Source organism: Cytobacillus sp. QJM3NY_8 (genome assembly GCF_056173585.1).
Map to the genome: position 1 here is coordinate 4587532 of NZ_CM149681.1, position 55925 is coordinate 4643456.

Consider the following 55925-nt stretch of genomic DNA (forward strand, 5'->3'; position numbering starts at 1 on the left):
TCATCGTTATTTTACTTCAAATCTTTCAACAAGCAGTGCTAAAGTACGCACCATAACGCCTGTAGCGCCGTCTGGTCCAAGATCATGGCTTTTTGATGTTGTGGCTGTACCGGCAATATCAAGATGCACCCATGGTGTGTCCTCGGCAAATTCGCCGACAAATCCTCCGCCCATAATGGCATGGCCGGCACGTCCTGGCGAATTGTTAAGATCCGCAACTTTGCTGCTTCTGATTCTTTCTTTATCTTTTTCAAAGAGAGGCAGGCGCCAGATTGGTTCGCCAGCTTCATAGGATGCTTCCAGCACCTGCTCAAACCACTCTTCATTATTGGTTAATGCACCTGTTGTTTCTTCCCCCAGTGCAACAATGACACCGCCAGTCAGAGTGGCAACATCCACCAGGTAGTCCGCTCCATGATGCTTTGCATATGTTACCGCATCAGCAAGAGCCAGACGCCCTTCTGCATCCGTGTTAAGAACTTCAATGGTTTTCCCGCTCATGGATGTGATGACATCATCCGGCTTAAACGCTGTTCCGCTCACCATATTATCTGTAGAAGGAATAACAGCGACAACATTTTGTTCAGGCTTCAGTTCGCCGATGACTTCCATTGCGCCAAGCACAGCCGCCGCTCCGCCCATATCGGTTTTCATACCGACAATGCCGTCCTTTGGTTTAATGGAATAGCCTCCTGTATCAAAGGTAATTCCTTTGCCCACCAGGCCGATGACATCCTTCCATTCTTCCTTGCCCTGATATTTAATGACAATCATCTTAGGAGGCTCTGCTGATCCCTGATTTACTGCCAATAGAGCACCCATGCCAAGCTTAAGCATATCCTCTTTTTCAAGTATTTCCACTTCAAATCCGTATCTCCATGCCAGTTCAGAAGAGTAATTTGCCAGATCAGTGGCGGTCAGCATATTGCCTGGCAGGTTGACTAATGTACGGGCTGAGTTCGTTCCTTTTCCGTGTGCATACCCTACTGTAAGGGAGGCCTTTACATCTTCCTCATCTGCGGCTTCGCAATAAACAGCAATACTTTCAATATCTTTTTCGGGTTCGTTCGATTTCTGTTTGTAATCTTCAAACTTATAGGTGGAAAGCGCAAACGCCTCGCTGGCTGCATGGGCTGCATCAAGCGCATCTACATTTCCTCCGATAAATGTATCAAGGTAAACACCCGCATTTTGAAGCTTGGACGATTTCACTTCCTTAAATGCCCTGCCCAATGCTTCACGTAACCCTTCAAAGCTGAATTCTTTTTCTTTTCCAAGGCCTACTGTAATTAATCGTTTGGCCCCAATTTTTCCAAAAGTATGTATTTTTGCAATGGCTTTTTTCTTGGCAGAAATATCTCCGCTTTTCACCAAATCTGTCAGCTGGCCGTCAAATTGGTCATCTGCACGGGCCAATACACCTTCAAGCCTGGCTGGTTTATCGAAGACACCAACGATCAGGCATTCCTGTTCGGCTGAGAAGTCAAATTCTTTCTTTACTGAAAACATTTCTGGCACCCCCATAGTATCTTTTTCATCTTATTATATCGAAAATACTGAATTATTTCGACTATCTAATTTTATGGCATTTCTATTTTTGCTAATCTTCCAAATACAGGACCAGCTGCGGCAGCTTAGGAAGAGTTTCTATCATTTCAAATGGCAGCCGATCGATATTTTCCGGAAAAATAGTAAGGCATTCTTCAATAAACCCATACACATGCTCAAGATTAATCCCCCAGTGTTTAGGGCGGTAAGACTGCAAGTATTCCTGTGCCGCCTGCATCATCAGCCTTGCTCCTTTTACATTGCCGTATTCATAATGATAAATGCTGACACTCATTTGCAGCAGGCCTTTCAGAAATAAATTGCCTTTGTCCGTCATCCACATTTCCTCAAGAAGATCATGGCATGTGTAATAGTCACCTTCATTGAAACTGACAAAGAATTCGTAGTATTCAAGAGGATAATCTTCCATGAAACCACCCCATATTCAGGACTTCCTATCACTATCATTTTAACAAAAAGAATAGAGACTATCCTATATATACAAATCCTTAAGTATATTCTTTAATTATTGGGTAAAGAAAATAGAGACAGAAAGGAGAATGTTATGGATCCTCTATTATTTGCCGCCTTCTCAGCAGGATATATCCTGCTGTTCTTCTGGGCGCTAAGCACTGTTAAGGATAGCGGCCTCATTAGTGCTGTCTTCCTGCTTCCTGTACTTCTGGGGTTAATTTACGATAACGGAATTCTGGCTGCTGGCCGTTTTATCGGGGAGGGCAGCACTTTAAAATATCTGAATTATGCCCGTTTTTGGATTCACGCTTTTTTCACGCCACTGCTTGTACTCTACTCCTGGAATACTTTAAAACAAGCAGATCTAGAATGGGCCAAAACAGGCACATTTAAATGGATTGCCTATTTGCTTACTGCAGGATTAATTATTCTGGAACTTGCTGCTGAGGTATTCGGACTTAAACTGGAAGCAAGGCGGGAATATGGTGTTCTCAGCTATTCAGGTACAGAGGCACCAGGCGGCCCTCCCGTTATGGTACTGATCGTATCTGCTGTGCTGCTGGCGGCATCTGTTGTTATTTGGCGCAAACAGGGCTGGTTCTGGTTTTTTGCCGGAGCTGTATTGATGATTATCGGAAGCGCCATTGATATTCCAATTGAAAGTGCAGCTGCAGTGAATGCCTTTGAGTGGCTTCTTTTGTTTTCCCTGACAGCAACTTCGTATTTTCAAAAAAAGCATCGTTTAACAAAAACTTAAAATAGATCAGCTTGCAGGAAGGAACAATCTGTTGGAGAATATTAGTTAGTATAGCTTTCGGCAGTTCCTTAAAAAATGCCTATTCGAAGCTGCAGCGGGAGTATCATACACTCAAGAGGTGGTCTCACATGGAGTTATTGACAAATTTTCCCTTATGGTCTGCATTGGCAGCCATCTTCTTTGCCCAATTTGTAAAAGTGCCCATTCAATTTATTGCCACCCGAAAAGTGGATTGGTCCCTTTTGACAAGTACTGGAGGGATGCCCAGCTCACACTCAGCAGCAGTAACTGCCCTTTCAACCGGGGTTGCACTAGAGACCGGAATGGAATCCGCTGTTTTCGCTGTCTCAGCCGTTTTTGCCATTATCACAATGTTTGATGCTACCGGAGTACGGCGTCAGGCTGGTGAACAGGCGATTGTACTAAACCAGCTTGTAGCCGACTTCAATAAATTCGTTGAAGAAGCAAAGACATGGCAGAAGAAAGAAGGCCAAGAAAAACAGAAAGAATTGAAGGAGCTGCTTGGCCATAAGCCGATAGAAGTTCTATTTGGCGGCCTGACTGGAATCCTATTGACTTTAGCTCTTCATTATTTATTTTCGTGAGGGTGTGATTTATTTTGAAAATCCTTTCTTTATGCCCAAGCAACACGGAATTAGTGGAATACTTGGGATTTACTGATATGCTCGCGGGGGTGGACGATTATTCGGATTGGCCGGACCGAATATCCAGGTTGCCCCGGCTGGGCCCTGACTTGTCTATTAATATGGACAAAGTGGAGAAATTAGAGCCTGATCTTGTGCTGGCATCCCTTAGTGTACCCGGCATGGAAAAGAATGTAGCAGAGCTTGAAAAAAGGCAGATTCCCCACATTGTTTTAAATCCTCAAAGCCTGGCAGATATTGAACAGGACCTGATTCTGACTGCAGAGAAAATCGGAAAGCCAGAAAGAGGTATTTTGGCTGCTGAAGAGTTTGCGGCAAAAATTGAGGCACTTAAGCTCATCTCAAGCAGAATTGAAAATAAACCGAGCCTCTATTGGGAATGGTGGCCCAAGCCTGTATTTACACCCGGCAAAGTCAATTGGCTGACGGAAATCAGTGAAATTTCCGGTGGAATGAATTTATTTAGGGATATTGAGCTTGCGAGTGTCCAGACCGATTGGGAAGATGTCCTGAATCGGCAGCCGGATTATATCTGTCTCGCCTGGGTCGGTGTCAGAAGAGAAAAGGTTAATCCGGATATTGTCCTGAAACGTCCAGGCTGGAGTGAAATGGAAGCAGTTAAGCAGAACAGAATTCTGGTTCTGGAAGAAGAACTTTTTTGCAGGCCTTCACCTCGGCTGATTGAAGGAGCCATAAAATTAGCTAAAAAAATCCACCCGCAGGCATTTTCTAAGATATAAAAATAAAAAGGCAAATCCGATTATTCCCGCGGATTTGCCTGCATTCCGTATTTATTTTTTCTCAGATTTAATATATTGCTGTCTAAAAACCTGCATGGATTCATTTTCATTCAGTAACATTAATTCTTCTTCAGTCAGGGTACCATCGCCCATTTCAACGATGTAAACATCGAGTGTTTTCTTTCCCCAGTTATTATAAACATCATCTACCGTTTCATAATAGAGATCCAATTTATTCCCCTTAATAGCACCGCCTTTATCGGCTACAACACCATACCCATAACCCGGGACAAACAGGATCGTTCCAATCGGAAAAACATTTAAATCTGCTGCAACTGTAGAGTATAAATCTCTTTTAACTTTAACTCCTGAGTATGTAATTCCAAAGGACGGGTGATCCGGATTTTTGCCTGTCGACTCGTAAAATGCCGTATATCCAGTAGCTATTACTTGTTTTTTCTGATACTGCGACCAGTCAATCGATTCTTCCAGTGTCGGCGGCTGCTCAATTGCTACAGCTTCACTCGCAGAAATCTTAGGTTCCAGACTCACTGCCTGCTTCAAAAACTTAAATGCTACGCCAACCGATTTTAATGTATGGTCAAACTTTGAATTTCCATCTTCGCCAGCTTGTTCAACATCACTTTGATGCAGCTGAACAATTGATCGGGCTTCCACTCCGGAAATCGAATGGAATGTTGTCAATAACGCGCCTATAAATAAGGCTGACATTACCGAACGTTTCATCCATATTTTTAATTTGCTCATCTATTACACTCCTCCCAAAGTTATTCATTTCCCATCTTCGAGAGAAATATTCATAACTTATGGGAGCGGAAGCCTCCGGGCATCCGTTTTTAGACAGGGCTAAAGCCAGTAATAGCATAGGGTTGGGCGATTTGATCACACTAATCAAAAAAAATAAAAAATCCCTGCCGTCAGCAGAGATTTCACATCAAATTTAAAACATCCGATATCCTTTTTTACGGAGCAGCCTAATGGTAATTCCGGCAACGATGGCGCCTGCCATTCCGCTGCTTAATATGAGGATGTCAGCCAGAGCGAGGCTGGACAACTCAACGCCAAGACTGGAAAACGATTCTCCCGGGTCCTGAAAATACTCAATAAAACGAACTTTATCGATGATAAAGATAGCGATAATTGGATAAATAATGGCCATGATCCAGGACATTCTTAACAGCATATTTAATATAAAACCTATCCCAAAAAACAGCACAAAAAATAGAAGCATTGAAATAGGCAAAACGAAAATCGTCATTTGCATGAACTTATTTCCTCCCTTAGCACATCAATATTTAGTGTACTTTAATGTAGATTAGGGAGTCAACAAGAAAAGTGGGCGGGCCAGCACACCCGCTATTTAGAAAACTGGAAGCGCCTTGCCCATCCCCGAAACCTCGAGGGGGTAGTCTACTTTTGTTAGACAGTTATCTAACTTCAGAAATTATACATTCTTATCCTTTGAAAAGAAAAACTTCGCATTCCGCGAAGTTTTTGGTTTATTCCTTTTTCTTTCCTGTACCACCGCAGCAGCTGCAGGTTTCAGATCCACCTAACAATAATTGGAAATACCCTTTCCCTGAACAATACATACACTCTTTATTTTCATAATTCTTAGCTGTCATTTCATTCATCTCCTTATTTCGTAACTGAATTTTCTGATAATATACCAAGGATATGAAGAAATGAAAAGCACCATATTTCATGAAAAACTACCGTTGGAAACGCATACAAGCATAGTTTGCTTCATATTTCTCGTTCTATCTTAAAATTTCAGAAAATTATAAAAATAGTTTATATGCAGTGTATCCAAAAGTATCTCCGGGATTAATGCCGTTAATTAAAGGTTTTATGGAGGAATCAGAAGGATCTAATATGTATTTTAAAAGAACTGATGCATCCGGGTCTTCAGCAAGCTCTTTCGGATCGCGATACTGCACATCAAAAAGTTCACTTTCCTGAACTTTTAATGATTGTCCAGGCTCAGCTTCCAGCAAAAACATAACCATATTATCACTGACCTCCCCTTTGAGAACACCTGTACGCAATCCAAGCAAGCCTTTCACTGAACATTTAATTCCTGTCTCTTCTTCAACTTCACGAACTGCAGCTTCATCAGCTGTTTCGCCCGGCTCGACAAATCCGGCAGGCAGAGACCATTTGCCTTTAAGGCCTCCGTATTTCTTTTTAACGACAAGCCAATAACCTTCAGGTGAAATAACGAGCCCTGAAACCGCCAGCCAGACCTTTCCCCGTTTATGTTCCACTCCCATCCGATAACCTCCTTTTTAACTAATTCTATCACGAAAATTTGTCCATTAAAAAAGGGACAGACTAAATAGTCCATCCCATTACTATATATGATAGCCGATTTATTAAAGAACGTTGAATTTACCTTTTTTCAATACAAGTGAAGGCCCGCCAACCATGTAAAGAGCACGGTTATCGATCATCTTCTTCATGAATGAAGCTTTTGTACCAACCATTTTCTTGCCGAATGCAACACCGATGGCATCGTGTTCACCAAGAGAACATACAGTACCTTTAATATCTGGAGTAAATGTTTCAAGTTCAGTTTTATTGCGGATTAAAGCAGTAATGTTTCTTGCACACACTTCACCCTGCTGCATAGCGATTTGCGCAGTAGGAGGGTATGGACGGTTAATTTCTTCATTGATGATTAATGAGCAGTCTCCGATGATAAATAAATTATCATGGCCAGGAGCACGCAAATCAGGCTGTACTTTTACACGTCCGCGCATTGCTTCAATACCGGAATTCTCAATAATAGAATTTCCGCGTACACCTGCAGCCCAGACAACAGTTGCAGCTTTGATTTCTTCTACTTCATCTTCGCCCTTGCCAACAATGATGCCTTCAGGAGTAGCTTCCTTAATAGCTGTTCCAATCATGAATTGTACGCCTTTTTTCTCCAAGTGAGAAACAGCGTAATTAACAAGCTCAGGATCGAAGCCAGGAAGAACCATTGGCGCTGCTTCTACGCAAATGATTTTCACTTTGTGGTAGTCCACATCGTACTCTTTGCAAAGCTCAGGAACACGGTTTGCCAATTCTCCAAGGAATTCAATGCCGGTAAAGCCTGCTCCGCCGACAACAATTGTCAGGCGCTCGTCTTTTTTCTCAGCGTCTGTATTGTAAGTAGCAAATTGATATTCAATATGCTCGCGGATCTGACGCGCAGCATTTACATTGACAATAGAAAATGCATGTTCCTTAAGTCCTTTAATACCGAATGTTTCCGGCTCAGCTCCTAGGGAAACAACTAGATAATCATAGTCAATTTCGCCACTTTCCAAAATGACTTTCTTTTCTTCTGTTTTAATTTCCAGAGCAGTTCCCTGAACGAATTCAACTTTGTTGCGGTCAATAACATCTTTTATATCATAGCGTACACGATCGTGATGAAGTGTTCCGGCTGATGCTTCATGCAGCCATGTTGTTTCATAATGGTAGTCATTCTTGTTCACTAAAACGATTTCTGCTTCGTTTGTTCCTACAGATTTCTGCAAACGGGTTGCAACCATCAAACCGCCGTAGCCTGCACCGAGGATAACAATCTTTGGCTTTCTCAAGTGTATCACTTCCACCTTTTTTAAGTATTTTCTAATGTTTTCTTATCTTCCACTGCTTTATATTTTTTATAGCAAAAAACATAAAAAAACTTTGTGATGTTATTCACGAACTAGTTTAAAAAAACTCAACAAAATTGTCATAAAATATTAACATTATTCCTCCATTACATCTTATTCTACTTCATATAGTTTTTCAAGCCTAAAAAAATAGACGAAAAACTTAAAAATTTTAAGAAAACCTAAAGAAATATACGTGTTTTTAATTCAGGATCTCCATTTGAAATCTTCCAATTATTCATAATATTTACCTCGATTGATGAGGTTTTAAACGATTTATGTTAGAATAAAGAGTGGAATTTCAATACATACGCGGGGGGATATTGCATGAAAGAAGATCAAAAGGTGTATGACATAACCATCATTGGCGGGGGGCCAACTGGTTTATTCACTGCTTTCTACGGAGGCATGAGACAAGCATCAGTAAAGATTATTGAGAGCTTGCCGCAGCTTGGGGGACAGTTATCTGCTCTTTATCCTGAAAAATACATATATGATGTTGCCGGCTTCCCGAAAGTCCGCGCCCAGGAATTAATTGATAACCTTAAGGAACAAATGGCTAAATTCGAGCCTACTGTATCACTTGAACAATCTGTTGAAAAATTAGAGAAACAAGCTGATGGAACATTTAAGCTTACGACCAATAAAGAAGTGCATTACTCAAAAACCATCATTATCACTGCCGGCAATGGCGCGTTCCAGCCTCGCCGTCTAGAACTTGAAAGCGCAGCTCAATACGAAGGCACGAACCTTCATTACTTTATTGATGATTTAAGTCAATTCGCCGGCAAGAAAGCAGTTGTATTCGGAGGCGGGGATTCTGCAGTAGACTGGGCATTAATGCTTGAGCCTATCGCTGAAAAAGTAACGATTGTACACCGCCGCGATAAATTCCGCGCGCATGAGCATAGTGTAGAAAATCTGCAGAACTCTAAGGTCGAAATCAAAACACCTTATGTGCCTGCTGAGCTTATCGGTGACAGCGAAGGAATCAAACAGGTTGTCCTCGAAGGTGTTACTTCAAAGGAAAAAGAGGTATTCGATGTTGATGCTGTGATCGTAAACTACGGATTCGTTTCCTCCCTTGGCCCAATTAAAGAATGGGGTCTTGAAATTGAAAAGAACTCCATTGTTGTTAACTCAAGAATGGAAACAAATATCGAAGGCATATATGCTGCCGGTGATATCTGCACATACGATGGAAAAGTGAAGCTTATTGCCTGCGGTTTCGGTGAAGCGCCAACTGCAGTGAACCACGCAAAATCCTACATCGATCCAAAAGCGAAAGTCCAGCCAATGCACAGCTCTTCCATGTTTGGCAAATAAAGAAATGCGGAAGCTCCTTGCTTACCCAGATACATCGAGGAGGCAGGCTATCAACTTTCTTTCGATAAAAAAGGACGGCCCTTCGGGGACCGTCCTTTTTTGAGATTACAAAGATATAGTTCGAAATTATTCCAGTAACTGTCTAGAAGCGTTAAAGGCAGTATTTAGCACTCTTCCGGAGTACCTGTATTTGAAGCGGTACGGAAAGATGACCCACAACCACAATTTGCGATTGCATTAGGATTATCGATTGTGAATCCTTACGACAGTTTAAGCACAGATTAAATAGCGCAGTATCAACGTTTATATGTATTTTTAACGATTACGGATCGCAAATAAGATTGTTATTAACGAAACTCAATGACGAATAATGTTGTTAAATCAATAGTACCCAAAGGACCCGCACAATTCAACAAATTTCTGCGCAGCTATACCGTAATTAAGTGAATAGAGATCCAGTTAGACGGAAATATTTGCGTCAGAATCGCCCACAGCAACACAGGAAAGCGCCCAGGATCGCAGACTGAGCGCAATATTATTCTAGATGACTAATATCGATTTCCTGCAGCAGCTGCATGAATTCTTCAAACGCTTTTATGACATCAGGCGGCGCACCTTCACGTAATTGTAAAGATCCAGCAGATCCTATAACCCATTCGTCCCAGTATGGCGGTTTCTCAATATCCACTCTGATCACCCTTTTGCCGTTATGTTTATCGATTAATTAGCAGCATGCTGCGATTAGATCCAGCGCTGACATCTCATTGATTCGATTCATTATAGACATATCGCGGATCGGCATTTCTATGGCCTTGCCTTGGACGTCTGCTCTGTATATTGCGCCATCTTGGGTAACAGATTCGATCACCAGGACGCCATCTTCTAAGTATGCTGCACGTTTAGGATCCAGAAGAACACCTTCAGTTTTAATTCCTTCACTCAATAATAGTTCGATTTTCATTAATACTCCCCCTGAACCGATAATATTTTCACCATTTACAGTGAATATTTTCCCTAATTTCAATATTATAGGACAAGTAGAGTATTTGCAATATAAATTTTTAGAATATTCATAATTCGATATCGTATAAAAAATAGTGCCTACTAATGGCACCTACAAATTGAAGAATTCGTCAGCTGTCGCATCCGGATCAATCTCTTTAATAACATTCATGATTTTCTTAATGGTTCTGGATGAAGGCTGCCTGTCACTATCAGCCGACGCAAGATCACTAATTGTATTGCGGCCAACGCCAGCCCGCTTCATCAGCCATTCCTGTGTGATTCCCCGATCATCAAGCCATTTCCCTAATTTACTGCGAGACTTTACTGTTAATTCCATCGTCATCCCCCTGCCTTAATTGTTTTATATATCCGATGTGTTTATGGTTACATTTTACCATGCCTTCCCTATTTCGACTCCAATAATCGCTGTTCCTGCTTTCTAATCACCATTGCTACATTTTATTACGGAATGTTGCTCCCTTCTCCCCTTTCGTGTCTCGCACGGGCCTGCGCGCATACATACGCATAGGCACAGTTACTGCTTTACTGATTTACTGGGTAACTAAGTAACGCCTTTACTGCAACACTGCCGCAGCACCGCCACAGCTCTGCGAATGATTCGCAACAAAAAAAGGAAGGCACCAGGATCCGAAGATCTCGATGCCCTATTTTTCAAGCCAAGCCAGCTTGCTCTATTCTTCTTCATCTTCTTCCCATTCTTCGTACTCATCTTCCCATTCTGCATCAGCGTCTTCATCTTCATCTATTGTTGCGCTGAATAACTCCAATAACCGTTCACCTTGAAGGAGTAATTGATCGTATGTCATTACAGTTATACCGTTTAAACGACAATTTAGTCCGTGCAGCGCCTTTAACTGATCTTCTCCCCAACTTGTTGAACGGCCAATTACAATGATTGCGCGTGGATGGTACGCAGCTATTTCTGGATGATCACGCAATCCATCTGCAGCTACTTCACTAAATACATCTAAATATCTATGGCATTGACCGATTGCTTTTGAGACATCAGAAGAAAAATAATAATTACGATGTGACTTATCATAGACTAAGACTTCCATGTTTGGACGCTTTAACTCTATCAAATCACGATAACCGGAGATCACTGTCGGCAAAAGTAGATCCAACTTATCACCGGGAGATATTTGCCTAACATCATCTCTAACAACATAAGCGTTTCCAAATGCCCAGCTATGTTTTTCGCACCATACTTGGTAAGTTTGTTCATCGTAGACATTTCCTTCAAGATTTTGACGAAGGCTTTCAACAGCACTTCGCATTTCTTGCAGGCGAATCGATGTACGGAAGGCGCCTATCAATTCGGAACCAATTTCACTTAATGTCAGATGGCGAACGATATCCTCTTTGTTCAACATTGACATTACAGCTTTTGCCACCACAGACGGATCAATACCCGCAACATCTGCAACACCATCAGACAGTTTAATCGCAATATACGACCCATCCTGTTCGTGTTCCGCTACTGCTAAATACTGATTTAATGCCTGAAGTAATTTTCTTGCGGCTGTTTCTTTAAGAGTTATTGTTTTATCATCCAATTCAAGCCAATCAAATGGCGGCTTTCGCTTTTTATAAGTAGTTATTTTTACAGATAATTCCGGCCCACTACTTCTCTTAATAAAAAACGGAAGCACTGTAACTCTACTTTTATTAGTTTCATGAATAACAATCGGGTCACTAAATGAAAGTTTTCCAGATTGCGCCTGACGTTTCTCTATAGGAGTTATTTCAACCTTTGATCCATCTGCCATTAAAATCCCCCTTAATTGTAAATTAATGTAACTACTAAATATTATAACTATGAATCTATAAAATAAAAGAAGTATTTCATAGAACGAAAAAAAGACGCCCAGGATCCGCAATGATCCCAGACGTCCATCTTTAAACCCTGCCAGCAGCCCTTCTTCTGCTTGTCGCTTTTCTTTGGAGTTCCATTTCCATAGGATCCACCAGCTGCCTAGCGACAACCCTGCCGTCCATATTGATCACGACTTCCACCGGATCTCGGCGGCCAGTGCGTTCCTGAATTGCTGCAAGTAGCAGATCCAGCTTGCTGTCAGAAGAACTGGCAGTCGTTGCTGCAGCTACCCCAGAATTCCTCCGGATCGGCGCAACAGACATCGTCCCAACGGATCCACCATCGATCAATGCAGCATCAGCCAGTTTTGCGGATGACTTCTGCACTAGCTTCTGCATATCTGCGACACCGATCGCGAAGCCTTCGCCTGTGAACTCTCCCAGCTCCATCAAGACTCGTGACGGACTGTGTATTCCTAGCAGCTTCTTGACGCCAGCCGGGATTCCTTTAGCAATTCCTGCCACAGCACTTCCAACAGCGCCAGCCATCGATCCAATACCTTTGACCAATCCGCTGATGATATCTTTTCCAACCTGGAAGAGATCGATGTCTTTGAAGAATTTCACGATCCCGGATACGATGTCGACTGCGATTCCTTTGATGCCTTCCCAAGCACCGGACCAGTCACCTTCCAGCAAGGACATCCCAACATTAATAATGCCCAGGATAACATCGATCGCCGTGTCGATGTAATTGGAAATAAAGGCCCAGGCAACACGGACAATGTTTTCTATGATCGGGAAGACCGCTTGGAAGGTACCCTTAATGAAGTTCAGCCCTGCCTTTACGACATCGGACGTAACTTGCATTAATGTACGCACAATGGACATCACCTGATCACCGTGTTTCTTCCACCAGCTGCGTATCTTTTCCAACTGTTGGCCGATAAACGCAGACACCGCACTGATCACTTGTGAAGTTTTGCTTTTGATCCAGTCAATCGCAATACCCCAATAAGTTTTTATTTGCGCCCAGGCAGCATTCACCATGTCACGGAACCAGCCGACATTTTGATATGCCTTGTACAGCGCAATACCAATCCCCACGATGGCAGCGATCGCCAGGAGGATCCAGCCAATAGTAAGTGCGAATGCGCCAGCTGTCAGATTCATAGCGCCTGCAATCGCAGTAAAGCCGCCAACGAATCCAGGAATCAGTGATATGATCCATAGCAAAGCACCGCCGACTAATAGGCCAATAGCAGATACTGCCGCAAAGATTGCTATCGTTGCTTTCATCCCTTCTGGCAGCCCATTGAACTTGTCCATCAGCATCTGAACTCCGCTGGTAATCGTCTTTAAAGATGGAAGCAGCGCATTTCCGATAGATATTGCTGCACCTTCGAAAGCTGATTTCAAAATCGTCAGCTGCCCCATCAGATTATCTAGCTGCTTGCCCGCTATTTCTTCCGCGATTCCACCGCTGTTTTCCAGTTCAGTTGCAAATTCTGCGATCGTGTCACCGCCTGCTTCCATAAGCGTTAGAATCGATTTCAGTGCTTCCTGGCCGAAGATGGTCTTAATCGCCTGCAGTTTCTGCTGCTGGGTTAATCCCTTCGTCTTTTCAGTTAGCTGCGTGATCATGTCTGATAATGGAATCATTGTGCCATTAACATCAAAAGCACTGAAGCCCAGTTTCTCCATCATCTTTTTCGCTTTGCCGACTGGTGACGCAAGTCGTGTCATAGCCATGGCCAGCGATGTCCCTGCCATTGTCCCTTGAATCCCAGCGTTCCCCAGAATTCCTGTCGCCGCTGCTGTTTCTTCCAGTGATATCCCGACAGACTTTGCAACAGGAGCGAGATATTTCATCGTTTCTCCCAGCATTCGCAAATCAGTGTTTGAATTCGTGAACGTCGCTGTTAGTACGTCCATCACCCTGCCAGTCTCGCTTGCCTGAATACCGAATCCGGATAAGATATTTGAAGTGATGTCGGCTGTTGTCGCAAGATCTGTCTGTCCTGCGGCTGCTCCGGCCAATAGCCCCGGCATTGCGCTGATAATTTCATTGGTTTTATAACCAGCCATTGCGAGGTACGACATCCCTTCGCCAGCCTGTGACGCGCTGAATGATGTTGTCTCTCCTAGATGCAGTGCCGTTTCATTCAACTTTTTCATTTCTTTGTCAGTTGCTCCGGACAGTGCACCAACACGCGACATGGTTTTCTCAAAGTCTGCGGCAGTTTTGACAGCTGCACCTAGCCCAGTGCCAACTGCAGCACCTGCCACTATCATCGATTTCCCCATCGTGCCCGCTGTCTTGTATGCCTGGCTTAATTGGCTATCCAAATTGCGGAAGGTGGATGTAAAATTATCGATTGCGGCGATAGTGAATTGTATGTCACTCATGTTTTATGTCATCCTTTCTGTACGACATGCCTTTCCGCACGCCTTAAAAATTCGATTGATCGTGCTAGTGTTTTTTCGATTTTCGAATGAGTGATTTTATTTCCGTTCTGGATGTCATTTTGATATTGAAAAATCCGCTGATAGCATCGCAAAGCCTGGATGACGTTGACTTTTGCATGGCTATTCAGGAATTCATCTTTTGAAATTTCTTTGATCATCTGCTCAACATAGATGGCAGCTAACGCAGCAGTAATGGCGCCCGCAGCGAAGTCCTTATTCAGCTTTTTTATCTTTGCGTTCACTTCCGCCAGCTTGTTCATGGTTATCGACTCCTTTTGAATAAATAAAAAAAAAGACGCAGATCCCTTCGATCCACGTCTTAATTAGTTAGTACCGTCGTATCTGACCATAAGCCCGATCTCTGTCACAGCTTCAGATTGTTTCACGCTGCCTTCCAGTACGCATTCCAATAAGTCGGTCAATGTCGCAAGCATGTGCAATCCAACGCCTAACTGGCGCATCAAATCCTGGAATTCAGAGGTTTTTATATCGGTTTCATATGCTGCTAAAAGCTGGTTAAAGATTTTCTTTGCGCTCAATTCCGTCACCCCCATTAAAAAGCGCCAGGAATCGTCCCGGCGCTTTTTCGATTATCGTTTCCTTCTATTCTTTATTCTGTGGTATATGCTGCGCCCGATTTCTGTGCCGTCTGTTGGCTGGTAACGGCTGCGTGCGCCATTTCCCGGACTAGGGTCTGCACCCGACATTCGTTCACGTACCTTTAGATCATCCAGCAATTCCCGCAATATGGCTGCCATTTCATCCGGATCTGTTTCATCTTCCAGATAATCCATCGCGTTCTTTACATCACCTGGACCTACAATCCCGGCGCTGTTGATCGCCGCCTGCTTGCGCAGCTTGATCAGTTCAGACCGTTCATTATCCGATAATGGATCTGTTTGCGGATCTTCTCTTGGTTTCGGATGACTCGGAGAATCTTGCGGATCATTCGGAACTAGTTCTGGATCGTTCGAAGGATCCTCCGGATCTTCCGCAAAGGCTTGTAAGTTTAACGGAAGCAGCAGCTGCGGCTGCTGTTGTTTTTGGTCCCCCATTTTAACGACCTCCTGCGAACTTCTTATAGCCTTTGTGCACCAGTCCCAGGCGTTTATATGCGACAGAAGGCGATCCGGACATGTCCAATTGCTTCTTGATTGCTGCAAGGTGCCTACTCTTAGTCTGATAATCTTGTAACCCCTTCAATGAACCGCTGGCGATCTTATACGCCTGGCTTAAAAGTTCAGCTGCTTCCTTGTCGGCTGGATCCACCGCTGTTCGGATAGTCGCAAAATTTTGCGCAATGTGCGCCTGCTGACCCGGTGTCATGGCTTCTAGCTGGCCGATAAGAAGGCACAAAGCTTGCACCGGATCGCCCATAGATGCGCCATTTGCCACCATGCTGATCGCTCCCTGCGCCTGGCTGCGCTCCTGTTCGCTTACTGCGGGCAATTCCATCGATTTACGCAGCAACTCTTTTTCATACAGGCGAATTTCCTCTGAATATTTCTCGAAAGCTTCAGCTGCCTTTGCGTCCAGCTGCGAAGTCAATTCTGAAAGCTGGAATTCCTTTTCCGCATGATTGGAAGCATATCGCGAATGGGCTTCTGTCTCTGCGTATTTTTCACGGAATCGCAATGTTTCCTGATCCAGCTGCTGCTGAATCGAATCTAAGCGCGGAAAAGACACTTCCTGTGCTGCCGATCCTAGAGAAGCAGCATCATCTGGTGAAAGTTCATAAATCCCACCTTCCTGCAGTGTTGTTCCATTCAATATTGCTTTATTGGAAATGTAATAATTTCGGCTTTTTTTCGGTATTCTCATAGCCTTTTATCCCCCTCATATATTCGATTACATCTTGCGCAAGATCTGCAGCTATTTCTGCGGCAGTCTTTTTGTTTTCTGCTGCAAGAAAATGCAGTAACGCCTCCATCCGATCCCAGGCTATACGCTCGGCAGCAAAAGTCAGCAAAGGTTTGTCACCTTTCTTCGAATTGCAAAGTGTGCATATTGGAACCAAATTACCTATTTCGTTCCGTCCACCGCGCTTGAACGGGATCACATGATCAAGCGATAATTGCTTTCGATCAGCAAAACTGGAACCGCATATTATACAGCCATGCGGTTCAAAAAACTCCATTAAGTGACGAACATCCTGGATCTTTAAGCGTCCCGGCAATCCATATTCTTGAGCCCTGGTATTCGCTCCACGTACAGCCACCTCGTATTTCCTGCACGTCCGACACTCTTCCCGCAGTCCGTCTGGCTTTGCTGCGTTTTTCGCAAAATGTTCAGTAGGCAAAGACTTCTTACAGCTATAGCAGTGCTTTGTCTTCATCCTAGATCGCCTGCTTCGAATTCCATCAAGCTAATGGCTGCACAGCGCAGTTCTTCATCCTCTGGATCGATGCCCAAAGCCAAGAAGAACGATCGTATAGACCTGATCACGCCAAGCATATGATCTTCACGGATATTGCCGCTGTTATAGATATAGGCTCTTTCCAGCTTCGTATATCCAATATCGTTAAGTAACTCTTCAGTGACCGCCAACCCCTGCAGTGATGTTCTCTCTTCCATTTTTCATCGCTCCCTGTTGTGTGTGTTGTTTATTTATTGTTGAACGCGATTTTCTCAATAGCAGCATCCAATGCCGTCAGCTTGCTTTCATCCACATTAAAATAGCTGACAATCTTTGCGTTCAGCTTCCTGGATACTCCGCAGCTGCCACGCTCTACTTTTGAAAGCAGCGACTGTGTACATCCTACTTTTTCGCTGAACTCCTGTTGATCCATGCCATGGATAACACGCAAAATTTTTATTTTATAACCGTTCAGATTCATGTTGTTGTTCTCCCTTCGGATTTTTGTTTAGCAGCTGTTCTTCGCTGCACCGACTGTGGCAGGAAATGCAAACAATATTGACTATCTAATGAATAAAAACACAAAAAAAAAGCCGCAGCCACCCGGATTTATTCCGAAGTAGCTGCAGCATGTGATTGCAGATTTCACCTTTATTCGTTTATTAGCGAAAAATATATGTCAGATTAGCGCGGCTTCGTTTATTATCGGTTAATAGTGTTATAAACATATCATTAACATTCTTGCGAATGATTAATGAAGATTATTTATTTAATATCTTTGCGCTTCCTGAAAGGAACGCAAGATGTTTGAAGCTTGTCTTCACGTTACTTGTAGCGCTTATATAGCGTAAGCCAGCGCATATAACGATTTAATTCTTCATAACATATAGCCTACTGAAAAAGGCCGTTTTGACTACACACACCACTTTGTAATATAAATGTAATATTTAATCCATATATAGGTAAATATTTTTGCTGTTACGCGACTGCCCGCCGCTGTATAACGCCATGAAAACCAGAACAGCAGACAACAGGCGACACACCAGCCCAAAGATGGCAATTTTGCGCCGATGGTTCGCAGACTGTTCATTAAAGAAGGCGTCGGGATCCGTTCCTGGCGTCTTTTTTGTTTGCCAGCGGTTCAGCCGGATCTGTGGACGCCTTTAAATCCACTTATAAAGCGGCTTCCATTTCTGATTCAGCATCGGCCAATATTTGTAGCAGCTGCGCATTGTTTAAGCGTAAAGTATCTTTAAAACGGCGGTTCATGACGCCAGTGACATTTCGATCCCCTGCTTCCATTTTCGCAAGATATATATAGCTAATTTTCATGCGCTTTGCCATCTTGACACGTGATATGCCCAAGCATTCACGGATCTGCCGCAGCTGGCTGCCCGTCAAAAGTAACTGTTTCATCTGTTTGCCCTCCTATTCTGCGTGAAAATAAAAAAAAAGAACGACCCGGCAGCCGTCATAGCCGCCAGATCGTCAAAGGGAATATATCATGTTCTGGGGTGGATAGCAGGCAACGCAGACAAATACGCATTTGCTATCCGACATATATCGTAACCGTGTATAAGTATTTTGATACAGCAAAGTTCGCATTTTTACAGCTGGCAAAGTCCGCATTTTGGCGATTTTTTCAATGTTACACCGTTCATTGCGGAAGAATGAATATCTAACTCCGCGACCTTTCAAATTTTGCAAAAAATTTTTCAGCCGGAAATGCAGAATTTAAATATAGGATTTTTATATCGAAAAATTTAGTAGCACCGGGATAAGCCTGTTAATATAATATTCCTTTTCTTTTTGGAGTGCCGCATAGTTTTGCACTGCAGGCGAAGGGGATTTCGTCTGACCCTCCCGCCCCCATTTTTATTTCCCAGCCGGATCTTTTCACACAAAAAAAAGCCGCCTAAATAAACGGCAGCTTTACAGTTTAAAATCAGCCAGGCTCTGCTGGATCTCGTCTTCTGTGATACCTATATATCGTTTAGTGATAGATGGTGCGCTATGTCCGAAGATCTCCATTAATGTCGCAATGTCCTTTGTCTTTTGATAATAGTGATATCCGAATGTCTTGCGCATTGTGTGTGTTCCGACGTCTTGGCGATCCAGTGCTTCAGCAGCTTTATTCAGTGATCTGTACGCCTGTGTTGGGCTGATATGGCCGCTTCCTTTGCGTGAAGGGAATAACCATTCATCATCCGCTTTTCCGGCGCAGAACTCCATAATTTCGTCCTGGATTGCTGCCAGATATAATCTGCGAGGTTTTCCGGTTTTTTCTTCGACGATCGTGCTGGTGTTTTTGCCGTGGACATCGCTGACTTTCAGCTTTACTAGATCGGAAGCACGCAATCCAGTATTTATTCCAATCGTAAACATAAATCGATCCCGATCGCTGGCAAATCGCTTCAGAGCCCATTTAAATTCTGCAATTTCCTCTGCAGTTCGCAGCGGCTGCACATTATATGTAGTTTCTTGCGTCTTCTTTTTCCCCATTTTTAACGCCCTCCAAATGTACTAACTTAAATAATACGATTCGTTTTCGTACATTCAGAATATCACATAATGATAAATCCTTCAATAGCGCTAAAACGAATGTACGAAAATAGATAGATTCGTACATAGAAGCAATATCTGGCGCAGAAATGCAGCCCCCTTTTATTTCCCGACCTTTCGTCTGGGAAGCGAAAGCAGATATTTTACAGCGCCACCCTTCGACTTTCACGCTATTTAGCATGATAATTTGCGCCCATTTATGCCCTATAGTTTTCATATGCGCAACCCAACGTAACACTGCTTATCGTATACGCTTATATGGGCGTAAATATATACATTAATTCCGACTAATTTGCTGAGAATTGTGCACGCTGCGCGTATAATTCTTGTAATTGGACGAATTCTTGCTGTAAGTTTTCGCCCTTTCTTCTAAGCCGCAATACTTCGCCATTTATGCATAAATCTACAAATAGCAACGTTAAACAGGTGCGAAATTTATCCCCGATTGTGGATTCTTTATCCACTACTTTGCGATAAAACTGCCTTTGCGAATTATTCATTGATCTTGTTAATTTTCCGATAGCATCTTCCGGCAATAAGCATTCAGGATTATAAATAAATTTCCGCCTGTATGTGTCAATGAGTTCGTATGGAGTGCGGGATTCTTTCGGCAAAACGCCCAGCGCAACTAACAGACTTAGCTTGTCCGAAAACGTCATACGTGGCATATCCAACATTTCTGGATGCTCCGATTTAATTTTTAACTGCTTTTCGACTTCTGCTTCTATGTACAAGTGCCCAATTAAAATGGCTGGCATGGCATCATCGAACTTCAAAAATCCATCGTTGATTTGTTGACTAAATTTTGCGTATAAGCTTACGTCTTTAACTTCTTCAGACACGTTAATCACCTCTTAATAAACGCACATTTTATCCAGTGCGCTATTTTTTATAGTTCATCATCCAACCAGTTCAACGTGGCCAGGGACCCTTCAGCTTGCGCCTGCTTCCGTTTTATCCAGCTAGTGATCGACTGCCAGCTGCGGAATAAATAACCGTCCAGGGATCTGATCTTGCCCGTTTTTAAACGCCAGACCGCAGACTTGAACACCTGGACATATTCTTGCGCCCATGCTTCCAGTGTAATATTGCGATCTATAGACGATTTTGCACGCAGTAGGATGCCATAGATGCGATACATATCGGATGCTCCATAGTACGGCGCCATTACATCATAAATTGGCGCAGGAATGGATCCTTTTAATACATCCGATGATTCTTGGTGTCTATTATGTAAAGACTTTTGTTTTAAAGAAATAAATGTTTTTGATTGTTCAGCAGTGCCGCCATCGCTGTCCTGGCTTGTCTTTGCGCTGGATGCTCGACCTACTGTGGCCGACCTACTGTCGATTGCTGCAGCTGGCTGATCGCTGCCCTGGATTGGCATAATGCGAATAATATTCACGCCCTTGCCGCCGGACTTCTGGCGATAAGTCTGGATCTTTTCGATGATCCCCAGCTGCGCCAATTTGCGTGTTAAAGCACGAACGCGGCTTTCACTGCGATCTAATAGTATGCAGATTGTCGCAACCTTTAAATAAGATACGCCAGGGATCTTGCAGCTGTGTGCAGCCAGGATCCGGATCAGATCGATGTCTGTTTGCGTCAGATCAGCTGCATGTCTTTCTATGTGGATCGCAGCTGCTTCGTCCATTTCATTGATTGAATTAAATGTTTGATATTCTCGCAATGATTGCATTTTCTTCGCTCCCTAATGGGCAGCACTAACATACGAACATTTGTTCGATTAAATAGACGCAAGAACAGGATTTTACGATTATAGAATTTTTTGATATAATCGCATTAGTGTTGTGTATGCGCCTTATTGGTGCTGCAAAGTATTTCGGACGCCCGACTGTGCCCGCAGTTCAGGCGTCCTTTTCTTTTGTCTGTTTACTTGCATAATTCGCTTGTCTTCAATTGCTCCAATTTTTTTACCAAGAATTCCATCGCTTGTTCTCCGGTTGCTTCGCCACTCTTGACGGATTGAATGGCAACTTCGGCAGCCAATCCTAATCTCTCATGCATTTTCAATTGCTCCTTTCGTATTAACTTCTTTACCTTTGTTTCTATCTTCTCTTTGTGCGCAGCTTCGTGATTGGACTGTAATCGTCATGGCTTCGGCGCATCTCACTCAAATCCATCTGAATGTACCGACGCATTGTCCGTATATCTGACCAGCCGCCAATCTTCTGCAAAGTGAAAGGATCACAGCCATTTATGATCATGTTCTTTGCCCATGTATGGCGATATACGTGCGCCGTTACCTTTTTATCTTCGATCCCTGCTTTTTCTGCATAATACTTCAGCCGCTTGTTAAAGTGATTGGCGCCAATGGGTTCGCCATAGCACGATAAAAAGATTCGATCTGTTTTGAAGTGTGCTGCATTCTCGCTGATCAGCTGCAGCAGCAGCTTTGCGACGTGTGCAGAGATCGGAACCAGCCGCGGCTTTCTGTTCTTGTTTTGCGCACCATCCAGCGTTATAAATCGTGTTTGGAAGTCTATATGGCCTATACGCAGTCCCAACATTTCCTGGATGCGCAATCCACTGTCCAACAGCAGATTCATTCCGACATAGTCCCGGAAGCCGACAAAGTCACGCTGATCTGGCTGCCTTAATAACTCCTTTAAATCGTCATCAGTAAAGCAATTTGTAAGATCGATATCCTGGCGCAATAGCTTGATCCTGTCCATCGGATTCACTTCGATTAGATCTTCACGTTCCAGGTGATTAAAAACTGCCCGCAGCGTGCGCAAATTAATATTGATCGTCGTATCTGATAGCCCGATTCCCTGCTTGTCCGAATTTATGTATTTGTGGCCGTCATATTTGCGTTTGTCATACTTCATATAATTGATGTAATTGCGGAACACATCCGGCGACAGCTCGTCCACAGCCGCTATCTCATACTGTTCCTGCAGCCATGTCGTAAAGTAGCGCCACATATTTGAATAGTCACGCAGCGTTCGTTCCCGGATCCCTTCAGCCCGCTTGCTGGCGATGGTTAAATCGATCGCCTGGGACAATGTCAGTCGTGGATATTGCGTTTGATTCGTCCGTGTAGCTTGCTTCCGTTTCTTTCGCATCTTTAATGACATAAAAAAACGACCTCCCTGACGTGGTTTTCACCATTTATCGTCAAAGAGATCGTTATTATCAACCCAGAATCACGCATATTAGGCTTGTTTTTATGCCGTTAAATAATTGCGGATTCCGTTACTTATTTGTTTTTTCGTAACCATTTCGGAACCAGTTTCCGATCAGAATGATCGTTCAGTATCCCGATAATAAAAACGCCTTAAAACGTTGGTATGCCAGTGTTTTCTGCTTAACAGTCTTCTGGCGTCCCTGCTTCCGTCGCAGTCCTAAAAGAAGATCCGCAGCCGCAGTTTGCTATGGCATTGGGATTGTCGATTGTGAATCCGCCGCCCATCATCGATTGTTTGTAATCAATTTTTGTGCCTTTTAAGATAGGGGCGTCTTCCTTGCTGACAAGAACCTGGATACCATAATGCTCTGACTGGATATCACCCTCCTCGACTTCATGGGCAAACCCCATTCCATAGGAAAGTCCGCTGCACCCGCCTCCTTTAACGGCTACACGCAAGAATGCATCTTCTTCCTCATTTTGTTTCATCATTTCTTTTATATGCAAAGCTGCTGCTTCTGTTATATCCACAACTTGTTCCATGTTATTCCCTCCTGTACACGTAAGGATATTTCTATATATATAGTATATACAGTAAAAGGTATGTGCTCAACTTAAGAGGCTTTTTCTTTTTATTGCCTTTTCAGAACACTGTTTAACGAATAGTTCTTTATGCCCCTAAACCAAACAATGCATGATACAATAGTCATATTCATTATATTCGGAGGTGGCATTCTATGCAGCAATTAAAGCCTACTTATGATAAAAATTGCGGATGCAGAGTCTGCAGAGAGAGTTTCACCACAAAAAAAATCCGCACCCGATTTGTAAAAGTATTTAATTATGACAGTGATTTTTGCCCAATTTATTCTGATGAAAGCATGAATCCTCTTCTATATTATATTAACACTTGCCCACATTGCGGCTACTCAGAATCAGAGGACTTTTCCCCTTATTTTCCGCCTGGAGCCCTGGACATGATTAATTCTAAAGTTGTAGATGCCTGGATACCCCAGGATTATTGCCAGGACCGTACCATCCCTGTTGCAATCAACGCCTATAAGCTGGCTATTTATTGCGGTACTTTAAAAAGGGAGAAGCATATTATTATGGCTGGTTTATATATCAGGCTGGCCTGGCTTTTCCGGAGTATAAAAAATGATAATCAAGAACAGAGATTTTTGAAACTTGCTCTAAAAGAATATTCGGAGTCTTATATGTCAGATGATTTTAAAGGATCATCTATTTCTGAAACGAGGATTTTCTATCTGATCGGAGAGTTATCCAGAAGGACACATCAGTCTGAACAGGCTGTTAAATACTTTTCAAAAGTAATTGAACTGCAAAGCCGCTCCACTGAGCCTAAATTAATTGAAATGGCAAGAGAACGCTGGCATGAGATGAGACAGGAACAAAAAACTGCCGGCAACTAAGGAAAGCAGAAGAACCTTGCCCGCCCCCGGCAACTCGAAGGGGCAGGCTGCTTGCGCCAGACAGTTATTCAAGTGGTTACTTTGTTACTTTTGACACAAGAAAAAGGAGCGAAATTTAATCGCTCCTTTTATTAAAACATTGGATTTTCATCCAGATATTGATATATATTTTCAACCAGTTCATCTGGCGTTTCTCCAGTAACCACTTCTCCGTTCACAAGCGCAAAAAGAGTGCTTGCACATTTGCCGCAATACCCAAGACAGCCATATTCTATGACATCCAGGTCATAATCCTTTTCCAGCTTTTCAAGCGCTTTTTGAGAGCCGCTGGCCAAATTGCTGATGCAAAATTCGATGATTGGCTTAATCACATCTTTCACCTCTCTACCCTGTTAATGCTACCTTTTTTACTTGAATTCTGCAAGAAATGGATTCCATTCTCTCCTTTAAAGTGCACATATTTACCACTTCATGTCGTTTATTGTCAAGTTTCCTGCTGATATGTGTTGTGATTTTGACACAATTTCGTTATACTTTTTATGGGTTTGAGGTTATTAATATCATTTATTTATTTTTTTAAGATAACTAATTAACGTTATTTGAGTTCGGCGAAAGTAAACAGTACGGACATAAAGGGGAAATATACTATGAAAAATCTTGTGATACTTGGCGGAGGTTATGGCGGTATGAGGGCGCTTGCCCGCCTTTTGCCTAATCAGCTTCCTGATGATGTCTCCATTACACTAATAGATCGTGTTCCTTATCATTGTTTAAAAACTGAATATTACGCTCTTGCTGCAGGCACCATTTCCGATCAGCATGTGCGTGTATCATTCCCTGAACATCAAAGATTGACCATTAAATACGGTGAAGTGACGAAAATCAGCATAGAGGAAAACAAGGTTTATCTTCAAGGCGAGGAGCCTGTTTTATATGATGATATAATAATAGGCCTTGGTTGTGAAGATAAGTATCATAATGTTCCGGGAGCCGACATTCACACATATAGCATTCAAACAATTGAAAAATCCAGAAGAACGTATGAAGCTTTAAATAATCTATCACCAGGCTCTGTTGTTGGAATTGTGGGTGCAGGATTAAGCGGAGTAGAACTGGCTTCAGAATTAAATGAAAGCCGTCCGGATTTGAAAGTCAAATTGTTCGATAGAGGGAAGCATATACTCTCTGCATTCTCTGAAAGATTAAGCACATATGTAGAAAATTGGTTTCTAGAACATAATGTAGAAATTATTAACCAATCAAATATTACTAAAGTAGAAGAAAAAACCCTTTATAATCATGACGAAGCCATCCACTGTGATGCCATCGTATGGACAGCCGGCATCCAGCCGAACAAAGTGGTTCGCGATATGAATGTGGAAAAGGATCAGCAAGGACGGGTAGTTTTAACGAAGCATCACAATATCCCTGGAAATGAACATGTCTATGTCGTAGGAGATTGTGCAAGCCTTCCGCATGCACCAAGTGCCCAGCTTGCTGAAGGGCAGGCAGAGCAAATCGTTCAAATCCTATTGAAACGCTGGAAAGGTGAGGAACTCCCTGAAACATTGCCAGTAATCAAACTTAAAGGAGTTCTTGGATCATTGGGCAAAAAGCACGGATTCGGTCTAGTCGCAGAACGCCCTATCACAGGACGTGTTGCCCGCCTGCTAAAATCGGGGATTTTATGGATGTATAAATACCATAACGGATAAGAGGGCCCATTGCGGGCTCTTTTTTTTACGTTTGAACCAAAGTAGCGCGGATAACGATAGAGATTGATTTATATTTGCGCCATTACTTTGCTGAAAAATTAATTTGAAAGGAAGTGACCGATAAAGTAAAAATCTGACCGATATTCTGGTATAAATACTGTAGAGATGAAAATTCAACTTCAATATCCAGCTGAATCAGCTGAAACTCTTACCAAATAAAAAAATGAGCATCCCTTTCGATGCTCATTTTTTATTAAACTGCCTGGTATCCGTACTTTTCCATTTCCGCATAGATTGTTTTTAATTTCGGATTGCCTTCACCAACAATTTCATCCTCAATCAGGACAACCGGGTAAAACATATCCTCCTCAATCACTCTCAAGGCGAACTCTTTTTTGTTCTCTTCTTCGGGCGGATTATGAATGTCAACATACACAATTTTAAAAGGCTGGTTGGCAAATTTGCGGGATACTGCCGCTTCCAGCCATTCATATGTCTCCTTGGATGATGGGAGATTCACACAGCTTGGACAAAGCTGTTCTGCACCATACACAGTGATTTCAATTTCTTTTTTCAATCTTCTCTCCCCCTATGCAAAACTTGTTCTTACCTTCATTTTACAACATTAACAAAGAGCAAACCTAATAAAATATTCTCCTAATGAGTGGAAATTACGCTCTTGGAATAGATTTTTAAGACTGATTTGATTATAATAAATATATGGAAAGGAGTCGATTTCACATGGCAGAACAAACGACTATGACTGAACAAGTTCAGGAAGTATTAGATAAATTGCGCCCATTCCTTCTTCGCGATGGCGGGGACTGTGAATTGGTGGATGTTGAAGATGGCATCGTTAAATTGCGCCTTCTTGGTGCATGCGGCAGCTGCCCAAGTTCAACGATTACGTTAAAAGCCGGTATTGAGCGCGCTCTTTTAGAAGAAGTACCTGGTGTAGTCGAAGTAGAACAAGTATTTTAATTTTACCTTACAAAAAGCGATGTCGGCATGACATCGCTTTTTTTATTTATACTGTATGGCCTATTTCCAGTTCAGCTAGGCTTTTTTTTAAAACAGTGACGCCTACCTGATCAATTTTGAGGGAAAGGATTTCCATTTCCGGAAAAATCCGCTGAAGCCCTTCAGCCACTGCAGGAGCACCTTCTGGCTCTGCAAGGCAGAGAACCGCCGGTCCGGCACCGCTTAAGGCAACTCCAAATGCTCCTAGACGAGGTGCTTCCTTTTCAATAACTTCCAAATGGGGAACCATTTTCTTGCGGTAAGGATGATGAAATAAGTCAGCACTCATCATCTTGCCTGCCAGGGAATAATTCCCGCTAAGCAGTGCTGCAACCATGACATTGCCGACTGCCCCAGCCTGTACGGCTTCTTTAAAAGACCATGCTTCAGGCAGGACGCCTCTGGATTCCTTTGTAAGGAGCTCTTCTTTTGGCACCACTGCTATAACATCAAAACTTATATTTTTAATGCTTTGGACAGAAACCTCTTCCTCTGACATGCAGCCAATGACAAGGCCTCCGAGAAGGGAAGCTCCTGCGTTATCCGGATGCCCCTCCATTCGTGATGACAGCTCCAGCTTTTCATACTGGCTCAGCTGAAGATCACAAAGCGCGTCAGCTAATTCAATTCCCGCTACAATGGCAGCAGCGCTTGATCCAAGTCCGCGTGTAAGGGGGATATCACTTGAAATCCGGGCTTTGCATCCTGGAAGCTCTCTTCCATACTTCTTTGCCGTACCCTTTGCAACTTGAAAAATAAAATTCGATTCATCTAAAGGGTAGATGCTTAGCGGCTCTGATAAAGGAATCATTTCAAACTTATCTGCCCTCTCGGCTTCAAGCGTCAAATATAAATTTAATGCGAGGCCGATCGAGTCGAAGCCTGGCCCGAGATTTGCAGTGCTGGCCGGTACTTTGATGACAACCATTTCACCTTCGCTCATGTGTGAACGGCTCCCTTGATATGATCCGCTACTGCTTTTTCATCATTAGGCAGCAAAACTGGCTTCACAGGGCTGCAATCAATGGCTGTATTAGGATCCTTAAGTCCGTTCCCAGTCAGGATGGCCACAACCTTTGTTTTATGCGGAATCTCCCCATTGCGAAGCTGTTTATATACTCCCGCAAGCGAAGCACACGAAGCTGGCTCAGCAAAAATCCCTTCAGAAGAAGCAAGTTTACGATACATGCAAAGAATCTCTTCATCGCTGACTTCATCAATCTTCCCATTTGATTCTGACAATGCTGCATTGGCTAAGTGCCAGCTCGCAGGATTTCCGATTCGGATGGCTGTAGCAATCGTCTCGGGATTTTCAAACACACGGTTATGAACGATGGCCGCTGCACCTTCGGCCTGTACTCCATGCATTTTTGGAAGATCAGTGCCGCGTACTTCACTATATTCTTTAAACCCTTTCCAATAGGCAGAAATATTGCCTGCATTGCCCACAGGCAGGGCAAGGATATCCGGGGCGCCTCCAAGCTGGTCGCAGATCTCAAAGGCCGCTGTCTTCTGGCCCTCAAGACGATATGGATTAACCGAGTTTACGAGAGTAATAGGTTCTGTTTCGCTTATTTTCCGAACCATTGCCAGTGCCTGGTCAAAGTTGCCTTCAATAGATACAACTTCCGCTCCATACATAACAGCCTGCGCCAGCTTTCCCATGGCGATCTTTCCTTCAGGGATGACAACCACACATCTCATGCCGGCTCTGGCTGCATATGCAGCAGCTGCTGCAGAGGTATTGCCGGTGGAAGCACAGATAATGGCATCACTTCCTTCTTCTTTCGCCTTTGCAACAGCCATAACCATGCCTCTATCTTTAAATGACCCGGTTGGATTAGCTCCTTCCGTTTTCACATAGAGGTCAATGCCCCAGTCTCTTGAAAGTTTATCCAGCCTGATCAGGGGAGTGTTGCCCTCATTTAAGGTAAGCATTGGTGTATTTTCATTAACAGGCAGTAAATCTTTATATGTTTTTAAAAGGCCTTCCCATCTCATACTCTGGCGCTCCCTTCCACACGATACGAACTTTTAATTGTTTGGACTGCCGGCAAATCTCTTAAACTTACTAATATATCCTCATAATCCTTAAGAGATGCCTGGTGGGTAACCAGTACAATCTCAGCAAGCCCTTTTTCTTTTAAAGGAAGCTGCAGGATTTTTTCGAAGCTGACATGGTGCTCTGAGAATATGGATGTGATGTTGGCAAAAGTCCCTACCTCATCTTTAACATGCAATCTTAAGAAATACTTCGAATAAATTTCATCTGCACCTTTTAATTTCTTATCATATTGAGGGGCTACCGCGCTCTTACCATTTACCCCAAGACGCATATTTTTCATGACACCCACGAGGTCCGATACCACTGCAGTAGCTGTAGGCAGACTGCCCGCCCCAGGTCCGTAGAACATCGTTTCCCCTACCGCTTCACCGTATACATATACAGCATTGTATTCATCCTGAACCGATGCAAGCGGGTGAGACTCGGACAGCAAAGTCGGCTGAACGCTTACTTCCACCTTCTCCCCCTCCCGATGAGCAATCCCGATCAGCTTCATGGTGTATCCAAGCTGCTTGCCGTACTGCAGGTCCTCTTCTGTAATATCTGTAATGCCTTTAACCTTTACATCATCAAGGTCAATATTCATGGAAAAACCAAGTGTTGACAGGATCGCCATTTTCCTTGCTGCATCAAGGCCCTCCACATCTGCAGTCGGATCGCTTTCCGCATATCCCAGCTCCTGGGCTTCTTTCAGAACTTCCTCATAAGCGCTCCCATTCTTGCTCATCTTTGTCAAAATAAAGTTTGTTGTCCCATTCACAATTCCCATCATTTTTGTAATTCTGTCTGAAGCCAAACCATCTACCAGCCCTCTTAAAATGGGAATGCCGCCGGCCACACTTGCCTCATAAAAGAGGTCACACCCGTTTTGCGTAGCAGCAGCCAGCAATTCGGGTCCATAAACAGCCATTAGGTCCTTATTTGCCGTCACCACATGCTTGCCATTATCCAAAGCTTTCTTTAAATGATTTCTTGTTTCTTCTATGCCGCCCATTACTTCAATTACAACATCTATATCAGCATCATTTAAAATGTCTTCAGGATTTAGCGTCAGCAAATTCCTGTCCACTTTAACTGCTCTTTCTTTATCTGCATCTTTAACAAGAACTCTCTTTACAACAACCGGACAGCCGACTTGGTGCATGAGTTTATCCTGATGTTTCTCAATGATTTGCACCACACCCGATCCAACTGTTCCTAATCCTAATAAACCGATTGAGATTGATTCCACGCTAGCTCCCCCTTTAGTGTTCACTATGCAAGTACATTTGTATTTGTATAGTAGACATTATAGGGGTCAAGCGGCATTTTTACAATAGGCAATTTTCCGAAAATAATGACTGGAAGCGCTTCACATACTGATTTATTGCGATTTTATTTTTTAAATTTTTTTATCTATAAATAAAGGCACCCTGCTTTGGGGTGCCTTCATCACTTCTATTCGACTGGTGTTTTTGGTTTCTTTCCTGAAAGGACTAGATCAATGTTTTCCACACACAGCTGCATCATGGCATAGCGCGTTTCTATGCTGGCACTTCCGATATGGGGCATAGCCACTACATTTTTCAGCTCCAGCAGAGGATGGTCTTCGCCAATTGGCTCCTCCGCAAAAACATCCAATCCTGCCGCTGCAATCTCTCCTGCCTTCAGTGCTTCATATAAATCATGTTCATTTACAACCGGCCCTCTTGAGGCATTTACAAAAACAGCCTTGCCTTTCATCTTCTGGAATGCATTTCGGTTAAATAAATTCCTTGTTTCTTCTGTCAAGGGCGTCAGGCAGACAACGAAATCTGAGCGTTCGAGCAATTCATCAAAGCTGACATATTGGGCTCCCAGTTCCTGTTCCGCATCCGGCTTCCTCGAACGATTGTGATATAAAATCTCCATATCAAATCCAGCTGCACGCTTTGCAACTGTTTTTCCGATATTCCCCATCCCTACAATCCCGATTGTTTTATGATGTACATCCTGCCCTGCTAAAAGCAGCGGACTCCAGCTCTTCCAATTGCCTTTCTTCACAAACTCAGCAGCCTCCACCATTCTGCGCGCAGCAGCGAGCACAAGCGCAAACGTCAGGTCGGCAGTTGAATCATTCAATACCTCTGGTGTATTGGTCACCGTGATTCCGAGCCTTTTTGCTGTCTCAACATCCACATTATCATAGCCGACAGCCATATTGGCTATGATCTTCAGCTTCCCTCCTGCTTCCAGAACTTCCTCATTCACCGGCTCTGATAGCATAGTTAAAAGGGCATCTGCTTTTCTCGCCTCCTGTAAGAATACATCGTAAGGTACCGGCACATCTTCCCGATCCCACATTTCAACTGTGTACTTTTCTTTTAAAATGGCAATAACATTTTCAGGCAGCTTCCTGCTGATAAATACGTATGGTTTCATTAAAATATCCCCTCTTTACATTCTCAAGCTTATGTTCCATTCGCCAAGTAAGGGGAATTTCCCTGCCTATTTTCAGCTCTTGATCCAATTCACCAGAGGAATCCTGAGTTTTTTGATGGGGACCTCGGCAAATTCGAAAAATCCCCCCAGAAAACGCTCATGATCGTCAGACTGCCAAAGATACTTCTGCAGGCGCTCCTGAAGCACAAGCTTCTGCTGTTCAGAATCTGCACCATAATAATTTTCTATTGTTTCGAAATAATGGAGAGGAAATAATAGACGAGCATAGTATAGCCGCCATGAGAAGGAGGATAATGGCCCTACACTTTGATATTCCGATAAAAATTGGCGCAGATCCGGCTGATACGTTTTGATATTATGGAAATATTTCTCTCTCGTCCATTCCGCCAAATCTCTGGATGAATGATCAAATACCCAGTCAAATGGATTTTTCATATAATAACTGTCTCCCCAGGTGGCAGATGTTAGTCTTATATGACAAACGGTTCCGCTGTCTGCCATTTCTGGTTCGTCATCAAGCTCAGTATCCACAAGATATTGGATTGAATTTTCAGCAAGCCCCATATAGTATGGAAACGACTCTAAAAACATTCTCTCAAAATCATTTTCAGGCTTTTGGAAAAGCATCTCATTCCATACCTTTTCCATTTGATCCAGCCGCTGTTCCCAGAGCTGTTTCCACTGCCCGATTCTGCTTGTTTTTTTCACGGGAAACGAAATGCTCCTGCCTCTGTAATGGAACTTTGCCAGCTTTCGTCCAAACTGACTTTGTTTTCTGCTCAGTGTATGCCGGTTAACCAGAATGCAAAAGCGGCTATCGTTCCAATCAATTGATTGTTTACCTTCCTTTGTTTTCATAAAAGTGCTTATGTTCCTATCCCCGCAATTGGTAAGGTGTTCTGCCATTTGGTCCAGTTCTTCGAGTTCTTCTTCATCTGTATGCCCCGCAGGCACAAGCAAATAAAGCTGTCCCTGCTTTCGGCATGCATCATATTTTCCGATTCTCATCGTATCCTCTGCTTCTATCCCAAATTGTTCTTTCAAAAGTTTTCTAAACATTATACCACCTCATTTTAGAGAGATCCTTATGGAATATATATGATAGAAGACTTTAAAACTTGTTGTTTTCTTGGATAAGACTGTGTACCATGGAAATAATACAGGAAATGAAATTTTTCCGTTTCAGCGGCATCGGGCATATTTGATAAAAAAAGGGTATATACATAGTGAAAAGAATCTAAAAGTGCATAACACAGGACCTTAGCTAGGCCTGGACATTCCCGCAATTATTTAATAACCAGAAAAGGTGAAGCCAATGAATGAAGAAAAAAAAGCAGTTAACGTTACAGAGCAGACAGCACGTAAATGGCTCCATGAAAGAGGGGTAGAAATTCAGGATATAGCTGATTTAGTGTTCTTCCTCCAAGAGAAATATCACCCCAATTTACAAATGAAAGATTGCATTCATAATGTTGAGCGTGTTTTATCAAAAAGAGAAGTTCAAAACGCCATTTTAACGGGCATTCAGCTTGATATGCTGGCCGAGGAAAAGAAACTCTTAGAGCCGCTGCAGTCGATTATCGCTACAGATGAGGGTTTATATGGAGCGGATGAAGTACTGGCATTATCCATTGTAAACGTATATGGTTCCATTGGATTTACCAATTTTGGATATATCGATAAATTGAAGCCTGGCATCCTGAAGGATCTGAACGATAAGAGTTCAGGAAGATGCCATACCTTCCTCGATGATATTGTCGGAGCTATCGCTGCAGCCGCTTCGAGCAGGCTGGCACACAGTGCCGAAAATGCGGAATAAAAAAGGATGGAGAGCTTTGTTATTATCCCCTTCAGGTAGACAGTAAAAAAAGAGAACATGATATGATGTTCTTACTAGTCTACTTGGAGGGGTTTTTTCTATGGCCAAAAAAGGACAAACCTTTAAAACCTATACAGAGGGGTTTAAGCGAGAAGTTGTTCGTTTGAAGTTGGAGGAGAAATGGTCTTATAAACAGCTTCGAGAACATTTTGGTATTAAAAGTGATGCCCAAATTGCAAATTGGGTTAAAAAAGTACGAAACGGAGAATCATTTGATGACCAGCGTGGGCATTGGAATAAGAAAAACTTTAATAATTTGGAAGAAGAGAATGCCTATCTGAAAGCGCAGGTGGAATACTTAAAAAAGCGCAATCCAAATCTACATGGGAAGGAATGGTCCTAAAAGCAGATCGATTTCAAATTATTGATAATTTAAGGGAAAAGTATCCCCTTGCGTGGCTACTGAAAATTGGGGAAGTTTCAAAAGCAGGATATTACAAGTGGCGCAATACAAATCCTATACGAAGAATCCGTCTTGAGGAGAATATTTTAGTAAAAGAGCATATCTTAGCCATCCACAAAATGCATCCTTACTACGGATATAAACGAATGACAAGGGCTCTTTCCCGGGAGGGAATTGTAGCTAATCATAAACGGGTCAGAAGATTAATGAGGGAATTAGGTATTCGTTCTGTCATTCGCAAGAAACGTCCATTCTATGGATGAAAAGGATCCGTTTTATTTCCCAATGTCTTAAATCGGGAGTTCTTTGCTGAAAAACCGTATGAAAAACTCGTCACAGATATTACTTACATCCGAGTTGGGGATGAGTTTGTCTATCTGTCAGCTGTTTTAGACTTATATAACAATGAAATTGTTTCATGGCAGTTATCTGAAAGGAACGATCTTAAGTTAGTCATAGATACTATAAAACAGCTAGAAGGCAAGCAGTTCGCAAAAAATGCTTTAATCCACTCAGATCAGGGGTTTCAATATACAACCAAAGCATACGAAAAACAAGTGAAGGAGGACCTCCAAGTTATAGGCAGCCATTCAAGAAGAGGAAACTGTCATGATAATGCTTGTATAGAGTGTTTCTTTTCTCATTTAAAGACGGAGAAAGTTTATTTAGTACGTCCCAAAACAATGGAAGAAGCTTACGTAGCAATTCAGGATTATATACATTTTTACAATCAAGACCGTTTTCAAAGTAAATTAAACGACCTTTCCCCGATAGAATATCGAGAAAAGGCCGCAGCTTAGTATACTCTTTTTTCAATGTCTACTTGACAGGGTTATGTGCACTTTTCTCCATCCTTTTCTATTTAAAGTCCCAATCCGCTAATGAATCGAGCACAAAGTCAGGCTTTTTGTCATAACCCTTCAATAGCTCTTTCGTTGTTACACCTGTATGGACAAGCAAGGTATCCATACTGGCATTCATTCCTGCTAAAATATCCGTATCATAGTTATCCCCAACCATCAGGGTTTCTTCCTTAGCTGTTCCCAGCACCTTTAAAGCCTGCTCCATGATGATCGATTCCGGTTTTCCGATAAACACCGGCTCTGTTTGTGTCGATACAGTAATGACAGAGGTTAGTGACCCATTACCCGGAAGCAGCCCTCTTTCTGTCGGAATAGCAATGTCTCCGTTCGTGGAAATGAATGCTGCTCCATTCCGGACAGCCAGACAGGCGATGGATAGCTTTTCATAGTTAATGGAGCGGTCAATCCCCACTACGACGTAGTCCGCATGCTCCTCAGCAAAGTTTAGCCCCTTTTCAGCCAGCGCTTCCCGTATTCCTTCTTCTCCAATCACATAAACTGAAGCATCGGTTTGCTGTTCATATATGTAGTTGGCAGTAGCCATGCTCGTTGTAAAGACCTGCCCTTCTTCGGCAGGAATGCCGAACTTCACAAGCTTCTCTGCTACCTGGGCTGGTGTTCTGGAAGAATTATTCGTCACAAACAAATAGGGAAGATCCAGTTCCCTAAGCTTATTGACAAAATCAGCTGCCTCACTGATCAGCTCTGTCCCGCGATACATGGTGCCATCTAAATCGATTAAGTATCCTTTATATTTTTTCACAGCCATCACTCCCAAATGATCTATGCTTTTATTAATATCCCTATTTTTCAACTGAGCTATCGCCCATAAAAGCTATCTTAAAGGAACGTGGTGAATTGTGCAATTTTTCACGATTGCAAGGATGAATAATAAAGTAATTCCCGCAAAAAAACTCCTTGAACAGGGGCCCCCGCCTAATCTTGCTTTATTATATAATGACAGCACCCATCACCTGCAGCCATACAGGATTTGATATCAACATGATCAGCAGAAAGAAAATCTTTGATAAACTCTTTTTCGGACCTGCAGATTTGTTTAAATTCTTCTGCTGTTTCAATATATGGGCAATTAAACTCTTTGAGGTGGACTTGGCCTTCCTCTATTAGCAATTCCGGCATAAAGCCTTCAAGCAGGAGAAGGTCCTCAAGAACTTGAAGCTTTTCTGAAAAAGATTTCCCGGCCGTCTGAATCTCATACTGCTGTACGAGGCGGTTTTTCCTTCTTGAAAACAACTCTGTAATTAAATGGCCCTGCCCCATGCTTTTAAGTTCTGTTAATAATTCAACACTTAACTGCTTGTATTTTTTCGGAAACAGATCTTCGCCCTTTGCTGTTAGCTGATAAAGCTTTGAAGGGCGCCCTTTTGTTTGCCTCTGGATTGCAGATCTAATAAAGCCATCTTTTTCAAGAGCCTGAATATGCTTTCTGACGGCCATTTCTGTTATTCCCAGCTCTCTGGCCATTTCCAGTATGGAAAGCTTCCCGGTTGTTTTAATTAACCTCAAGATCTCTTCTTTTGTTGAATTTTCTCCAACATGCATGACATTCACCGCCCTTCTCTTTATTCAAGCCTAATATGCTCCCTAGGAACAAAAGCGGAAGCATCTTGATCAGATGAACTCCAACTAAAAACCGCCACGTCCTGTGGTGAACGTTGAAGCCAGCACATCCAGTGCAAGTCCGGCAGGCATAAGACGAATCAAGCAGGAAACCTCCCAAAGCAAGCTTCGGTCGGGCGATGAATCGCTGACGAAGCGTTCCTTGTCCCGATTTCTTGAGTGATTTGGCTTATGACCCGAGGGGCTAGGCGCTGGAGCTAGATGCAGACAGCCTTTCCACAGAGTTATTCATACAGTTCCATTTCATAGTTTCCCATACAGAGAAAAAGATCGGATTTCTCCGATCTTTATTGAGGTTTAAAAGCAGAAACCGGCCCCAGTTCATTGGTTAGATACTCCCTGACCCTGCCCGGAAACTCTTTAATCATGGACATATGACTGCTTATAGCTGTTATTAGCCCCTCATGATTGACGTCTGTGTAATTTTGGACGAGCATTTTACGATATGTAATGAACTGTTTAAAGCTATTGCTCATTTCTTTGCTGATGACCTTTTCGTCGTCAAGAATATCCACGATATCATCGTAGCTGCCTGGATCCCTCATGATAAAGCCGTCAATCATCGTATTACCAGTATCAAGGATAGCTTCGATCATAATTTGGGCAATCCGTTCCAAGGCTGCCTTTTCAATAGGGGATGTCCACTCTTTCACTTCTTCAAAAAGGGAGATTTGCTGTTCCAGATAACTAAGTGTGTCTTCGATCTTTTCCCTGTCTACGAAATACATAATGCTTCCTTCCTCCTATGAAGATTTCAGGCTCTTGGTTAAAGTATCCGGCCGAGCGTAGAAATATCCCTGAGCTAAATCGACATTGTTTCTGGAGAGAACCGATGCCTCCCCTTCACTTTCAATTCCCTCGGCAACCACCAGTGAACCCGCTTCTTTCGCCACTAAAAGGAGACCCTTCAGCATGGATTCTTTTACCCTGTTCGTATCAATGCCTTTAATGACGGAACGGTCGATTTTTATAATATCCGGCATAATCTCACTTATTGAATTTAAACTGGCATAACCTGCACCGGTGTCATCCACAGCCACCCGAAATCCTAATGTTCTTAATACCTTTATATTGTATATAAAGTTTTCAATACCTTCAATGGGATCACGTTCAGTAATTTCAAGTGTGATCTGTTCAGGGGGAATATTTTTATAGCCGGTGAGCATTTTCTTTACATCCCTCACAAACCTTTCATTCCCTATTGTAATCGGGGTGAAGTTAATAAATATATCCTGATTGCAGTCTGTCTTTGTTATCTGTTGAAGTGTTTTCTCAAGTACGATTAGCTCCAGATCATAAAGGCTTCCCGTCTGCCGAGCAATGCTAAAAAGCTGTAGAGGGCTTTCCAGGGAAGTGCCGCTCGGACCTCTTGTGAGCATTTCCCAAGCCTTTATCTCGCCTGTAGCCACATTAATAATCGGCTGTGCCAGCATTTTAATATCCTTTTTCGCTACAATTTTATTTATTTTGTACATCATTTCATTAAACTCGGATCTGACCCTTTTTTCGGCCATTGCGAGTGCATGCTGATGGGCTTTGTAGACTGCTTCCTGAACAGACGAATAATACTTCTTTTCAACAAACATATATCCCGTATCAATAACCGGCTTTATATGAGGTGTATCACTATGTATGTATTTTTCAGCTTCTTTGACAATTTTTTTCAGTGTTTGATCAATTTCTGTCACACAATCCCTGCTATGGTCCACTTTCATTATCAAGGCAAGGCCATCGCTATAATGATCATGCACGATAATGATTTGATTATCTTCAAGTTCCCGCTGAATGACTGCCAAAAATATGATCTTAATGTTTTTTATAAACTGTCTGAAAGAAAGCTCACCCAGCTGTTCGGACAGGTCTTGCCAATTTTTAAAATTAAAAACAGCAACGGCCACTTCAAACCCTTGTTTCAGCGCCAGATTTACTCCTTCTGCAATCGGGTCACGGATAATGAATTGGGGAGGGAAATACTTTATCTTATTTAAAGGAAGCATAAGTTTGCCCCAATTTCCAACCGGCTTAAATCTTTTTATGTAATGGTGGACCATACCTTTCATTCCTCTCAGCTGCCAGCTTTATTTTTGTATTGGCTATAAGCCTTTATTACTATGCTACCCTACCAGCTATTGTATCACAATATTTTGAATTGAGTATTTTTTCCTTTAATAGAAAAAATATATATTTAGCCATTAAAGGGTGAAAAGAGAATAAAAAGATTCATCCCCTTCGAACATAAACCCAACAAGGACATGCTATAATCGGTATATAAAACAACTGAGGAGTGTTATATTTGGCAGAACGCTTTTTCTTATATGATGATCTCGAAGAAACAAAAACCAGATTTGTCAGCTTTATGGGAGAAAACCAGCGATTCGATTTGGCTATTGTTCGTTCCGATCGCTATTACGGCAAACAATTGGTCCTTGATATCCAGGGAAGCCGATTTGCCATTATTGGAGAAGATGATTTAAAGGAAGAAGGCTATCTTGAGCATGTTTTTCAGCTTTCTGAGGAAGATGCAGAGGAGCTTAAGTCATTTCTCATGGAAATCGTTTAATATACGATAATAAACAGATACTAAGGGAGAACCTATTTTGTGGGTTCTCCTTTTTCTTTAAAGACCCTGCTGCATATAAACTTCCTAAGGAGTGATAGCATGGACGATAAAGAAAGACGCACATACACCGATTTCTCAAATGTGGAAACGCAAAGGAATTTCCTTATTCCCGAGGACTTGCCTGAAGGTGCCTATGGCTCTCCCAGAAATGCGGATGAGCCGGTAGAGAACAAAAGCACCCCATGGCAGGAGGGCCAGCGCTATTACAGTGCCTTCAATTATGAGTTCAAGTCCCTCCATCAGAACTTGCCGAGGCAAATGCCAGGGGCGCATCCGCCGCATGATGACCCTGATAAAAATGAAGAACCGCCATATACAGAGACTTAAAAAAGCGTACACCAACAAAGGGCAGGCAGCATCAAAAAAAGGGCAGGGTTACCCCCCTGCCCTTTTTAGCTTTTCACTTTTTTCACAACAAAATAGGCACATCCGAAATTACAGAATTCGTAAAGATACTCGGTCAGAGTACTTATTTTTGTATCAAATGAAGCCTTTTGGTTCTGATCATCGAAAAAGCCGCGGAGACGAAGCTGACCATATCCCCAGTCGCCAACAATATAGTCATACCTGGATAAAATTTCGCTGTATCTCCCGCGAAATGCTTCCTCATTAAAACCATCCCGTTCTTCCTGAATCACTTCATAGCAGATATTATTAATGCAGACCAATTTATTCACCTCAACTTAAAAAGCATATGTACCAGTATTATATTGGAAATCACAGGATATGAAAACAAACCAATATTTGTCCTAATTAAATTATAACTGATTCCCCATCAATTACTAAGAGAAAAAAATTCAGCAGTGGCAATTCTATAGATGAGGAGGTGTTTATAGTGAAAAAATCACTAATCATTCTTGGCATTAGCGGCATGGCTGCACTGACTGCCTGTCAAAACAATGCCGCAAAAGAAGATATCTATGAAGAAACCGGTCACACCATAAATGTAAATGACCAGCGTGCTGATTTATACAACAGGGATATGGGCAATGGGCGAAACGGCCGAAACAATACCGGTGAAGACTTCGGATATGTGCGCCATCAAAAAAGCCCAATTATGGGAGACAACGTTTCAGCGGATCACTATGCTGCCATTGACCGTGAGCAGGTTGCAGATATTATCGGAAAATATTGTACTGAAGTTCCGAACGTGGACGATATTTCAACTCTTGTAACAGATGAAGAAGTCCTGATCGTGTATAACACTGACACAAAAAATCGCAATCAGACAGCTGATCAGGTGAAGAAGATGGCTATGTCTGTAGTCCCAAGATGGTATCATGTCTATGTAAGTGATGATACTTCATTAAGGAAAAATGTTGAAAACTATGCAACAGTTGATTCTGATGGACGTAATGCTGAAAATGGCATTAACCAGTTAATTAAACAAATGCTTAATTCTCCTCAAGGAGAAAGAATGAGTGAAAGTGAAAATGAAAACGGTGAAATGCAAGGCGAAAGAAACGATGATATGGATAAAGATGATCTTGGGGAAAACGTCAAGAAAGCAGGTAACCGTTAATCATTCAGCAGTATGAAAAAAGAGTCCAGCGATGGCGCTGAACTCTTTTTTTATCTTATGCTTCCTGGATTTCCTTTTCTCCCATAAGCTGCTTTTGTTTAGATGCCGCATTTACCTGCTCATCAGCATGATAGGAAGAGCGGACAAGCGGGCCTGCTTCACAATGGCTGAATCCTTTGCTCATTGCAATGTCCTTCAGCTCCTGGAATTCTTCAGGTGAATAGTATTTCAAAACCTTAAGATGTTTCTTGGATGGCTGCAGATACTGCCCTATTGTCATAATATCAACATCATGGGCACGCAGATCATCCATTACCGCAATTATTTCCTCTTTTGTTTCGCCAAGCCCGATCATCAAGCTGGATTTTGTAGGAATATCTGGCTGCATCTCTTTTGCACGCTTTAAAAATTCAAGAGAGCGCTTATATTTTGCACGCGCTCTTACTCTTGGAGTCAGGCGCTCAACTGTTTCGATATTGTGGTTAAGAATATCAGGCCGGGCATCCATAAGCATTTTCAGATTATCATACACACCGCCCATGTCTGAGGGCAATACTTCAATCGTAGTGAACGGGCTTTTTCTTCTGATGGCACGGACCGTTTCTGCGAAAACAGCAGCACCGCCGTCCTTTAAGTCATCTCTTGCTACAGCTGTTACCACTGCATGCTTTAAGTTCATTAGCGCTACGGAATCTGCTACGCGTTCCGGCTCCTGAAGATCCAATTCAGTTGGCAGGCCCGTTTTGACAGCACAAAAACGGCAGGCACGCGTACAAACATCCCCAAGAATCATGAACGTGGCCGTTCTTCTTACTGCCCAGCATTCATGAATGTTGGGGCACTTAGCCTCTTCACAAACAGTATGCAGATTTTTTTCCCTCATCATTTTTTTTAGGCCAGTATAATTTTCATTTGTGTTTAACTTTATTTTCAGCCATTCAGGCTTGCGCAAGTACTCTTCTTTTTTGCTCATTTTCCCACTCCTTAAACTGAAGCTAGACGGAAAGAAAGGCGCAAGCGCCTTACCCTTGGCTTGAGGCCTCGAGGGGGTAGGCGCTGGAGCCAGACAGTTATCTGACTTCAGAATTAATACATTCTTGCCTATTAAAAAAGCCTGTCATAAGCAAATTCCGACTAAGCTGATTAGACTTCACCTGATGCCACTTTATCATAATGAATTGAAGAGGACAAGCCGAAGATTCTGGTATTACCATTAATTGATATTTATTAAATTATCCATTCCTCACAAACTAAATAAGCAGACCATAAAAGAAGGGAGGATTTCCGTGCGGATATTATTTACCGCAGCTGCGGCCTTATCGTTATTTCTGATTTCCTTATGCACAGTCAGCGCCCAAGAAAATCAAGCTGATGTATATAAACAAAGAATGACCTTATATAAAAAAGTTGAAGCTGTTACGAACATCCCCTGGTATTACCTTGCGGGGATTGATCAGTATGAACGGAATGTCCGGCAGTCCAGAAGGGATATTCCCAAAGCAGAAGGCATTACAGGCATCTATTTTAAACCTGAAGAGTGGGCGGGAATATTGAACCCAGATCCATCCGATGAGAATCCTACATCCATACAATTTTTCAATGGAATAGGAATGGACGGGGACGGGGACGGAAAAGCCAGCTTGAAAAGTGATGAAGATGTTCTTCATTCCTTTGCCAAATTCCTTCTCTCATATGGTACAGACCATGATAATTTAAAAATTGGATTGTGGAATTATTATAAACGCGATAAAGCTGTCGGCATCATTATCGGCAAAGCCCAAATTTATAAGCAGTTCGGCCGCCTTGATCTTGATGATCACACCTTCCCTGTCCCTTTGAGGAGCAATTACAGCTACAGAAATACCTGGGGTGACGCCAGAGGATGGGGCGGAAGGCGGATTCATGAAGGAACAGATATTTTCGCTGATTACGGGGTGCCCGTCCGGGCTACATCTTATGGAATAGTGGAAATGAAAGGCTGGAACAAATATGGAGGATGGAGAATCGGCATCCGTGATATTAATAATAACTATCATTACTTTGCCCATTTAAGCGGATTTGCAAAAGATCTGAAAGTTGGGCAAATCGTTGAGCCTGGGATGATGATAGGAGGGGTAGGAAGCTCCGGCTACGGGCCTCCGGGTACATCAGGTAAATTCCCTCCCCATCTCCATTATGGCATATACAAAGACAATGGCTATACTGAGTGGTCCTATGATCCATATCCTCATTTAAGATTATGGGAAAGACAGGATCGGATAAAAGCAAGAAGAAAATAAACATAAATAAAGGACTGCCTATTTAACCAGGCAGTCCTTCATTATTTATTATTTAGCTTTTTTTGCTTTAGATACGGCATTCATGATACTTGCTGCCAGACCGCCCCAGATAATGAGCATCCCAACCACCATCATTGTAATTGCGCCACCAGACATTATTGAGATACCTCCTTATCATTTGGGATCGTAAGCTTAGTCTGTGTTTCGTTCTTTTTAATTGCCATAAACACAAAGCCTAAGATAATGGCTCCAATTGCTACTCCCCATCCTGAATAGAGCAGGAAGCTTGTAGGATATCCTTCATAATTATCTTTAACATTCGTAATAATGTTTTGAATCATCATATAACCAAGCACGATTGGTGTAATTCCAATTAAACACACTTTCCACCATGCCCCAAGTTTTATATCGGAAACAGCATCTGCATGGTTTTGAAGATTTTTCAATTCTTTTAAAACCCATCCAACAATTACAACCTGGACAAGTCCTGCCAAAGCAACTCCAAACTGGTTAATGAAGTAATCAGCTGCATCAAGGAAGTATAAACCGCCCTGTGTAGCAAAAAGGATGGAAATAACAGCAGATAAACCGCCGCCAACAAGAACAGCTTTATTACGTGATACATTAAACTTATCCTGTACTCCGGCAACAAATGTTTCAACAATTGAAATTAGCGAAGTTAAGCCCGCCAGTGTTAAACAGATAAAGAAGAAAGACCCGAATAACCCATTTAAAGCAGGGAATTCGTTAATGATTTGCGGGAATACCACGAATGCTAATCCTACACCGGATGATACAACTTCATTAATACCCACACCCTGCTGTGCAGCCATGAATCCTAATGCGGCAAAAACTCCGATCCCTGCAAGAAGTTCAAATCCAGAGTTTGCAAAACCTGTAATGAAAGCACTATTTGTCAGATCCGTTTTCTTAGGAAGGTAGCTTGAATATGTTACCATGATGGCAAATCCAATTGATAAACTAAAGAAGATCTGGCCATATGCCGCAACCCAAACTTTAGGTTCTGCAATCATCTCCCAGTTCGGCTTAAAGAATGCATCCAAGCCGGCAATAGCTCCATCAAGCGTCAATGCGCGAACAACAATAATTAAAAATAAAACTACAAGGACAGGAATAAAGATTTTGTTCGCGATTTCGATGCCTTTTTTAATTCCCTTGAACAGGATGCCAAGTGTTACTACCCAAACAATAACTAACGGAATAAAAACTCCTGGGACAATCCCGCCAATATCTCCTGGCGTTTCAGAAAGCTTCAAATATTCTCCAAAGAGGAATCCGTTTGGATCGTCACCCCATTTGAGATTAAACGAAAAGCCTGCGAAAGACATCGCCCATGCGATAATAACCGCATAATATGTTGAAATGACAAATGAGATGGCTACCTGCCACCAGCCTAACCATTCGTATTTTTTACTTAATCTAGCATAAGACAGTGGTGCTGAACCCCGATACTTATGGCCAATTGTAAATTCCATAATCAGAAGCGGTATACCTGCTGTCAGCAGAGCAAATAAATACGGAAAAAAGAATGCTCCCCCTCCATTTTCATATGCAACTGCAGGGAAACGCCAAATGTTTCCTAGACCAATTGCAGAACCCACTGCTGCCATTATAAAGCCAGCTCTGGATCCCCACTGCGGACGATTCTCCATAGTAATTACTACCCCCTGTAAATATTCCCAATTAAAAAGAACAATGGGAACTTTTTATATTTTCAGATAATTAAATCTAACTAAGCCTAGTATAGCTAGTTTTTGATAATCTGTCAAAACATTATTTTCCTAATAGTATTATTTTTCGAAATAATTTATTTTAGTACATTGCCAGAGTAAAGCACATAAAAAATTAGTATACTCGTATTTTAATTATCATTAGAATTCAACTCGGCCAGGAGTTATTCCACCAAAGCTGATCAATATATTCTTTGTCCTCACCCCCTTAGTAAAATTTATTCTTAAAAGCTAAAAACTTTCATTTTTTATTCAGAAAATTCAAAATAAAATTGGTAAGATGCCAAAATTAACCTTGTTTGCTCTTCTAAGACCCGGGAATATAACCAATGTGCTTAACCATTACCAAATATAGCATAAAGCACTACAAAGGAGGTTTTTACAAATGGATGCCAATATTATCGGAGTTTATAATTCACAAAGGGAAGTAGTAAATGCCATTCAAGAACTGCAGAATGACGGATACCCTGTTCAAGATCTATCCATCATTGGACAGACAGAACACCTGGATACGTCTCTTGAAGATAAAACCGGTGTTCATACAGAGACCTTCGAGACTAAAGATAGAGACAGCAGCGAGAGCGCGGGATTCTTAAATAGTCTGGCATCATGGTTTGATGATGATCGCATGAGCAGCGACTCTGCAGGTGAAAAGTTCAGGGAACTGGGCATGTCAGATGATGAAGCACGCAAGTATGAAGCTTATGTAAACGAGGGAAAAATCATTTTATACAGTGATAGAATGGATACTGCAACAGGCTTTACCAATGCCGGAACTGCTGAAGCCAATGTGGACAGCACTTACAATGGGGGATATAGCCAGCAGAGGAATCCCGCTGAAGAAGATGAACAATCATTAAAACTTCGGGAAGAACAGCTGGATGTGTCAAAAGAACGCGTTCAAGCCGGAGAAGTTGAAATCCATAAAGATGTTGTGGAAGAACAAAAAGCAATTAATGTACCGGTAGAGCATGAAGAAGTGTATGTAGAAAGAAGAAAAGTGGATGATCCAACTGGCGCAAGCACATCACCTATATCAGATGAGGAAACAATCAGGATCCCAATTACAGAAGAGCGTGTAGAAGTCTCCAAAAGGCCTGTTGTCACCGAAGAAATTGTCGTAGGCAAACGGGAAGTTCAGGAAACCCAGCAGGTTAAAGAAAACCTCAAGAAAGAAGAAGTGCATCTAGAAGGCGGCCATGAATATGTTACTGACGATGAAGACTTAGATCGTTCTCTTAATAGAAGAAATAATGACAACCTATAATTAAAAAGGTCCCTTCCCGGGGACCTCTTTAATATGATGGATGAACACCAAAAGGCTTTCTCAAAGAGAAAGCCTTTTTCTATAGGTTTTTAACTAGCCTTATTTTCCTGCCAGGCTTCTTTTTTGCCACGGCCAAGGAAAGCAAATGCCGCAACAAGAACAGCCACTGTGAGTAATGCGATAGCAGTGCTGCCAGTAAACCCGACGATTAAATAACCAACAGCTGCGATACCCGCTGAAATCAAGGCGTATGGAAGCTGCGTCATCACATGGTCTATATGGTTACACCCTGCTCCAGTTGAGGAAAGAATCGTTGTATCGGAAATAGGTGAACAATGATCTCCGAAAACCGCTCCGGCAAGGACAGCTGACATAGCCGGCAATAACAGCGCGATATCTGTTGCTGCAGCAATGTCTCCAGCAATCGGAAGCAGGATGCCGAAAGATCCCCATGAGGTTCCAGTACTGAATGCCATAATTCCCGCGATGAGGAAAAGTAAAAGCGGAAGCCATGAAGTGCTCATATTGGAACTTTCCACAATACCTGCCAAATACTTTCCAGTTTCCAGACGGCCGATCAGATCAACAATCGCCCAGGCAAACAGCAAGATATAAACAGCTGGAAGCATGGATTTTACGCCTTCCCATACCCCTTTGCCAAAAACATTTGCGTTAACACCTTTCAAAACAAAGGCCTGACGGAAGAATAATCCCATTGAAACCACTAGACCTACGAGGCCGCCAAGGATAAGTGACTTCGATACATCTGTGTTTTCAAAAATTTGCAGGATCGTCGCATTTCCTTCAACCGCCTGTGACCCCGTCCAAAGCATCGCACCAACTGTACCAATGACTAGGGCAATAATTGGCCACACAAGATCTCCGACTGATCCTTTTGAACTTGTTGGAAGGTCGTCTTTAAGCTCACCAGGTGCAGGCTTCTCAGGATCCATTACAAGTCCCTCTTCAACTGCCCGCTTCTCATGTACCCTCATTGGCCCAATTTCGATGCCCCTTATTGCAACAATAAACACAATAGCGAGTGTAGCCCATACATAAAGATTCATTGGAATCATTTGAATAAATGCCGAGAAAGCTGAATACTCGCTAACATTATGGGCAGCAAGGATAGTTCCAATCAGCGCAATGATGTATGCTCCCCAGCTTGATACTGGTGAAACCACACAAACAGGTGCTGAAGTCGAATCAATCAAATAGGCAAGTTTCGCACGGGAAACGCGCTGCCTGTCAGTAATCGGACGTGAAATCTGGCCGACTGCCAGAGCATTGAAATAGTCGTCAATGAATATGATAATACCTAAAACAGCTCCGACAATCTGTGCGCCTGCACGGGTCTTGACCCGCTTCATCGCCCATTCTCCAAATGCGCGGCTTCCGCCTGAAATAGATATAAATGCAGTAATAACTCCTAATACAAGCAAGAATAAAATAATATATACATTCCAGGTGTTCAGCTCTCCCTCTGAAACAAAAATTCCTTTTACAGCATCCCAAATGATGCTGAATGTTTCTGTGATGCTAAATTCAGCCAGCAATAGTGCGGCTGTTACGATTCCCACTCCCAATGACAGCAATACACGCCTGGTCAGGATAACCATGGTGATTGCTACCAAAGGCGGAAGCAGGGAGAAAATCGTGTTTGCCATTACTTGTCCTCCTCTGAAATTTGATTGGTGTCCAGCTACAGGCGCCGATAAGCGGGCGCCTTCCGCTTTTCGCAGGGGAAACAACAAGGATGATGACAGAGTCAAAATAAAAAAAGAGTAACGATAGAGAAAAATCTATCATTACTCTTTTGAAGTAATTAGTTTCTCCATCACGATCTGTAGCTCCCCATTATGAAGGCTTTGACAAAGTATATTCATACTTTCCCCTCATAATGACAGTGTTACTCCTATTCGAAGTAACCCCAGCAAGATTAGTTCTGACTCACTAATCATGCTTCGGCAACATTCCCTTTCGGCTGCGGTCTTAGTTGTCATCCTCGCACAGCGTACTCTTGAATCTTGCGCCTCTACCCCATCGGATATGATAAGGTTTTTATGAAATTATATTGAAATTTTATCAAAATACTAATCTATTTGCAAGTGTTATTGGCCGGCCGGTATTTCTATTGATGGTGAGGTGCCCCCTCCGCCATTATAAAATTGCGGGACCTTTCCTGGGTAAATACCATAAGCGGCAAGCACATCCTCCTGTACAGTGATAATTTTGGTGGCAAAAGGAATAATGATTTGAACCTGCACATCCAGGCGTACCAGAACCTTTACTTCAACATTATTAATGCCATGATCCTTTGTTTCAGTTATAAAATTGGAGGTAACAGAGCCCACTGCATTAAATTTTACCGGTATCCGGGGACCCAAGTTTCCGAGAAGCGCATTATTGGTTGCCTGGCCAAGCGGCACATAATAAACAATTCCATTTGTATTCTCCATTTGTTCCGTGTTGATTTCCACGTCTGTAAAGGACTCCAAAGCATCCAAATCGCCCTTTTCCGCTTTCTTAATATTATCCTGAACCAGTTCGGTTACTTCCGCTTTGACCCTGTTCAGCTTTTCAACATTGATGCTGACAACACCGCTTTCACTTGCTTCAAACATATCTTCCAAATCCATCACATTGGTAATTTTTTTATTAATCGCATTGTTTATCACCAATGATGCGATTTTCCTTGTCTGTGAATCGGCATAGCTCATAAGTGTGGGCTTAAGCCCTTCGTTGATAATCCATAGGCCGGCAGCAGTTGAGATGACGAAAAATATAAAGGTCAATAGAAATACATAGCGAAATGGCAGAGGACCTTTCCGGGGCAGCCGGCCGCGAAATTTTGCCAAAACAAATCCCCCCTTTACAAGCTATATGTATGCTGTAAAGGAGGGAACTAGGCTCAAAAATCCAAAATAGTTTATTGTTGTACAAAAGTCGTATCGCATCCTATAATGACAGAATTCAATTCAATCCTCAAATCTGCTTCATATGGCTCGACATTCCTGCCCTTTTCTTCAAGTATGCGGATGACAGGCCTATCACTCAGACCCGCGTTCTGCCGGCAGACAACGCCTTTCCTGCCATCATTCAGCTCGACTGTAACACCCACAGGATATACAGCGACCGCTTGACGAAAAACTTCGATTATCCTCTTATCAAATAACTTTTCTGCCCCTGCATACAAAATCTCCAGACCTTCATGCGGAAGCATAGCCTGTCTGTAAATGCGATTAGATGTTACTGCATCAAACACATCGGCAATCGCAATAATCTTGCCGAAATCATGTATCTCGTCTCCCTCAAGGCCGCGCGGGTAGCCGGTACCATTCAAACGCTCATGATGCTGAAAGGCACAATGTGCAACAAGGAGCGGAATCGTCTCTACTTTTCTTAATATATTAAATCCATCTTCAGGGTGCTTCTTTATTGATTCAAATTCTTTCACTGTCAATTTACCCGGTTTCAAAAGAATATCTGCCGGCACCTTCATTTTTCCTACATCATGGAGAATAGCACCTAGCCCCAGGATTTCAAGTTCCTTTGGCAGGAGCTGAAGCTTCATCCCGATTGCCAGAGAATAAAGGGTTACATTCAGGGAGTGTGTGAAAATATAGTGGTCATATGTATAAACATCTGATAAGATCGTAAGCAGCTCTCTATTTCCCCTTATTTCATCGATTAGCTGACGAATTAGCCCTGATAGCCGTTTAGAGGCTTTCTCAATCACTAAAGAGCCTGATAAATCTTTATTTGCTCCTACTTCCTTCAGAACCGATTCTATGGTTTGGATAGCCATCGTTCGCATTTTGGCAGACAGAGGGTCCTTATATTGGATATCTTCAGTGCGCCAATCCCTGATATACACATACGTAATACCCATTTCCTGCAATTTATGTATCAATTTATCAGCCAGCTCCACACCTTCATGCAAGAGGACCTGACCCTTGTCATTATATATTGCCTTGGCCAAAACGCTGCCAGTCTCAATTGTATTGGTTGCTGCTAATCTCATATGTATCTCCCATATCCTTTTTTCAGTGCTACTTTATATTTCGGGTATAATTTGGTTTTATTTACATTATACGACAAAATTCCGGCATTGGCCGATGCTCTCTAATTTTTTATGAAAGTTGATTTTTAAGGATAACATAGGGTGCTCGCCTTCATTCCAGGGAGATTTTTTCTTCAATTTATGTTTTTTGTGTGCGGATAGCCAATTTTTACATGCGGATAAAAAAATTTATGTGCCGATAACCGTTTTTTATGTTCGGATAAAATACTTTATGTGCGGATAACCCGTATTAAAAAAATTTATGTCCGAAGTAAGCTCTTAATATAGATCCAATAAAAAAGACAGCCCTGTCAAGGCATGCCTTTAGATCATTTTAAGAAGTGCTTCTTTTCCTATCGTCCCTTTAACAATGCCCAGTTCCTCTGCCTCAAATGTGACAGATTCAAGGGGGGCATTTAACAGCTGCTCTATGGTTTTTACGCCGACCGCCCTGCCGGCAATTACTTTGCGGTCCTTAAGCTTCTCATTCAGCAAAGCTACATCAAGGGCGCCGCACATGATATACCCTTTATCATTCGTTACCACCAGCAGATTGGTCTTCGGCAATTGCACCGATACACTCAAAAAAGTATGGCCATCTATATCAATCGGTTTTAAATCAATCATACTTGCCGCCACTCCTTTCCTTTTCCATTAACACAATATGTGAGGACAAGGAAAAGGGTGAAAGTGCCTGGCATCGCTTAAAATAAATCAAGCTGTCTGGGAGCGAGCTGCTGGTATTCGATATCAAGAAGTCCGATCATTTGTTTAGCATTGTCTGCAGCGTCACCGCCAGAGTTGTTATTGAAGACGACGAATACATTTTTACAATTTTTCTCAAGTTGTTTTAGATGTTCTGCCCATTCAGCCAGTTCTTTTTCGTTATAGCGGTAAAGATATCGGACCTCTCGCCAGTTATCTCCATTCTTTTTCTGCCAGCCATGAAAATTCCGGCCATGAAACCGAACAAGCACCTTATCAGGACTGGTTGATTCCAGGACAGTTGGAACAGAACCCTCACCTGCTTGCGGCTCGTCACAGATGCTGTGAATCCAGCCTTCTTCTCTCATAAATCTTAATGTACTTTCCTTTAACTCCGGTCGAAACCAGGATTGATGTCTGAATTCCAGGGCACAAGGGATATCCCCCATCTGCCCTTTGCACCAGCGAAGATAGTCGACATTGGCTTTTTTGCAGTCAAACCATGGCGGAAATTGAAACAGCACCATAGCCAGCTTGCCGGATTGGATATAAGGCTCTAATGAGTCCTTGAAAGCTGCAAACATTTCTTCTTTGCTTTCAAAGGGGATTTCGCCTCTCTGATGGCCGGTCATGCCCTGGTACGCTTTTACTATGAATTGAAAAGATTCAGGTGTGTCTTTTACCCATTTGGAAGAGTTGCGCTTTGGCTGCACCGCATAAAAAGCAGAGTCCACCTCGACAGTTGGAAAATGGCCGGCGTACTCCTTTAATTTATCTCTCGGCGATATATTGCCTGTATAAAGGCTATCATGGTCGCCCCACCCTGTTACGCCTATAATAATCATTAAAACACCTCCGTTTTTTTGCCATAAGTATTTTAAGAATAATAATTTAAAACCGTTTTTCACAAAGGGTTATATCTTCACTTTAGCAATTAAATCATTAATTTTCCAAAATTTAAACAGTTTCTGCCCTTCTCAGCCTCTTACCATTAAAAAACCCGCTTACCATGGCCGGTAAACGGGTTTTCATAAAATATCTATTAACCGATAGAACCTTCCATTTCGAATTTAATCAGGCGGTTCATCTCTACTGCGTATTCCATTGGAAGTTCTTTCGTAAATGGCTCGATGAAGCCCATTACGATCATTTCTGTTGCTTCTTCCTCTGAAATTCCACGGCTCATTAGATAGAATAACTGTTCTTCTGATACTTTTGAAACCTTCGCTTCATGCTCAAGAGAGATGTTGTCGTTCAGGATTTCATTGTAAGGAATCGTATCTGAAGTTGACTGGTTATCCATGATTAAAGTATCACACTCGATGTTGGCACGTGCACCTTCCGCTTTGCGGCCGAAGTGAACGATTCCGCGGTAAGTTACTTTACCGCCCTGCTTGGAAATCGATTTCGATACAATCGTCGAAGAAGTGTTTGGTGCAAGGTGGATCATTTTCGCACCTGCATCCTGGTGCTGTCCCTTACCTGCTAATGCAATGGAAAGGGTCATGCCGCGTGCACCTTCCCCTTTAAGAATAACTGCCGGATATTTCATTGTCAGTTTTGAACCGATGTTTCCGTCAATCCATTCCATTGTTGCGTTTGATTCACAAACAGCACGCTTCGTAACCAGGTTAAATACGTTGTTCGCCCAGTTCTGGATGGTTGTATAACGGCAGTATGCGTCTTTTTTAATGATGATTTCAACAACCGCACTGTGAAGTGAGTTAGTTGTGTAAACAGGTGCTGTACAGCCCTCTACATAGTGTACATGTGCGCCTTCATCAACAATGATTAATGTACGCTCAAACTGCCCCATGTTCTCAGAGTTAATGCGGAAATATGCCTGCAGCGGCGTATCAACCTTAATCCCTTTAGGAACATAAATGAACGATCCGCCAGACCAAACCGCTGAGTTTAATGCAGCGAATTTGTTATCTGTTGGAGGGATAACCTTTGCCCAATGCTCACGGAAAATATCTTCATTTTCGCGAAGAGCGGAATCGGTATCTTTGAACACAATTCCTTTCGCTTCAAGGTCTTCCTGCATGTTATGGTAAACAACCTCTGATTCATACTGGGCAGAAACACCTGCAAGATACTTCTGCTCTGCTTCAGGAATACCCAATTTATCAAATGTCTGTTTAATTTCGTCTGGAACCTCATCCCAAGAGCGTTCAGTTTTTTCAGAAGGCTTTACATAATACGTAATTTCATCAAAGTTTAATGACGCTAAATCTCCGCCCCATTGCGGCATAGGCATGTTATAGAAATGCTCCAATGATTTTAAACGGAAGTCAAGCATCCATTGTGGCTCTTCCTTCAATTTTGAAATCTCTTCAACAATTTCTTTTGTCAAACCGCGTTTTGATCGGAAAATGGAAACGTCTTTATCGGCAAAACCATACTTGTAATCGCCGATCTCAGGCATTTTTTTTGCCATCGTCGTATTCCTCCATTCGTATGAGAAAGGGTCTTCACACCCCATCATTTCATTATATTTTAGCACACAAGGCAGATGAAAAAATTTTTAATCAAACGTTTGATTGATTTATTCCTGTTCTTCTTTCTCCGTGCTAACGCCTTTTTCCATTGCTTTCCATGCCAATGTAGCGCATTTGATTCTGGCAGGGAATTGGGAAACTCCCTGGAGAGCTTCGATATCGCCAAGATCCAGGTCGTCTTCATCATATTCTTTTCCCAGCATCATGTCTGAGAAAACTTTGGAAAGCTTTAATGCTTCTTCAATATTTTTGCCCTTGATGGCTTGAGTCATCATGGAAGCCGAGGACATGGAAATGGAACATCCTTCGCCTTCAAACTTCGCATCTGCCACTTTGCCATCTTCAAGCTTCAGCGTCAATTGAATCCGGTCTCCGCAAGTAGGGTTATTCATATTGATCGTCAGGCTGTCATCTTCAAGTACCCCTTTATTACGAGGGTTTTTATAATGATCCATTATAACCTGGCGGTAAAGGGTATCTAAATTTTTAGAAGACATCGCTGAAATACTCCTTTGTTTTGACAAGTCCTGAAACAAGCTTATCAATATCTTCTTCCGTATTGTACAGATAGAAGCTTGCACGTGCAGTTGCCGACACCTTGAGCCACTTCATCAGCGGCTGTGCACAATGGTGGCCGGCCCGGACTGCAATTCCTTCTGCATCCAATACAGTAGCCACATCATGAGGATGGACATCATTTATATTAAAAGTAATTACTCCGGCGCGCTTTGACGCTTCTTTTGGACCATATATGGTCATTCCGTCTATAGCAGACATTTTTTCCAAGGCATATGCAGCCAGTTTATGCTCATAGGCTTCAATTTCATTCAGGCCGATCTGCTCCAGGAAATCAATGGCTGCTCCTAATCCAATCGCACCTGCAATAATTGGCGTACCGCCTTCGAATTTCCAGGGAAGCTCCTTCCAAGTTGATTCATAAAGGCCTACAAAGTCAATCATTTCACCGCCAAACTCAATCGGCTCCATTTTTTCAAGATGCTTTTTCTTTCCATACAGAACACCAATGCCTGTAGGGCCGCACATCTTATGGCCGGAAAAAGCAAGGAAATCACAATCCAGGTCCTGAACATCAACTTTCAAATGTGGAGCACTTTGTGCACCATCTACAACCATGATTGCTCCATTTTCATGGGCAATTTTCGCAATATCCTTGATTGGATTTATCACACCAAGTACATTCGATACTTGCATGATAGACACAATTTTCGTATTGCTTGTCACAGTTTCCCTAACATCATCAAGAGATATTGTTCCATCTTCCTGAAGAGGAAGGTATTTTAAGGTGGCACCCGTTTGTTTTGCTACCTGCTGCCAGGGAATGATATTGCTGTGATGCTCCATATAAGAGATAACAATCTCATCGCCTTCGTTCAGGTTGTCACGCCCATAGCTTGCTGCTACAGTATTGAGTGCAGTTGTTGTTCCTCTTGTAAAAATAACTTCCTCAGTCGATTTAGCGTTAATGAATTTACGCACCTTTTCCCGGGCGCCTTCATAGCCATCAGTCGCTCTAGTACCCAGGGTATGGACTCCTCTATGAACATTCGAGTTGTATTCCCGGTAGTATTTGTCAAGCGCTTCAATCACCGGAACAGGTTTTTGGGAAGTAGCGGAACTGTCCAAATAAACAAGAGGCTTTCCATTGACTTCCTGGTCCAGAATGGGAAACATTTGCCGAATCTCACGGGCATTCATTATTTTACTTTCCTTTCAATAACGGCTGTCAGCTGCTTTTTAACCCCTTCGATAGGAAGAGCATTCACAACTGGCGCTAAGAAGCCGTGAATAACAAGACGCTCTGCCTCTTTTTGCGAGATACCGCGGCTCATTAGATAGTAAAGCTGCAATGGATCCACACGGCCAACTGAAGCTGCGTGTCCTGCTGTTACATCATCTTCATCAATTAATAGGATAGGGTTTGCATCGCCGCGCGCTTTTTCGCTTAGCATAAGTACGCGTGATTCCTGCTCAGCATTTGACTTAGAAGCTCCATGCTCAATTTTGCCGATTCCATTAAAGATGGATGATGCAGAGTCTTTCATAACACCATGCTTTAAGATGTATCCTTCAGAATTCTTTCCGAAATGAACAACCTTCGTTGTAAAGTTTTGAGTCTGTTCCCCGCGACCTACAACAACTGTTTTTGTGTCTCCGAAAGACCCGTCTCCAATAAGGTTGGTTGTGTTTTCAGATACTGTATTGCCATCATTCATGAGGCCAAGAGCCCATTCAATGCGGGCATCACGTCCTGCAACACCACGGCGGTTCACATAAGCTGTTGTTCCTTTAGCAAGTGTGTCAACAGCACCATACTGAACTCTTGCATTTGCATTGGCAATTACTTCTGTAACTATATTGAATATGCCGCTTGCTTCCTCAACTGTAGAAACATAGTTTTCTACATACGTCACAGAGCTGTTATCATCAGCTGCAACCAATACGTGGTTGAATAAGTTGGCTTCTTTATCATCATGAATATATACAGCCTGAATAGGCGCCGAAACTTCCACGTTTTTCGGAATATATAAGAACGCTCCGCCGTTAAAAAGTGCCGCGTGCAATGCAGTTAAACGGTGTTCATCCGTTTTGACGCCGTCCTTCATAAAATACTTCTGAAGCAGGTCGCCATGTTCTCTTGCCGCCGTAAAGATATCTGTGAAAATAACACCTTTTTCCTGCAACTCTTTAGAAACAGCCAAATAGGTTGGTCTATTATTACGCTGAATGTATAGGTTCTGATCGCCGGCTTCAGTGTCAATCAGATTTCTGACATCCTCAGGAAGGTCGTTTAATGAAGAAAAATCTTCGCTTCCAACGATGTGCTTTTCAAACTGTGTAAAGTTCCATTTATCTATCTTGGTTTTATCAGGCTTTGGCATTGGCAGGTTTTCCGCGTTTGCAAGCGCATTTAGACGGAGTTCTGTCAGCCATGCCGGCTCGCCCATATCTTTTGAAAAGGAACTAACATATTCCTTATCAAATGGTAATTTTATTTCCGTTGTCATAGTGATCCCCCTAACGCTTACGCTTCTTGCCCAACTGTTTCGTCTTCAATGCCCAGTTCTTTTTTAATCCAGTCATACCCTTCAGCTTCTAAGCGCTGTGCAAGCTCTGGACCGCCAGATTTTACAACGCGTCCCTGCATCATCACGTGAACATGGTCAGGAGTGATGTAGTTTAGAAGGCGCTGGTAGTG

At 42.5% G+C, this 55925-nt stretch carries 64 protein-coding genes, 3 pseudogenes and 1 riboswitch (1 of these 68 running past the window's edge); of the genes and pseudogenes, 14 read left to right on the forward strand and 53 right to left on the reverse strand.

Features of this window, described 5'->3' with window-relative positions; all coding sequences use genetic code 11:
* Positions 1 to 6 precede the first annotated feature (6 nt).
* Together AC0VZ9_RS23495 and AC0VZ9_RS23500 are read right to left on the reverse strand one after the other, a co-directional pair.
* Complete coding sequence (locus AC0VZ9_RS23495) at positions 7 to 1509, reverse strand: leucyl aminopeptidase (RefSeq protein WP_009331677.1); 1503 nt, start codon at positions 1507 to 1509, stop codon at positions 7 to 9.
* A gap of 91 nt (positions 1510 to 1600) precedes the next feature.
* Positions 1601 to 1978, reverse strand: coding sequence for a DUF309 domain-containing protein (locus AC0VZ9_RS23500; RefSeq protein WP_009331678.1), 378 nt, complete (start codon positions 1976 to 1978; stop codon positions 1601 to 1603).
* Positions 1979 to 2113: 135 nt separating this feature from the next.
* On the opposite strand from AC0VZ9_RS23500, the gene AC0VZ9_RS23505 reads away from it, so the two are divergent.
* The 3 genes from AC0VZ9_RS23505 (at position 2114) to AC0VZ9_RS23515 (ending at position 4184) form a co-directional block, all read left to right on the forward strand.
* On the forward strand, positions 2114 to 2779 hold the full coding sequence (locus tag AC0VZ9_RS23505; RefSeq protein ID WP_071156688.1) for a hypothetical protein: 666 nt from the start codon (positions 2114 to 2116) through the stop codon (positions 2777 to 2779).
* Positions 2780 to 2907: 128 nt separating this feature from the next.
* On the forward strand, positions 2908 to 3384 hold the full coding sequence (locus AC0VZ9_RS23510; protein WP_009331680.1) for a divergent PAP2 family protein: 477 nt from the start codon (positions 2908 to 2910) through the stop codon (positions 3382 to 3384).
* A 14-nt stretch (positions 3385 to 3398) separates the two neighbouring features.
* Entirely contained in the window at positions 3399 to 4184 is a 786-nt protein-coding gene (locus AC0VZ9_RS23515; RefSeq protein WP_009331681.1) for a cobalamin-binding protein, read from the forward strand.
* 51 nt (positions 4185 to 4235) lie between these two features.
* Here the strand turns inward: AC0VZ9_RS23515 and AC0VZ9_RS23520 are convergent, their stop codons facing one another.
* The 5 genes from AC0VZ9_RS23520 to AC0VZ9_RS23540 form a co-directional block, all read right to left on the reverse strand.
* Positions 4236 to 4952 carry a 3D domain-containing protein gene (locus AC0VZ9_RS23520; protein WP_475396764.1) on the reverse strand — a complete coding sequence of 239 codons (717 nt, stop codon included), beginning with the start codon at positions 4950 to 4952 and terminating at the stop codon, positions 4236 to 4238.
* A 193-nt stretch (positions 4953 to 5145) separates the two neighbouring features.
* Positions 5146 to 5469, reverse strand: coding sequence for a YuiB family protein (locus AC0VZ9_RS23525; protein WP_009331683.1), 324 nt, complete (start codon positions 5467 to 5469; stop codon positions 5146 to 5148).
* A 235-nt stretch (positions 5470 to 5704) separates the two neighbouring features.
* Positions 5705 to 5830, reverse strand: a complete 126-nt coding sequence (locus AC0VZ9_RS23530; RefSeq protein WP_019380032.1) for a YuiA family protein — start codon at positions 5828 to 5830, stop codon at positions 5705 to 5707.
* A 156-nt stretch (positions 5831 to 5986) separates the two neighbouring features.
* Positions 5987 to 6478, reverse strand: a complete 492-nt coding sequence (locus AC0VZ9_RS23535; RefSeq protein ID WP_071156686.1) for an NUDIX domain-containing protein — start codon at positions 6476 to 6478, stop codon at positions 5987 to 5989.
* Between the two features lie 102 nt (positions 6479 to 6580).
* Positions 6581 to 7798: an NAD(P)/FAD-dependent oxidoreductase gene (locus AC0VZ9_RS23540; RefSeq protein WP_009331685.1), complete on the reverse strand. Its 1218-nt coding sequence runs from the start codon at positions 7796 to 7798 to the stop codon at positions 6581 to 6583.
* Between the two features lie 384 nt (positions 7799 to 8182).
* Between AC0VZ9_RS23540 and AC0VZ9_RS23545 the strand changes: the two genes are divergently transcribed.
* Entirely contained in the window at positions 8183 to 9181 is a 999-nt protein-coding gene (locus AC0VZ9_RS23545) for an NAD(P)/FAD-dependent oxidoreductase (RefSeq protein ID WP_009331686.1), read from the forward strand.
* Positions 9182 to 9345: 164 nt separating this feature from the next.
* Here the strand turns inward: AC0VZ9_RS23545 and AC0VZ9_RS23550 are convergent.
* The 21 genes and pseudogenes from AC0VZ9_RS23550 to AC0VZ9_RS23650 form a co-directional block, all read right to left on the reverse strand.
* Positions 9346 to 9441: pseudogene (locus tag AC0VZ9_RS23550) on the reverse strand (iron-sulfur cluster assembly accessory protein); the annotation flags it as partial.
* A 275-nt stretch (positions 9442 to 9716) separates the two neighbouring features.
* Positions 9717 to 9869, reverse strand: coding sequence for a hypothetical protein (locus AC0VZ9_RS23555; protein ID WP_475396765.1), 153 nt, complete (start codon positions 9867 to 9869; stop codon positions 9717 to 9719).
* Positions 9870 to 9905: 36 nt separating this feature from the next.
* Positions 9906 to 10142 (reverse strand): hypothetical protein, encoded by a 237-nt coding sequence (locus tag AC0VZ9_RS23560; RefSeq protein WP_475396766.1) that lies wholly within the window; start codon positions 10140 to 10142, stop codon positions 9906 to 9908.
* A 153-nt stretch (positions 10143 to 10295) separates the two neighbouring features.
* Positions 10296 to 10523, reverse strand: coding sequence for a helix-turn-helix domain-containing protein (locus AC0VZ9_RS23565; protein ID WP_475396767.1), 228 nt, complete (start codon positions 10521 to 10523; stop codon positions 10296 to 10298).
* Between the two features lie 355 nt (positions 10524 to 10878).
* Positions 10879 to 11976, reverse strand: coding sequence for a Shedu anti-phage system protein SduA domain-containing protein (locus AC0VZ9_RS23570; RefSeq protein ID WP_475396768.1), 1098 nt, complete (start codon positions 11974 to 11976; stop codon positions 10879 to 10881).
* 130 nt (positions 11977 to 12106) lie between these two features.
* On the reverse strand, positions 12107 to 14431 hold the full coding sequence (locus AC0VZ9_RS23575) for a phage tail tape measure protein (RefSeq protein WP_475396769.1): 2325 nt from the start codon (positions 14429 to 14431) through the stop codon (positions 12107 to 12109).
* Positions 14432 to 14439: 8 nt separating this feature from the next.
* The gene (locus tag AC0VZ9_RS23580; RefSeq protein WP_475396770.1) at positions 14440 to 14751 is read right to left on the reverse strand and encodes a hypothetical protein; all 312 of its coding nucleotides are present in this window, start codon (positions 14749 to 14751) and stop codon (positions 14440 to 14442) included.
* 63 nt (positions 14752 to 14814) lie between these two features.
* Positions 14815 to 15030: a hypothetical protein gene (locus tag AC0VZ9_RS23585; RefSeq protein ID WP_475396771.1), complete on the reverse strand. Its 216-nt coding sequence runs from the start codon at positions 15028 to 15030 to the stop codon at positions 14815 to 14817.
* Positions 15031 to 15081: 51 nt separating this feature from the next.
* Entirely contained in the window at positions 15082 to 15546 is a 465-nt protein-coding gene (locus AC0VZ9_RS23590; protein ID WP_475396772.1) for a hypothetical protein, read from the reverse strand.
* Position 15547: 1 nt separating this feature from the next.
* Positions 15548 to 16312, reverse strand: a complete 765-nt coding sequence (locus AC0VZ9_RS23595; protein WP_475396773.1) for a hypothetical protein — start codon at positions 16310 to 16312, stop codon at positions 15548 to 15550.
* A complete protein-coding gene (locus tag AC0VZ9_RS23600) occupies positions 16269 to 16826 on the reverse strand; it encodes an HNH endonuclease (RefSeq protein ID WP_475396774.1) in 558 nt (185 codons plus the stop codon). Before AC0VZ9_RS23600 ends, AC0VZ9_RS23595 begins: the two co-directional genes overlap by 44 nt.
* The gene (locus tag AC0VZ9_RS23605) at positions 16823 to 17065 is read right to left on the reverse strand and encodes a hypothetical protein (RefSeq protein ID WP_475396775.1); all 243 of its coding nucleotides are present in this window, start codon (positions 17063 to 17065) and stop codon (positions 16823 to 16825) included. Before AC0VZ9_RS23605 ends, AC0VZ9_RS23600 begins: the two co-directional genes overlap by 4 nt.
* Positions 17066 to 17094: 29 nt before the next feature.
* Positions 17095 to 17328: a helix-turn-helix domain-containing protein gene (locus tag AC0VZ9_RS23610; RefSeq protein ID WP_475396776.1), complete on the reverse strand. Its 234-nt coding sequence runs from the start codon at positions 17326 to 17328 to the stop codon at positions 17095 to 17097.
* 692 nt (positions 17329 to 18020) lie between these two features.
* Positions 18021 to 18263, reverse strand: coding sequence for a helix-turn-helix domain-containing protein (locus tag AC0VZ9_RS23615; protein WP_475396777.1), 243 nt, complete (start codon positions 18261 to 18263; stop codon positions 18021 to 18023).
* 516 nt (positions 18264 to 18779) lie between these two features.
* Positions 18780 to 19349 (reverse strand): tyrosine-type recombinase/integrase, encoded by a 570-nt coding sequence (locus AC0VZ9_RS23620; RefSeq protein ID WP_475396778.1) that lies wholly within the window; start codon positions 19347 to 19349, stop codon positions 18780 to 18782.
* On the reverse strand, positions 19315 to 19626 hold the full coding sequence (locus tag AC0VZ9_RS23625; protein ID WP_475396779.1) for a hypothetical protein: 312 nt from the start codon (positions 19624 to 19626) through the stop codon (positions 19315 to 19317). Before AC0VZ9_RS23625 ends, AC0VZ9_RS23620 begins: the two co-directional genes overlap by 35 nt.
* Before the next feature lie 70 nt (positions 19627 to 19696).
* Positions 19697 to 20251: a hypothetical protein gene (locus AC0VZ9_RS23630; RefSeq protein ID WP_475396780.1), complete on the reverse strand. Its 555-nt coding sequence runs from the start codon at positions 20249 to 20251 to the stop codon at positions 19697 to 19699.
* Positions 20252 to 20298: 47 nt separating this feature from the next.
* On the reverse strand, positions 20299 to 21108 hold the full coding sequence (locus AC0VZ9_RS23635) for a hypothetical protein (protein ID WP_475396781.1): 810 nt from the start codon (positions 21106 to 21108) through the stop codon (positions 20299 to 20301).
* A 194-nt stretch (positions 21109 to 21302) separates the two neighbouring features.
* The gene (locus AC0VZ9_RS23640; RefSeq protein ID WP_475396782.1) at positions 21303 to 21437 is read right to left on the reverse strand and encodes a hypothetical protein; all 135 of its coding nucleotides are present in this window, start codon (positions 21435 to 21437) and stop codon (positions 21303 to 21305) included.
* 41 nt (positions 21438 to 21478) lie between these two features.
* A complete protein-coding gene (locus AC0VZ9_RS23645; RefSeq protein ID WP_475396783.1) occupies positions 21479 to 22510 on the reverse strand; it encodes a tyrosine-type recombinase/integrase in 1032 nt (343 codons plus the stop codon).
* Positions 22511 to 22740: 230 nt separating this feature from the next.
* Positions 22741 to 23103, reverse strand: a complete 363-nt coding sequence (locus AC0VZ9_RS23650; protein ID WP_475396784.1) for a HesB/IscA family protein — start codon at positions 23101 to 23103, stop codon at positions 22741 to 22743.
* A 194-nt stretch (positions 23104 to 23297) separates the two neighbouring features.
* On the opposite strand from AC0VZ9_RS23650, the gene AC0VZ9_RS23655 reads away from it, so the two are divergent.
* Positions 23298 to 23993, forward strand: coding sequence for a DUF2225 domain-containing protein (locus tag AC0VZ9_RS23655; protein WP_009331688.1), 696 nt, complete (start codon positions 23298 to 23300; stop codon positions 23991 to 23993).
* Positions 23994 to 24124: 131 nt separating this feature from the next.
* On the opposite strand, the gene AC0VZ9_RS23660 is transcribed toward AC0VZ9_RS23655, so the two are convergent.
* A complete protein-coding gene (locus tag AC0VZ9_RS23660; protein ID WP_009331689.1) occupies positions 24125 to 24364 on the reverse strand; it encodes a YuzB family protein in 240 nt (79 codons plus the stop codon).
* A 276-nt stretch (positions 24365 to 24640) separates the two neighbouring features.
* Between AC0VZ9_RS23660 and AC0VZ9_RS23665 the strand changes: the two genes are divergently transcribed.
* The gene (locus AC0VZ9_RS23665) at positions 24641 to 25708 is read left to right on the forward strand and encodes an NAD(P)/FAD-dependent oxidoreductase (protein WP_009331691.1); all 1068 of its coding nucleotides are present in this window, start codon (positions 24641 to 24643) and stop codon (positions 25706 to 25708) included.
* Between the two features lie 253 nt (positions 25709 to 25961).
* Here the strand turns inward: AC0VZ9_RS23665 and AC0VZ9_RS23670 are convergent, their stop codons facing one another.
* Positions 25962 to 26285 (reverse strand): YuzD family protein, encoded by a 324-nt coding sequence (locus AC0VZ9_RS23670; protein ID WP_009331693.1) that lies wholly within the window; start codon positions 26283 to 26285, stop codon positions 25962 to 25964.
* 182 nt (positions 26286 to 26467) lie between these two features.
* Here AC0VZ9_RS23670 and AC0VZ9_RS23675 point away from each other — a divergent pair.
* A pseudogene (locus AC0VZ9_RS23675) lies at positions 26468 to 26689 on the forward strand (NifU family protein); the annotation flags it as partial.
* 46 nt (positions 26690 to 26735) lie between these two features.
* Here AC0VZ9_RS23675 and thrB read toward each other — a convergent pair.
* The 5 genes from thrB to yutH form a co-directional block, all read right to left on the reverse strand.
* The gene (gene thrB, locus AC0VZ9_RS23680; RefSeq protein ID WP_217026123.1) at positions 26736 to 27671 is read right to left on the reverse strand and encodes a homoserine kinase; all 936 of its coding nucleotides are present in this window, start codon (positions 27669 to 27671) and stop codon (positions 26736 to 26738) included.
* On the reverse strand, positions 27668 to 28729 hold the full coding sequence (thrC, locus tag AC0VZ9_RS23685) for a threonine synthase (RefSeq protein WP_217026122.1): 1062 nt from the start codon (positions 28727 to 28729) through the stop codon (positions 27668 to 27670). Before thrC ends, thrB begins: the two co-directional genes overlap by 4 nt.
* Positions 28726 to 30024, reverse strand: coding sequence for a homoserine dehydrogenase (locus AC0VZ9_RS23690; RefSeq protein WP_019380026.1), 1299 nt, complete (start codon positions 30022 to 30024; stop codon positions 28726 to 28728). Before AC0VZ9_RS23690 ends, thrC begins: the two co-directional genes overlap by 4 nt.
* A 206-nt stretch (positions 30025 to 30230) precedes the next feature.
* Positions 30231 to 31193, reverse strand: coding sequence for a 2-hydroxyacid dehydrogenase (locus tag AC0VZ9_RS23695; protein WP_009331706.1), 963 nt, complete (start codon positions 31191 to 31193; stop codon positions 30231 to 30233).
* Positions 31194 to 31265: 72 nt separating this feature from the next.
* Positions 31266 to 32273, reverse strand: coding sequence for a spore coat putative kinase YutH (gene yutH, locus AC0VZ9_RS23700; RefSeq protein ID WP_009331708.1), 1008 nt, complete (start codon positions 32271 to 32273; stop codon positions 31266 to 31268).
* 256 nt (positions 32274 to 32529) lie between these two features.
* Between yutH and AC0VZ9_RS23705 the strand changes: the two genes are divergently transcribed.
* Positions 32530 to 33033: a phosphatidylglycerophosphatase A family protein gene (locus tag AC0VZ9_RS23705; RefSeq protein WP_009331709.1), complete on the forward strand. Its 504-nt coding sequence runs from the start codon at positions 32530 to 32532 to the stop codon at positions 33031 to 33033.
* A 100-nt stretch (positions 33034 to 33133) separates the two neighbouring features.
* Positions 33134 to 34296: pseudogene (locus AC0VZ9_RS23710) on the forward strand (IS3 family transposase).
* 58 nt (positions 34297 to 34354) lie between these two features.
* Here AC0VZ9_RS23710 and AC0VZ9_RS23715 read toward each other — a convergent pair.
* The 4 genes from AC0VZ9_RS23715 to AC0VZ9_RS23730 all read right to left on the reverse strand — a co-directional run bounded on the left by AC0VZ9_RS23715 (position 34355) and on the right by AC0VZ9_RS23730 (position 38060).
* Complete coding sequence (locus tag AC0VZ9_RS23715) at positions 34355 to 35122, reverse strand: TIGR01457 family HAD-type hydrolase (protein WP_475396785.1); 768 nt, start codon at positions 35120 to 35122, stop codon at positions 34355 to 34357.
* Positions 35123 to 35295: 173 nt separating this feature from the next.
* A complete protein-coding gene (locus AC0VZ9_RS23720; protein ID WP_009331711.1) occupies positions 35296 to 35922 on the reverse strand; it encodes a helix-turn-helix transcriptional regulator in 627 nt (208 codons plus the stop codon).
* A 365-nt stretch (positions 35923 to 36287) separates the two neighbouring features.
* Positions 36288 to 36728 (reverse strand): DUF86 domain-containing protein, encoded by a 441-nt coding sequence (locus AC0VZ9_RS23725; RefSeq protein WP_009331712.1) that lies wholly within the window; start codon positions 36726 to 36728, stop codon positions 36288 to 36290.
* A gap of 15 nt (positions 36729 to 36743) precedes the next feature.
* Positions 36744 to 38060: an EAL domain-containing protein gene (locus tag AC0VZ9_RS23730; RefSeq protein WP_009331713.1), complete on the reverse strand. Its 1317-nt coding sequence runs from the start codon at positions 38058 to 38060 to the stop codon at positions 36744 to 36746.
* A gap of 233 nt (positions 38061 to 38293) precedes the next feature.
* On the opposite strand from AC0VZ9_RS23730, the gene AC0VZ9_RS23735 reads away from it, so the two are divergent.
* Together AC0VZ9_RS23735 and AC0VZ9_RS23740 are read left to right on the forward strand one after the other, a co-directional pair.
* Positions 38294 to 38560, forward strand: a complete 267-nt coding sequence (locus AC0VZ9_RS23735) for a DUF3055 domain-containing protein (protein WP_009331714.1) — start codon at positions 38294 to 38296, stop codon at positions 38558 to 38560.
* 99 nt (positions 38561 to 38659) lie between these two features.
* On the forward strand, positions 38660 to 38947 hold the full coding sequence (locus tag AC0VZ9_RS23740; protein WP_009331715.1) for a hypothetical protein: 288 nt from the start codon (positions 38660 to 38662) through the stop codon (positions 38945 to 38947).
* Positions 38948 to 39012: 65 nt separating this feature from the next.
* Here the strand turns inward: AC0VZ9_RS23740 and AC0VZ9_RS23745 are convergent, their stop codons facing one another.
* Positions 39013 to 39288, reverse strand: a complete 276-nt coding sequence (locus AC0VZ9_RS23745) for a YutD family protein (protein WP_009331716.1) — start codon at positions 39286 to 39288, stop codon at positions 39013 to 39015.
* Between the two features lie 167 nt (positions 39289 to 39455).
* On the opposite strand from AC0VZ9_RS23745, the gene AC0VZ9_RS23750 reads away from it, so the two are divergent.
* The gene (locus tag AC0VZ9_RS23750) at positions 39456 to 40142 is read left to right on the forward strand and encodes a YhcN/YlaJ family sporulation lipoprotein (RefSeq protein WP_009331717.1); all 687 of its coding nucleotides are present in this window, start codon (positions 39456 to 39458) and stop codon (positions 40140 to 40142) included.
* Positions 40143 to 40197: 55 nt separating this feature from the next.
* Here the strand turns inward: AC0VZ9_RS23750 and lipA are convergent, their stop codons facing one another.
* Complete coding sequence (gene lipA / locus AC0VZ9_RS23755) at positions 40198 to 41115, reverse strand: lipoyl synthase (protein ID WP_009331718.1); 918 nt, start codon at positions 41113 to 41115, stop codon at positions 40198 to 40200.
* A gap of 313 nt (positions 41116 to 41428) precedes the next feature.
* Here lipA and AC0VZ9_RS23760 point away from each other — a divergent pair, with 313 nt between their 5' ends.
* Positions 41429 to 42421, forward strand: coding sequence for a M23 family metallopeptidase (locus tag AC0VZ9_RS23760; RefSeq protein WP_009331719.1), 993 nt, complete (start codon positions 41429 to 41431; stop codon positions 42419 to 42421).
* A 48-nt stretch (positions 42422 to 42469) separates the two neighbouring features.
* Here the strand turns inward: AC0VZ9_RS23760 and AC0VZ9_RS23765 are convergent, their stop codons facing one another.
* Both AC0VZ9_RS23765 and AC0VZ9_RS23770 read right to left on the reverse strand, forming a co-directional pair.
* Positions 42470 to 42577 carry a methionine/alanine import family NSS transporter small subunit gene (locus tag AC0VZ9_RS23765; RefSeq protein WP_019382719.1) on the reverse strand — a complete coding sequence of 36 codons (108 nt, stop codon included), beginning with the start codon at positions 42575 to 42577 and terminating at the stop codon, positions 42470 to 42472.
* A complete protein-coding gene (locus AC0VZ9_RS23770) occupies positions 42577 to 44094 on the reverse strand; it encodes a sodium-dependent transporter (RefSeq protein ID WP_009331720.1) in 1518 nt (505 codons plus the stop codon). Before AC0VZ9_RS23770 ends, AC0VZ9_RS23765 begins: the two co-directional genes overlap by 1 nt.
* 463 nt (positions 44095 to 44557) lie before the next feature.
* Between AC0VZ9_RS23770 and AC0VZ9_RS23775 the strand changes: the two genes are divergently transcribed.
* Positions 44558 to 45439: a YsnF/AvaK domain-containing protein gene (locus AC0VZ9_RS23775; protein ID WP_009331721.1), complete on the forward strand. Its 882-nt coding sequence runs from the start codon at positions 44558 to 44560 to the stop codon at positions 45437 to 45439.
* Between the two features lie 89 nt (positions 45440 to 45528).
* On the opposite strand, the gene AC0VZ9_RS23780 is transcribed toward AC0VZ9_RS23775, so the two are convergent.
* The 10 genes from AC0VZ9_RS23780 to sufC form a co-directional block, all read right to left on the reverse strand.
* The gene (locus AC0VZ9_RS23780; protein ID WP_475396786.1) at positions 45529 to 47106 is read right to left on the reverse strand and encodes a Na+/H+ antiporter NhaC family protein; all 1578 of its coding nucleotides are present in this window, start codon (positions 47104 to 47106) and stop codon (positions 45529 to 45531) included.
* Positions 47107 to 47278: 172 nt separating this feature from the next.
* A riboswitch (Lysine riboswitch) is annotated at positions 47279 to 47485 on the reverse strand.
* Positions 47486 to 47550: 65 nt separating this feature from the next.
* Complete coding sequence (yunB, locus tag AC0VZ9_RS23785; protein ID WP_009331724.1) at positions 47551 to 48297, reverse strand: sporulation protein YunB; 747 nt, start codon at positions 48295 to 48297, stop codon at positions 47551 to 47553.
* Positions 48298 to 48368: 71 nt separating this feature from the next.
* The gene (locus AC0VZ9_RS23790; protein WP_009331725.1) at positions 48369 to 49463 is read right to left on the reverse strand and encodes an HD-GYP domain-containing protein; all 1095 of its coding nucleotides are present in this window, start codon (positions 49461 to 49463) and stop codon (positions 48369 to 48371) included.
* A 363-nt stretch (positions 49464 to 49826) separates the two neighbouring features.
* Positions 49827 to 50129: a YunC family protein gene (locus AC0VZ9_RS23795; protein ID WP_009331726.1), complete on the reverse strand. Its 303-nt coding sequence runs from the start codon at positions 50127 to 50129 to the stop codon at positions 49827 to 49829.
* Positions 50130 to 50206: 77 nt separating this feature from the next.
* Positions 50207 to 51052 carry a DUF72 domain-containing protein gene (locus AC0VZ9_RS23800; protein ID WP_009331727.1) on the reverse strand — a complete coding sequence of 282 codons (846 nt, stop codon included), beginning with the start codon at positions 51050 to 51052 and terminating at the stop codon, positions 50207 to 50209.
* Positions 51053 to 51249: 197 nt separating this feature from the next.
* Positions 51250 to 52647 carry a Fe-S cluster assembly protein SufB gene (sufB, locus tag AC0VZ9_RS23805; RefSeq protein ID WP_009331728.1) on the reverse strand — a complete coding sequence of 466 codons (1398 nt, stop codon included), beginning with the start codon at positions 52645 to 52647 and terminating at the stop codon, positions 51250 to 51252.
* A 108-nt stretch (positions 52648 to 52755) separates the two neighbouring features.
* Positions 52756 to 53205: a Fe-S cluster assembly sulfur transfer protein SufU gene (gene sufU / locus AC0VZ9_RS23810; RefSeq protein ID WP_009331729.1), complete on the reverse strand. Its 450-nt coding sequence runs from the start codon at positions 53203 to 53205 to the stop codon at positions 52756 to 52758.
* Positions 53195 to 54424 (reverse strand): cysteine desulfurase, encoded by a 1230-nt coding sequence (locus AC0VZ9_RS23815; protein ID WP_019382726.1) that lies wholly within the window; start codon positions 54422 to 54424, stop codon positions 53195 to 53197. Before AC0VZ9_RS23815 ends, sufU begins: the two co-directional genes overlap by 11 nt.
* Complete coding sequence (sufD, locus tag AC0VZ9_RS23820) at positions 54424 to 55734, reverse strand: Fe-S cluster assembly protein SufD (RefSeq protein ID WP_019382727.1); 1311 nt, start codon at positions 55732 to 55734, stop codon at positions 54424 to 54426. The genes AC0VZ9_RS23815 and sufD overlap by 1 nt, the downstream gene beginning before the upstream one ends.
* A gap of 17 nt (positions 55735 to 55751) precedes the next feature.
* On the reverse strand, positions 55752 to 55925 hold the 3' end of the coding sequence (gene sufC / locus AC0VZ9_RS23825; protein WP_009331732.1) for a Fe-S cluster assembly ATPase SufC. The gene runs 612 nt beyond the window's last position; 174 of the gene's 786 nt are visible here — the last part of the coding sequence; its start codon lies off the right edge, out of view; the stop codon is at positions 55752 to 55754.

What these genes read in the sequence shown, in the direction of transcription:
- AC0VZ9_RS23605 (WP_475396775.1), bottom strand. Translation starts at nt 17,065, where the DNA reads ATGGAAGAGAGAACATCACTGCAGGGGTTGGCGGTCACTGAAGAGTTA.
- AC0VZ9_RS23720 (WP_009331711.1), bottom strand. Translation starts at nt 35,922, where the DNA reads ATGCATGTTGGAGAAAATTCAACAAAAGAAGAGATCTTGAGGTTAATT.
- AC0VZ9_RS23795 (WP_009331726.1), bottom strand. Translation starts at nt 50,129, where the DNA reads ATGATTGATTTAAAACCGATTGATATAGATGGCCATACTTTTTTGAGT.
- AC0VZ9_RS23655 (WP_009331688.1), top strand. Translation starts at nt 23,298, where the DNA reads ATGCAGCAATTAAAGCCTACTTATGATAAAAATTGCGGATGCAGAGTC.
- AC0VZ9_RS23600 (WP_475396774.1), bottom strand. Translation starts at nt 16,826, where the DNA reads ATGAAGACAAAGCACTGCTATAGCTGTAAGAAGTCTTTGCCTACTGAA.
- AC0VZ9_RS23595 (WP_475396773.1), bottom strand. Translation starts at nt 16,312, where the DNA reads ATGAGAATACCGAAAAAAAGCCGAAATTATTACATTTCCAATAAAGCA.
- AC0VZ9_RS23570 (WP_475396768.1), bottom strand. Translation starts at nt 11,976, where the DNA reads ATGGCAGATGGATCAAAGGTTGAAATAACTCCTATAGAGAAACGTCAG.
- AC0VZ9_RS23590 (WP_475396772.1), bottom strand. Translation starts at nt 15,546, where the DNA reads ATGGGGGACCAAAAACAACAGCAGCCGCAGCTGCTGCTTCCGTTAAAC.
- AC0VZ9_RS23815 (WP_019382726.1), bottom strand. Translation starts at nt 54,424, where the DNA reads ATGAATGCCCGTGAGATTCGGCAAATGTTTCCCATTCTGGACCAGGAA.
- AC0VZ9_RS23530 (WP_019380032.1), bottom strand. Translation starts at nt 5,830, where the DNA reads ATGACAGCTAAGAATTATGAAAATAAAGAGTGTATGTATTGTTCAGGG.
- AC0VZ9_RS23790 (WP_009331725.1), bottom strand. Translation starts at nt 49,463, where the DNA reads ATGAGATTAGCAGCAACCAATACAATTGAGACTGGCAGCGTTTTGGCC.
- AC0VZ9_RS23580 (WP_475396770.1), bottom strand. Translation starts at nt 14,751, where the DNA reads ATGAACAAGCTGGCGGAAGTGAACGCAAAGATAAAAAAGCTGAATAAG.
- thrB (WP_217026123.1), bottom strand. Translation starts at nt 27,671, where the DNA reads ATGAGCGAAGGTGAAATGGTTGTCATCAAAGTACCGGCCAGCACTGCA.
- AC0VZ9_RS23505 (WP_071156688.1), top strand. Translation starts at nt 2,114, where the DNA reads ATGGATCCTCTATTATTTGCCGCCTTCTCAGCAGGATATATCCTGCTG.
- AC0VZ9_RS23610 (WP_475396776.1), bottom strand. Translation starts at nt 17,328, where the DNA reads ATGAATCTGAACGGTTATAAAATAAAAATTTTGCGTGTTATCCATGGC.
- sufB (WP_009331728.1), bottom strand. Translation starts at nt 52,647, where the DNA reads ATGGCAAAAAAAATGCCTGAGATCGGCGATTACAAGTATGGTTTTGCC.
- AC0VZ9_RS23650 (WP_475396784.1), bottom strand. Translation starts at nt 23,103, where the DNA reads ATGGAACAAGTTGTGGATATAACAGAAGCAGCAGCTTTGCATATAAAA.
- AC0VZ9_RS23695 (WP_009331706.1), bottom strand. Translation starts at nt 31,193, where the DNA reads ATGAAACCATACGTATTTATCAGCAGGAAGCTGCCTGAAAATGTTATT.
- AC0VZ9_RS23635 (WP_475396781.1), bottom strand. Translation starts at nt 21,108, where the DNA reads ATGCAATCATTGCGAGAATATCAAACATTTAATTCAATCAATGAAATG.
- AC0VZ9_RS23765 (WP_019382719.1), bottom strand. Translation starts at nt 42,577, where the DNA reads ATGTCTGGTGGCGCAATTACAATGATGGTGGTTGGGATGCTCATTATC.
- AC0VZ9_RS23800 (WP_009331727.1), bottom strand. Translation starts at nt 51,052, where the DNA reads ATGATTATTATAGGCGTAACAGGGTGGGGCGACCATGATAGCCTTTAT.
- AC0VZ9_RS23620 (WP_475396778.1), bottom strand. Translation starts at nt 19,349, where the DNA reads ATGGGGAAAAAGAAGACGCAAGAAACTACATATAATGTGCAGCCGCTG.
- AC0VZ9_RS23545 (WP_009331686.1), top strand. Translation starts at nt 8,183, where the DNA reads ATGAAAGAAGATCAAAAGGTGTATGACATAACCATCATTGGCGGGGGG.
- thrC (WP_217026122.1), bottom strand. Translation starts at nt 28,729, where the DNA reads ATGAGATGGGAAGGCCTTTTAAAAACATATAAAGATTTACTGCCTGTT.
- AC0VZ9_RS23740 (WP_009331715.1), top strand. Translation starts at nt 38,660, where the DNA reads ATGGACGATAAAGAAAGACGCACATACACCGATTTCTCAAATGTGGAA.
- AC0VZ9_RS23645 (WP_475396783.1), bottom strand. Translation starts at nt 22,510, where the DNA reads ATGTCATTAAAGATGCGAAAGAAACGGAAGCAAGCTACACGGACGAAT.
- AC0VZ9_RS23625 (WP_475396779.1), bottom strand. Translation starts at nt 19,626, where the DNA reads ATGAAAACTATAGGGCATAAATGGGCGCAAATTATCATGCTAAATAGC.
- AC0VZ9_RS23725 (WP_009331712.1), bottom strand. Translation starts at nt 36,728, where the DNA reads ATGTATTTCGTAGACAGGGAAAAGATCGAAGACACACTTAGTTATCTG.
- yutH (WP_009331708.1), bottom strand. Translation starts at nt 32,273, where the DNA reads ATGTTTAGAAAACTTTTGAAAGAACAATTTGGGATAGAAGCAGAGGAT.
- lipA (WP_009331718.1), bottom strand. Translation starts at nt 41,115, where the DNA reads ATGAGCAAAAAAGAAGAGTACTTGCGCAAGCCTGAATGGCTGAAAATA.
- AC0VZ9_RS23525 (WP_009331683.1), bottom strand. Translation starts at nt 5,469, where the DNA reads ATGCAAATGACGATTTTCGTTTTGCCTATTTCAATGCTTCTATTTTTT.
- AC0VZ9_RS23780 (WP_475396786.1), bottom strand. Translation starts at nt 47,106, where the DNA reads ATGGCAAACACGATTTTCTCCCTGCTTCCGCCTTTGGTAGCAATCACC.
- AC0VZ9_RS23495 (WP_009331677.1), bottom strand. Translation starts at nt 1,509, where the DNA reads ATGTTTTCAGTAAAGAAAGAATTTGACTTCTCAGCCGAACAGGAATGC.
- AC0VZ9_RS23775 (WP_009331721.1), top strand. Translation starts at nt 44,558, where the DNA reads ATGGATGCCAATATTATCGGAGTTTATAATTCACAAAGGGAAGTAGTA.
- AC0VZ9_RS23640 (WP_475396782.1), bottom strand. Translation starts at nt 21,437, where the DNA reads ATGCATGAGAGATTAGGATTGGCTGCCGAAGTTGCCATTCAATCCGTC.
- AC0VZ9_RS23575 (WP_475396769.1), bottom strand. Translation starts at nt 14,431, where the DNA reads ATGAGTGACATACAATTCACTATCGCCGCAATCGATAATTTTACATCC.
- AC0VZ9_RS23705 (WP_009331709.1), top strand. Translation starts at nt 32,530, where the DNA reads ATGAATGAAGAAAAAAAAGCAGTTAACGTTACAGAGCAGACAGCACGT.
- AC0VZ9_RS23520 (WP_475396764.1), bottom strand. Translation starts at nt 4,952, where the DNA reads ATGAGCAAATTAAAAATATGGATGAAACGTTCGGTAATGTCAGCCTTA.
- AC0VZ9_RS23730 (WP_009331713.1), bottom strand. Translation starts at nt 38,060, where the DNA reads ATGAAAGGTATGGTCCACCATTACATAAAAAGATTTAAGCCGGTTGGA.
- sufU (WP_009331729.1), bottom strand. Translation starts at nt 53,205, where the DNA reads ATGTCTTCTAAAAATTTAGATACCCTTTACCGCCAGGTTATAATGGAT.
- AC0VZ9_RS23665 (WP_009331691.1), top strand. Translation starts at nt 24,641, where the DNA reads ATGAAAAATCTTGTGATACTTGGCGGAGGTTATGGCGGTATGAGGGCG.
- AC0VZ9_RS23565 (WP_475396767.1), bottom strand. Translation starts at nt 10,523, where the DNA reads ATGGAATTAACAGTAAAGTCTCGCAGTAAATTAGGGAAATGGCTTGAT.
- AC0VZ9_RS23560 (WP_475396766.1), bottom strand. Translation starts at nt 10,142, where the DNA reads ATGAAAATCGAACTATTATTGAGTGAAGGAATTAAAACTGAAGGTGTT.
- AC0VZ9_RS23615 (WP_475396777.1), bottom strand. Translation starts at nt 18,263, where the DNA reads ATGAAACAGTTACTTTTGACGGGCAGCCAGCTGCGGCAGATCCGTGAA.
- AC0VZ9_RS23510 (WP_009331680.1), top strand. Translation starts at nt 2,908, where the DNA reads ATGGAGTTATTGACAAATTTTCCCTTATGGTCTGCATTGGCAGCCATC.
- AC0VZ9_RS23535 (WP_071156686.1), bottom strand. Translation starts at nt 6,478, where the DNA reads ATGGGAGTGGAACATAAACGGGGAAAGGTCTGGCTGGCGGTTTCAGGG.
- AC0VZ9_RS23770 (WP_009331720.1), bottom strand. Translation starts at nt 44,094, where the DNA reads ATGGAGAATCGTCCGCAGTGGGGATCCAGAGCTGGCTTTATAATGGCA.
- AC0VZ9_RS23500 (WP_009331678.1), bottom strand. Translation starts at nt 1,978, where the DNA reads ATGGAAGATTATCCTCTTGAATACTACGAATTCTTTGTCAGTTTCAAT.
- sufD (WP_019382727.1), bottom strand. Translation starts at nt 55,734, where the DNA reads ATGACAACGGAAATAAAATTACCATTTGATAAGGAATATGTTAGTTCC.